54 protein-coding genes (1 of these 54 only partly in view) are annotated in these 56,763 nt (G+C 57.1%); 30 read left to right on the top strand and 24 right to left on the bottom strand.

Features of this window, described 5'->3' with window-relative positions:
• The 3 genes from gntT to gntX all read right to left on the bottom strand — a co-directional run.
• A partial coding sequence (gene gntT, locus ACW14G_RS07965) for a gluconate transporter (protein WP_455648554.1) occupies positions 1-1,199 on the bottom strand: 1,199 nt, incomplete at its 3' end.
• Between the two features lie 392 nt (positions 1,200-1,591).
• Complete coding sequence (nfuA, locus tag ACW14G_RS07970; protein ID WP_064541454.1) at positions 1,592-2,167, bottom strand: Fe-S biogenesis protein NfuA; 576 nt, start codon at positions 2,165-2,167, stop codon at positions 1,592-1,594.
• A gap of 58 nt (positions 2,168-2,225) precedes the next feature.
• Positions 2,226-2,900: a DNA utilization protein GntX gene (gene gntX, locus ACW14G_RS07975; protein ID WP_249022654.1), complete on the bottom strand. Its 675-nt coding sequence runs from the start codon at positions 2,898-2,900 to the stop codon at positions 2,226-2,228.
• A gap of 37 nt (positions 2,901-2,937) precedes the next feature.
• Here gntX and bioH point away from each other — a divergent pair, with 37 nt between their 5' ends.
• Entirely contained in the window at positions 2,938-3,714 is a 777-nt protein-coding gene (gene bioH / locus ACW14G_RS07980; protein WP_249022655.1) for a pimeloyl-ACP methyl ester esterase BioH, read from the top strand.
• Between the two features lie 114 nt (positions 3,715-3,828).
• On the top strand, positions 3,829-4,098 hold the full coding sequence (locus ACW14G_RS07985) for a YdgH/BhsA/McbA-like domain containing protein (protein ID WP_064541463.1): 270 nt from the start codon (positions 3,829-3,831) through the stop codon (positions 4,096-4,098).
• 48 nt (positions 4,099-4,146) lie between these two features.
• On the opposite strand, the gene feoC is transcribed toward ACW14G_RS07985, so the two are convergent.
• The 5 genes from feoC to greB all read right to left on the bottom strand — a co-directional run bounded on the left by feoC (position 4,147) and on the right by greB (position 10,291).
• Positions 4,147-4,383 carry a [Fe-S]-dependent transcriptional repressor FeoC gene (gene feoC / locus ACW14G_RS07990; protein WP_163446722.1) on the bottom strand — a complete coding sequence of 79 codons (237 nt, stop codon included), beginning with the start codon at positions 4,381-4,383 and terminating at the stop codon, positions 4,147-4,149.
• Positions 4,384-4,392: 9 nt separating this feature from the next.
• A complete protein-coding gene (gene feoB, locus ACW14G_RS07995) occupies positions 4,393-6,711 on the bottom strand; it encodes a Fe(2+) transporter permease subunit FeoB (RefSeq protein ID WP_167574904.1) in 2,319 nt (772 codons plus the stop codon).
• Between the two features lie 31 nt (positions 6,712-6,742).
• On the bottom strand, positions 6,743-6,967 hold the full coding sequence (feoA, locus tag ACW14G_RS08000) for a ferrous iron transporter A (RefSeq protein ID WP_074416793.1): 225 nt from the start codon (positions 6,965-6,967) through the stop codon (positions 6,743-6,745).
• A gap of 417 nt (positions 6,968-7,384) precedes the next feature.
• Complete coding sequence (locus ACW14G_RS08005; RefSeq protein ID WP_167574906.1) at positions 7,385-9,718, bottom strand: Tex family protein; 2,334 nt, start codon at positions 9,716-9,718, stop codon at positions 7,385-7,387.
• Positions 9,719-9,817: 99 nt separating this feature from the next.
• The gene (gene greB, locus ACW14G_RS08010; RefSeq protein ID WP_064541476.1) at positions 9,818-10,291 is read right to left on the bottom strand and encodes a transcription elongation factor GreB; all 474 of its coding nucleotides are present in this window, start codon (positions 10,289-10,291) and stop codon (positions 9,818-9,820) included.
• Between the two features lie 230 nt (positions 10,292-10,521).
• Between greB and ompR the strand changes: the two genes are divergently transcribed.
• Together ompR and envZ are read left to right on the top strand one after the other, a co-directional pair.
• A complete protein-coding gene (gene ompR, locus ACW14G_RS08015) occupies positions 10,522-11,241 on the top strand; it encodes an osmolarity response regulator transcription factor OmpR (protein ID WP_001157751.1) in 720 nt (239 codons plus the stop codon).
• The gene (gene envZ / locus ACW14G_RS08020) at positions 11,238-12,590 is read left to right on the top strand and encodes a two-component system sensor histidine kinase EnvZ (RefSeq protein WP_163446716.1); all 1,353 of its coding nucleotides are present in this window, start codon (positions 11,238-11,240) and stop codon (positions 12,588-12,590) included. The genes ompR and envZ overlap by 4 nt, the downstream gene beginning before the upstream one ends.
• Positions 12,591-12,670: 80 nt before the next feature.
• Here the strand turns inward: envZ and pckA are convergent, their stop codons facing one another.
• On the bottom strand, positions 12,671-14,287 hold the full coding sequence (pckA, locus tag ACW14G_RS08025; RefSeq protein ID WP_064541482.1) for a phosphoenolpyruvate carboxykinase (ATP): 1,617 nt from the start codon (positions 14,285-14,287) through the stop codon (positions 12,671-12,673).
• Between the two features lie 369 nt (positions 14,288-14,656).
• Here pckA and ACW14G_RS08030 point away from each other — a divergent pair, with 369 nt between their 5' ends.
• Positions 14,657-16,375 carry a DUF4153 domain-containing protein gene (locus ACW14G_RS08030; protein WP_249022657.1) on the top strand — a complete coding sequence of 573 codons (1,719 nt, stop codon included), beginning with the start codon at positions 14,657-14,659 and terminating at the stop codon, positions 16,373-16,375.
• Positions 16,376-16,440: 65 nt separating this feature from the next.
• Here ACW14G_RS08030 and hslO read toward each other — a convergent pair whose 3' ends face one another.
• From hslO to ACW14G_RS08050, 4 genes are all read right to left on the bottom strand, one after another.
• The gene (gene hslO, locus ACW14G_RS08035) at positions 16,441-17,319 is read right to left on the bottom strand and encodes an Hsp33 family molecular chaperone HslO (protein WP_249022658.1); all 879 of its coding nucleotides are present in this window, start codon (positions 17,317-17,319) and stop codon (positions 16,441-16,443) included.
• A gap of 23 nt (positions 17,320-17,342) precedes the next feature.
• Complete coding sequence (gene hslR, locus ACW14G_RS08040; RefSeq protein ID WP_163446710.1) at positions 17,343-17,744, bottom strand: ribosome-associated heat shock protein Hsp15; 402 nt, start codon at positions 17,742-17,744, stop codon at positions 17,343-17,345.
• 2 nt (positions 17,745-17,746) lie between these two features.
• Positions 17,747-18,424: a GMP/IMP nucleotidase gene (gene yrfG / locus ACW14G_RS08045; RefSeq protein ID WP_163446708.1), complete on the bottom strand. Its 678-nt coding sequence runs from the start codon at positions 18,422-18,424 to the stop codon at positions 17,747-17,749.
• 66 nt (positions 18,425-18,490) lie between these two features.
• Positions 18,491-20,638: an intracellular growth attenuator family protein gene (locus ACW14G_RS08050; RefSeq protein WP_167574909.1), complete on the bottom strand. Its 2,148-nt coding sequence runs from the start codon at positions 20,636-20,638 to the stop codon at positions 18,491-18,493.
• A gap of 305 nt (positions 20,639-20,943) precedes the next feature.
• Between ACW14G_RS08050 and nudE the strand changes: the two genes are divergently transcribed.
• Positions 20,944-21,507 carry an ADP compounds hydrolase NudE gene (nudE, locus tag ACW14G_RS08055; protein ID WP_064541497.1) on the top strand — a complete coding sequence of 188 codons (564 nt, stop codon included), beginning with the start codon at positions 20,944-20,946 and terminating at the stop codon, positions 21,505-21,507.
• Between the two features lie 61 nt (positions 21,508-21,568).
• Here nudE and mrcA read toward each other — a convergent pair whose 3' ends face one another.
• Positions 21,569-24,121, bottom strand: coding sequence for a peptidoglycan glycosyltransferase/peptidoglycan DD-transpeptidase MrcA (gene mrcA, locus ACW14G_RS08060; RefSeq protein ID WP_455648555.1), 2,553 nt, complete (start codon positions 24,119-24,121; stop codon positions 21,569-21,571).
• 119 nt (positions 24,122-24,240) lie between these two features.
• Here mrcA and ACW14G_RS08065 point away from each other — a divergent pair, with 119 nt between their 5' ends.
• The 12 genes from ACW14G_RS08065 (at position 24,241) to trpS (ending at position 34,254) form a co-directional block, all read left to right on the top strand.
• Complete coding sequence (locus ACW14G_RS08065; protein ID WP_249022660.1) at positions 24,241-25,002, top strand: pilus assembly protein; 762 nt, start codon at positions 24,241-24,243, stop codon at positions 25,000-25,002.
• Positions 25,002-25,538, top strand: coding sequence for a PilN domain-containing protein (locus ACW14G_RS08070; protein WP_249022661.1), 537 nt, complete (start codon positions 25,002-25,004; stop codon positions 25,536-25,538). The genes ACW14G_RS08065 and ACW14G_RS08070 overlap by 1 nt, the downstream gene beginning before the upstream one ends.
• Positions 25,525-25,989: a HofO family protein gene (locus tag ACW14G_RS08075; RefSeq protein WP_167574912.1), complete on the top strand. Its 465-nt coding sequence runs from the start codon at positions 25,525-25,527 to the stop codon at positions 25,987-25,989. The genes ACW14G_RS08070 and ACW14G_RS08075 overlap by 14 nt, the downstream gene beginning before the upstream one ends.
• Positions 25,979-26,419: a HofP DNA utilization family protein gene (locus ACW14G_RS08080; protein WP_223803757.1), complete on the top strand. Its 441-nt coding sequence runs from the start codon at positions 25,979-25,981 to the stop codon at positions 26,417-26,419. The genes ACW14G_RS08075 and ACW14G_RS08080 overlap by 11 nt, the downstream gene beginning before the upstream one ends.
• A complete protein-coding gene (gene hofQ, locus ACW14G_RS08085; RefSeq protein WP_223882165.1) occupies positions 26,307-27,527 on the top strand; it encodes a DNA uptake porin HofQ in 1,221 nt (406 codons plus the stop codon). Before ACW14G_RS08080 ends, hofQ begins: the two co-directional genes overlap by 113 nt.
• A gap of 280 nt (positions 27,528-27,807) precedes the next feature.
• Positions 27,808-28,329 (top strand): shikimate kinase AroK, encoded by a 522-nt coding sequence (gene aroK, locus ACW14G_RS08090; protein ID WP_035892101.1) that lies wholly within the window; start codon positions 27,808-27,810, stop codon positions 28,327-28,329.
• A gap of 58 nt (positions 28,330-28,387) precedes the next feature.
• Positions 28,388-29,482: a 3-dehydroquinate synthase gene (gene aroB, locus ACW14G_RS08095; RefSeq protein ID WP_163446694.1), complete on the top strand. Its 1,095-nt coding sequence runs from the start codon at positions 28,388-28,390 to the stop codon at positions 29,480-29,482.
• Positions 29,483-29,566: 84 nt separating this feature from the next.
• A complete protein-coding gene (gene damX, locus ACW14G_RS08100) occupies positions 29,567-30,841 on the top strand; it encodes a cell division protein DamX (RefSeq protein ID WP_249022662.1) in 1,275 nt (424 codons plus the stop codon).
• 117 nt (positions 30,842-30,958) lie between these two features.
• Positions 30,959-31,792 carry an adenine-specific DNA-methyltransferase gene (gene dam / locus ACW14G_RS08105; RefSeq protein ID WP_163446690.1) on the top strand — a complete coding sequence of 278 codons (834 nt, stop codon included), beginning with the start codon at positions 30,959-30,961 and terminating at the stop codon, positions 31,790-31,792.
• Between the two features lie 33 nt (positions 31,793-31,825).
• Positions 31,826-32,503, top strand: coding sequence for a ribulose-phosphate 3-epimerase (gene rpe, locus ACW14G_RS08110; RefSeq protein WP_163446688.1), 678 nt, complete (start codon positions 31,826-31,828; stop codon positions 32,501-32,503).
• Entirely contained in the window at positions 32,496-33,257 is a 762-nt protein-coding gene (gene gph, locus ACW14G_RS08115; RefSeq protein ID WP_163446686.1) for a phosphoglycolate phosphatase, read from the top strand. Before rpe ends, gph begins: the two co-directional genes overlap by 8 nt.
• The gene (trpS, locus tag ACW14G_RS08120; RefSeq protein WP_163446684.1) at positions 33,250-34,254 is read left to right on the top strand and encodes a tryptophan--tRNA ligase; all 1,005 of its coding nucleotides are present in this window, start codon (positions 33,250-33,252) and stop codon (positions 34,252-34,254) included. The genes gph and trpS overlap by 8 nt, the downstream gene beginning before the upstream one ends.
• Before the next feature lie 78 nt (positions 34,255-34,332).
• Here trpS and cysG read toward each other — a convergent pair whose 3' ends face one another.
• The 4 genes from cysG to tsgA all read right to left on the bottom strand — a co-directional run bounded on the left by cysG (position 34,333) and on the right by tsgA (position 40,163).
• Positions 34,333-35,706 (bottom strand): siroheme synthase CysG, encoded by a 1,374-nt coding sequence (gene cysG, locus ACW14G_RS08125; RefSeq protein WP_163446682.1) that lies wholly within the window; start codon positions 35,704-35,706, stop codon positions 34,333-34,335.
• Between the two features lie 148 nt (positions 35,707-35,854).
• Positions 35,855-36,181 (bottom strand): nitrite reductase small subunit NirD, encoded by a 327-nt coding sequence (nirD, locus tag ACW14G_RS08130; RefSeq protein ID WP_163446680.1) that lies wholly within the window; start codon positions 36,179-36,181, stop codon positions 35,855-35,857.
• On the bottom strand, positions 36,178-38,721 hold the full coding sequence (gene nirB / locus ACW14G_RS08135; RefSeq protein WP_455648556.1) for a nitrite reductase large subunit NirB: 2,544 nt from the start codon (positions 38,719-38,721) through the stop codon (positions 36,178-36,180). The genes nirD and nirB overlap by 4 nt, the downstream gene beginning before the upstream one ends.
• 260 nt (positions 38,722-38,981) lie before the next feature.
• Entirely contained in the window at positions 38,982-40,163 is a 1,182-nt protein-coding gene (gene tsgA / locus ACW14G_RS08140; protein ID WP_223803761.1) for an MFS transporter TsgA, read from the bottom strand.
• Between the two features lie 278 nt (positions 40,164-40,441).
• Here tsgA and ppiA point away from each other — a divergent pair, with 278 nt between their 5' ends.
• The 3 genes from ppiA (at position 40,442) to argD (ending at position 42,976) form a co-directional block, all read left to right on the top strand.
• Positions 40,442-41,014, top strand: a complete 573-nt coding sequence (gene ppiA / locus ACW14G_RS08145) for a peptidylprolyl isomerase A (RefSeq protein ID WP_163446674.1) — start codon at positions 40,442-40,444, stop codon at positions 41,012-41,014.
• 96 nt (positions 41,015-41,110) lie between these two features.
• Positions 41,111-41,674, top strand: coding sequence for an aminodeoxychorismate synthase component 2 (gene pabA / locus ACW14G_RS08150; protein WP_167577235.1), 564 nt, complete (start codon positions 41,111-41,113; stop codon positions 41,672-41,674).
• 84 nt (positions 41,675-41,758) lie between these two features.
• Positions 41,759-42,976: a bifunctional acetylornithine/succinyldiaminopimelate transaminase gene (gene argD / locus ACW14G_RS08155; protein ID WP_167574915.1), complete on the top strand. Its 1,218-nt coding sequence runs from the start codon at positions 41,759-41,761 to the stop codon at positions 42,974-42,976.
• Here the strand turns inward: argD and ACW14G_RS08160 are convergent.
• Positions 42,969-45,044 (bottom strand): YccS/YhfK family putative transporter, encoded by a 2,076-nt coding sequence (locus tag ACW14G_RS08160; protein ID WP_249022664.1) that lies wholly within the window; start codon positions 45,042-45,044, stop codon positions 42,969-42,971. The genes argD and ACW14G_RS08160 overlap by 8 nt on opposite strands.
• Before the next feature lie 54 nt (positions 45,045-45,098).
• A complete protein-coding gene (gene crp, locus ACW14G_RS08165) occupies positions 45,099-45,731 on the bottom strand; it encodes a cAMP-activated global transcriptional regulator CRP (protein ID WP_000242758.1) in 633 nt (210 codons plus the stop codon).
• A gap of 304 nt (positions 45,732-46,035) precedes the next feature.
• Here crp and ACW14G_RS08170 point away from each other — a divergent pair, with 304 nt between their 5' ends.
• Positions 46,036-46,440: an OsmC family protein gene (locus tag ACW14G_RS08170; protein WP_064541617.1), complete on the top strand. Its 405-nt coding sequence runs from the start codon at positions 46,036-46,038 to the stop codon at positions 46,438-46,440.
• 50 nt (positions 46,441-46,490) lie between these two features.
• On the opposite strand, the gene ACW14G_RS08175 is transcribed toward ACW14G_RS08170, so the two are convergent.
• From ACW14G_RS08175 to ACW14G_RS08185, 3 genes are all read right to left on the bottom strand, one after another.
• On the bottom strand, positions 46,491-47,354 hold the full coding sequence (locus tag ACW14G_RS08175; protein ID WP_163446668.1) for a phosphoribulokinase: 864 nt from the start codon (positions 47,352-47,354) through the stop codon (positions 46,491-46,493).
• 65 nt (positions 47,355-47,419) lie between these two features.
• On the bottom strand, positions 47,420-47,638 hold the full coding sequence (locus ACW14G_RS08180) for a YheU family protein (RefSeq protein WP_035894385.1): 219 nt from the start codon (positions 47,636-47,638) through the stop codon (positions 47,420-47,422).
• Positions 47,635-48,657 (bottom strand): hydrolase, encoded by a 1,023-nt coding sequence (locus tag ACW14G_RS08185; RefSeq protein WP_163446666.1) that lies wholly within the window; start codon positions 48,655-48,657, stop codon positions 47,635-47,637. The genes ACW14G_RS08180 and ACW14G_RS08185 overlap by 4 nt, the downstream gene beginning before the upstream one ends.
• Before the next feature lie 250 nt (positions 48,658-48,907).
• Between ACW14G_RS08185 and mdcA the strand changes: the two genes are divergently transcribed.
• The 8 genes from mdcA to mdcH all read left to right on the top strand — a co-directional run bounded on the left by mdcA (position 48,908) and on the right by mdcH (position 55,954).
• Positions 48,908-50,563, top strand: a complete 1,656-nt coding sequence (mdcA, locus tag ACW14G_RS08190; RefSeq protein ID WP_038634792.1) for a malonate decarboxylase subunit alpha — start codon at positions 48,908-48,910, stop codon at positions 50,561-50,563.
• Positions 50,563-51,420, top strand: coding sequence for a triphosphoribosyl-dephospho-CoA synthase (locus ACW14G_RS08195; protein ID WP_249022665.1), 858 nt, complete (start codon positions 50,563-50,565; stop codon positions 51,418-51,420). The genes mdcA and ACW14G_RS08195 overlap by 1 nt, the downstream gene beginning before the upstream one ends.
• Positions 51,421-51,429: 9 nt before the next feature.
• On the top strand, positions 51,430-51,729 hold the full coding sequence (gene mdcC, locus ACW14G_RS08200) for a malonate decarboxylase acyl carrier protein (RefSeq protein ID WP_065356471.1): 300 nt from the start codon (positions 51,430-51,432) through the stop codon (positions 51,727-51,729).
• Positions 51,722-52,555 carry a biotin-independent malonate decarboxylase subunit beta gene (locus tag ACW14G_RS08205; protein ID WP_249022666.1) on the top strand — a complete coding sequence of 278 codons (834 nt, stop codon included), beginning with the start codon at positions 51,722-51,724 and terminating at the stop codon, positions 52,553-52,555. The genes mdcC and ACW14G_RS08205 overlap by 8 nt, the downstream gene beginning before the upstream one ends.
• Positions 52,555-53,355 carry a biotin-independent malonate decarboxylase subunit gamma gene (gene mdcE / locus ACW14G_RS08210; RefSeq protein ID WP_249023278.1) on the top strand — a complete coding sequence of 267 codons (801 nt, stop codon included), beginning with the start codon at positions 52,555-52,557 and terminating at the stop codon, positions 53,353-53,355. The genes ACW14G_RS08205 and mdcE overlap by 1 nt, the downstream gene beginning before the upstream one ends.
• Positions 53,356-53,477: 122 nt before the next feature.
• Positions 53,478-54,437, top strand: a complete 960-nt coding sequence (locus ACW14G_RS08215; RefSeq protein ID WP_137397991.1) for an AEC family transporter — start codon at positions 53,478-53,480, stop codon at positions 54,435-54,437.
• A gap of 3 nt (positions 54,438-54,440) precedes the next feature.
• Complete coding sequence (locus tag ACW14G_RS08220) at positions 54,441-55,061, top strand: malonate decarboxylase holo-ACP synthase (protein WP_042312067.1); 621 nt, start codon at positions 54,441-54,443, stop codon at positions 55,059-55,061.
• Positions 55,058-55,954, top strand: a complete 897-nt coding sequence (mdcH, locus tag ACW14G_RS08225; protein ID WP_249022667.1) for a malonate decarboxylase subunit epsilon — start codon at positions 55,058-55,060, stop codon at positions 55,952-55,954. Before ACW14G_RS08220 ends, mdcH begins: the two co-directional genes overlap by 4 nt.
• A 93-nt stretch (positions 55,955-56,047) precedes the next feature.
• Here the strand turns inward: mdcH and ACW14G_RS08230 are convergent, their stop codons facing one another.
• Positions 56,048-56,763, bottom strand: partial view of a LysR family transcriptional regulator gene (locus ACW14G_RS08230; protein ID WP_249022668.1) — the 3' portion only. The gene runs 217 nt beyond the window's last position; 716 of the gene's 933 nt are visible here — the last part of the coding sequence; its start codon lies beyond the right edge, outside the window — the gene reads right to left on this strand; its stop codon occupies positions 56,048-56,050.

Here is a 56,763-nt window from a genome sequence, read left to right on the forward strand (position 1 = left end):
AGCCAGAAGCCTGGATCGTTCACGTGGGAGAAGATGACGGAACCGGAACCTACCGCGATAACCATCAGCTCCGGGCTCACGCCGGTGGTGGCAATCAGCGGAGCGGCAATACCGCCCGCGGTGATGGCGGCAACGGTCGCGGAGCCCAGCGCGATACGCAGAACGGCAGCGATAGACCATGCCATAAACAGCGGAGATACGTTGGACTCGTGCATGATAGACGCGATGTACTTATCTACGCCGGAGTCGACCAGCACCTGCTTGAAGGCGCCGCCGCCGCCGATGATCAGCAGCATCATGGCAATGATTTTAATGGAGGAGATCAGCGTATCGTTGATGTCATCCATTGAGCGGCCACGGTTCAGACCGAAGGTGAAGATAGCGATCAGCACGGCGATCAGCGTTGCCATCACCGGGTCACCGAAGAACTCAGCGGCAGGCAGCAGCGCGTGGCCTTTCGGCAGCACCATCTCAGCCACGGCGCGCATCGCCATCAGGATAACCGGCACCAGAGAGGTCCAGACGCTCACGCCAAAGGACGGCATCTCTTCATCGGTGAAGGTTTTCGGGTTGTGCAGACCTTCCGGGATCGGCTTGTCGATGCTTTTCAGGCAGCGTGCGTAAACCGGGCCTGCCAGAATGACGGTCGGAATCGCCAGCAGGGTGCCGTACAGCAGGGTTTTACCCATGTCTGCGTGGAAGATGGTGGCGATAGCAGTCGGGCCCGGGTGCGGAGGCAGGAAGCCATGGGTCACCGAGAGCGCGGCAGCCATCGGCACGCCGACGTACAGCAGCGGAATACGCGCGTTGGCGGCAATGGTGAAGACCAGCGGCAGCAGCAGCACGAAGCCCACTTCGTAGAACAGCGCGAAGCCGACGGTGAAACCGGTCAGTACGACCGCCCACTGAATGTACTTGCGGCCAAATTTGTCGATAAGTGTGGTGGCAATACGCTGCGCGCCGCCGCAGTCGGCGAGCATTTTGCCGAGCATGGCGCCAAAGCCCATAATCAGCGCCAGGCTGCCAAGGGTGCCGCCGACGCCGTTTTTAATCGACACGATCACTTTGTCCAGCGGCATGCCCTGCATTAAGCCGACGGCTAACGCCACCAGCACCAGAGCGATAAACCCGTTCATTTTGAAACGGATCATCAGCAGTAATAAGAGGATAACCCCGATAGCTACGATGATTAATGGCATAACTTATCCAGCCTTTAATTTGTTATGGGTAACGTCACTGTTGTTGCGACAACTTCCAATTGTCCCTACAGAGGGAATAGGTACTGACTTCTTCACGCCACCGTCTGTTGTATGACTCAGACAAAGGATAGCTGGCTATTTATTTAACGCGGTGGTGTGTGTTGCGATGATACGGGTAACATGTGGAGGTTGAGAATAACCCTGTGCATTGAAATGTGAAATCTGCGACGGTAGTCAAATAATTGGTAGGGTTATTGCCGTTTTTCGAGCGGAAATTTGCGAGGAATGTTGCGCGGTAACATTACGCTGTGGCGAAAGATTGTGCAGCCGGAGAGCAGAGAAAATCCCCGGGGTCGGCGTAAGCGCCTCGCCCGGGACGATCGCGAAACATCTTAGTAGTAAGAGTGCTCGCCGCGCTGGTGTTCGGTCAGATCGCGTACGCCTTTCAGGTCCGGGAACTCGGCCAGCAGCTGCTTTTCAATGCCATCTTTCAGGGTGACATCGATCATTGAGCAGCCGTTACAACCGCCGCCAAATTGCAGAATGGCATAGCCATCTTCGGTGATTTCCATCAGCGACACGCGACCACCGTGGCCGGCGAGCTGCGGGTTAACCTGTGATTGCAGCATGTACTCCACGCGCTCCATCAGCGGGGCGTCGTCGGACACTTTGCGCATTTTGGCGTTCGGTGCTTTCAGCGTCAGCTGAGAGCCGAGCTGGTCGGTGACAAAATCAATTTCCGCATCTTCCAGATACGGAGCGCTCAGCTCGTCGACATAGGCGGTGAGCTGTTCAAATTTCAGGGCTGTATCACTTGCTTCCACCGCATCCGGCGGGCAGTAAGAAACGCCGCATTCTGCGTTAGGCGTACCAGGGTTAATCACAAATACGCGGATTTGTGTCCCTTCTTCCTGATTTTGCAGAAGTTTGGCAAAGTGCGCTTGCGCAGTATCGGAAATACGGATCATAGCTTTGACCTAATAGTTGACTACTTTAGTTGGTTATAATACGCCCATCGCTGGGGGTCTACAAGGTGCGGCACAGACACCATACCTGAACGCTCGCCGCGCCGTTTCGCAAAAGCAGGCGGGAAATTTCAGCCACGGTACTCCCCGTCGTGACCACATCATCCACAATCACCATATGGCGCCCACGTATGGATAATTCAAGCTGGAAAGCATTTTTCAGGTTGTGCTTGCGCAACCGGGCGCTGAGCTGATGCTGGGTCGCCGTTGGGCGAATACGCGTGAGAGCCCGGGGCTGATAATCGGCGTGTAACCAGTGTGCCAGCGCACGACAGAGCAGCTCGCTTTGATTATAGCCTCGCCGCCAGTGACGGCGTTGCCACAACGGAACGCTGATAAGCTGCACAGGAGCGGGTAGGTCGGTTCGTTGACGAACGGCCAGCAACAGTAGACGCGCCAGCGTGGATGCCAGCTCTGGGTTACCGCTGAACTTGAAGCGGTGGATTAACTGACTGAGCGGAGGACGATAGTCGTTAATCGCCACCAGCCGCTGCCATGGCGGCGGTTTTTGCAGGCAGCGTCCGCAGGGGATTCTGACGTTTTCTGCCGGCAGGCCGCACTGCGGACAATGGCTCCCTTGCGTAAACAGCGTTTTGGCGCAGCGCGAACAGATGCCCCACGCAGGCAGCGCCAGCGGCATTTGGCATAGCCAGCACGCGCCGTGGACTGTTAGCATAATCCCTCCTTAAGCGAAGAAACGAGAACGATAGCTGATGAACGACATCTGGTGGCAAACCACGGGCGAAGGAAATTGTCATCTTGTGCTGCTGCACGGATGGGGGCTGAATGCACAGGTCTGGGATTGCATCACGCCGGAATTGAGTGCGCATTTTACGCTGCACCTGGTCGACCTGCCGGGTTACGGACGTAGCGGTGAATGGGGTGCCATGACGCTGGAAGCGATGGCAGAGAAGGTGCTGGAAAATGCCCCTGAACGGGCCATCTGGCTGGGCTGGAGCCTGGGAGGGCTGGTGGCGAGCCAGATTGCCTTGAACCACCCGACGCGCGTGCAGGCATTGGTTACCGTGGCGTCGTCTCCTTGCTTTAGCGCGCAGGATGAGTGGCCGGGCATTAAGCCGGAAGTGCTCAGCGGCTTTCAGCAGCAGTTGAGCGAAGATTTTCAGCGTACCGTTGAACGTTTCCTGGCGTTGCAAACCTTAGGCACCGAAAGTGCCCGACAGGATGCTCGTGCGCTGAAACAAGCGGTGTTATCGCTGCCGATGCCGTCGTCTGAGGCGCTCAACGGCGGCCTGGAGATCCTCAAAACCGCGGATTTACGCGAGCCGCTGACGGCGCTGGATTTACCGTTCCTGCGCCTGTATGGCCGACTCGATGGCCTGGTGCCGCGCAAGATTGTTCCGCAGTTGGATGCGCTGTGGCCTCGGAGCGAATCGCTCATTTTTGACAAAGCGGCCCATGCGCCGTTTATCTCTCATCCGCAGGCGTTTTGCGCACCCTTGGTGGCGTTGAAAAAGCAAATTGAGAAATAATTCTGTGCGGACGTGGTAAAAAAGATATTCATAGCAATACTTAAGCTGTTGCGGCAGGTGATTATTTCGCGCACCCGCGCAGCGCAAATAACAACCCTAAGGAGAGTAGAGTCTATGAAATTTGTTACAGGTATTGTTGCATCTCTGGTGATTGGCTCCCTGTCGTTTGGTGCGTTTGCTGCTAAAGAGATCCAGAAGGAAGATGTTGCCAAGCTTAAGCTGACGAAAATCGGCAACATCACCACCTCGCGTACTACTTCGCCAATGGATGCGAAGCGCGATCTGTCGAAAAAGGCGGATGAGCTGGGTGGTAAGTATTATGTGATTATTGCGGGTGGGAAAAACGAAAAAACCGTCCACGGTAACGCGGACGTCTACAAGTAAGTTTTGCCTTTTACTCCCGACGCTGCTGACAGCGTCGGGGATAACCTCTTAACGTAGCGCCCACCACTCACGCAGGCACGCTTTGCCTTCCGGGCAGCTTTTGCAGCTACCACTCAGGCAGCCATCAGCGTCTTCCTGAATTTTCACCACTTTTCCCATCGCTTCTAAGCGGCTCAGCATGGCGTCAACTAACGCTTGCGGCGTATGCAGTTGGGCGCTGAGCTGTGAGGCTTCCATGCGTCCTTGCAGGGCCAGCGTGTCGCGTATTTCGATCAATGACGCCATCATCGCTCCTTAGTGGCAATCGCCAGCCGGGCTGGAGCAGCAGGACGTCGGCGTTTTGCGCGTCGCCAGCAGGGAGACATCCACCCGGCTACGGGCGCGGCGCAGCAGACCGAGCACCACAATGTTGAACAGAATCACCGCCAGAATGCACACCAGGCTGTAGCGTGGATGCTGGCTGAAGCTGACTGTCTGGTAGTAGAGCGTGGACAGCGAGTAGGCGATATTCAGCCCCCACAGGATGGAGAACGTCATCCAGCCACGGCTCGATTCACGGGCTATCGCCCCCATTACCGAAATGCACGGAATGTAGAGCAACACGAAAATCAGGTAGCTGTACGCTGCCGCCGCGCTGCCGAATTTGCTGCCCATCACGCCCATTGCGCCGGTTTCCATCTCGCCATCGCCTTTGCTGGCTTCGATGGGGTTGGCCAGTACGCTGAGGCTGAAGGTGTCTTTCAGGCCTTGCCAGGTTTCATCGAGCGCGCCCAGCAGTTCATCACCGAGATGGAATTCCTGCGGGTTGAACGCTTCGTTCTGGATGTCTTCAGCGGTGTAGAGGGTGTTCAGCGTCCCCACCACCACTTCTTTCGCCATCGCCCCGGTAAACAGGCCGACGGTGGCTTGCCAGTTATCTTCATGCACGCCAATCGGTTTAAACACCGGCGTAATCGCGCGGCTGACAGAGGCCAGCGCCGAGTCGTTAATGTTGTCGACGATCTTGCCGCTGAACGAGAAGCTGTTCAGTGCGCTCAGGAAAATACTGACGATCACGATAACTTTACCGGCGCGCAGCACGAAGCCTTTCAGGCGCTGCCAGGTCTGGATGAACAGGCTTTTGATGTGCGGTACGTGGTAGACCGGCAGTTCCATGACGAACGGCGAGGCTTCGCCACGCATGATGGTGTATTTGAGCATCAGGCCGGTGAGGATGGCGATAACGATCCCCAACACATAGAGCGAGAAGACCACCAGCGCGCCGCCCTGGCCGAAGAAGGCCGCGGCGAAGACCGCGAAGATAGCCAGACGCGCGCCGCAGGACATAAACGGTGCCATCATAATGGTCATCAGGCGTTCACGCGGGGCATCCAACGTACGGGCGCCCATCACCGACGGCACGTTACAGCCGAAGCCGACGATCAGCGGCACAAAGGATTTCCCCGGCAGACCAAGCGCCTGCATCAGGCGGTCCATGACGAAGGCGGCGCGGGCCATATAGCCGGAGTCTTCAAGGAACGAGAGGAACAGGTACATCATGCCGATTTGCGGCACCAGCGGCAGAACGGTGTTGATACCGCCGCCGAGCCCCTGCGCCAGGAATACGGTCAGCCAGTCCGGGAAGTGCAGGGTGTAGCCAATCCACTGAATACCATGAATAAAGAGCGCTACCGAGCCGCCGTCGAAGATGGGCTGTAAGGCACCGCCGATGTTAATCGCCAGCAGGAACATCAGGTACATCACGAACAGAAAGACCGGCAGCCCCAGCACGCGGTTGAGGACGATTTTATCCAGCGCGGCGGTAAAACGGCTTGGTTCGGCGGTCAGCGTATTGCTGACGGCGTCGCAGATAGCGGCGATGCTCTGGTAGCGAGCGTCGGCGATATGCAAAGCGGGATCGTCCAGCTCTTCGCTCAGGTGCGCCAGCGAAACGTCCAGCTTATGCGCCGCATCGCCAGCGTAGGCGCGGCTGTAGATGTCGCCTTCCAGCATCTGCATACCCAGCCAATGGCGCTGGCGCTCCGGAATGTCCTGCGCCATCTCTTTGGCCAGATTATCGGCTTCACGCAGCAGCGGCTGCGGGTAGTGCACCAGCTCCAGCGGCTGATTGCCCTTGTGGCGATCAATCGCCATTTTCAGCGCTTCAATGCCGCGGGCGCGGGTCGATACCAGCGGTACCACCGGGCAGCCGAGACGAGCGGAAAGGGCGTCGACATCGATGCGAATCTGCTGCTTCTCGGCGATATCCAGCATGTTCAGCGCGACCACGCACGGAATGCCCAGCTCGAGTAATTGCAGCGTCAAATACAGGTTACGTTCCAGGTTGGAGGCGTCGACCACGTTAATCAGCAGGTCGGCATCGCCGCTGAGAATGTAGTGGCAGGCGATTTGTTCATCCAGCGACGTTTGTGACGAGATAGTGGTCAGCGAGTAGGTGCCCGGCAGGTCGACAAGGGTGACCTGATGATCGGTGGTGGCGAAAGAGCCTTCTTTACGTTCAACCGTCACACCCGCCCAGTTGCCTACGCGCTGGCGCGCGCCGGTCAGCTGATTGAATAAGGTTGTCTTGCCGGAATTAGGATTACCAATTAGACCGATGGTTAATTTTTTCATTTTTCAGACTCTTATTACCGGGCTGAAGTCATTACGCGACAGGTTCTAATTCGATTAGCGCGAGATCTTTTTTACGCAATACCAGGCTTACGCGACGGGTTTCAATATGAATGGGGTCACCCAAGGGCGCAACGCGAACGACATGGAATGATGAGCCAGGCAGCATGCCCAATGAGAGGAGTTTCTGCCGATAGGCTGGGCTAATTTCGCGGGAGAAACCAACAATCTTCCACGCAGTATCCGGTGTAAATTGCATAGAACCTACTTGTTTTATCGCTAGCTGGACGAGGGAGTGCCCGCGTGCGGCCTGATGGCGGCAAGGGCATCGTCAACGAATAAAGAATAAAATCCACTGCAAATGATGATAATGAGAATGGTTTTTATCATCAATACATAATATGCGGTTGGTGGGAGTTTTGCGCACTATTTGCACTTTTTTTGATATTACTCAAGCAACGCATTGTAGCGATAAATCAATTAACCGATATTTACATCGCTTAATGTTTAATTAAGGTTTCATTGGTTAATAAAATAAAACGTGATGCGGTTTATTATTAAAAGTTGCGCGAAAATATTAATTACTGAGGGCGAGATAAGGCGCGAAGCGAATGCGTCACGGCTGGTGATGTAAAACGCCTTATCCCCCATGCAGTCTGGATAAGGCGTTTATCGATTAGCGTTTTTTACCCATTGCTGCGGCTAAAGCGTCCATCATGGCGCTGTTACCGGCAGGCTGAGCTTCGCGGCCGCGCGGCTTGGCCGCTTTCGCCGCTGGACGTCCGCTGTTCTGCGGACGGTCATTACCGCCGCCACGACGGGCGTTGGTTTCACCCGGCTGCTCATCCAGACGCATAGTCAGGGCGATACGTTTACGCTGCAAATCGACCTCCAGCACCTTCACTTTGACGATATCGCCTGCTTTCACCACGGTGTGTGGATCTTCGACGAATTTATCCGCCAGCGAGGAGATATGCACCAGGCCGTCCTGGTGCACGCCGATATCGACAAAGGCGCCAAAGTTGGTGACGTTGGTCACCGCGCCTTCGAGGATCATTCCCGGCAGCAGGTCGTTCATGGTTTCGACGCCATCGGCGAACTTCGCGGTTTTAAATTCCGGACGCGGGTCGCGGCCCGGTTTTTCCAGCTCTTTGATGATGTCGGTGACGGTCGGTACGCCAAAACGTTCGTCGGTAAACTCAGAGGCTTTCAGGCCGCGAAGTTCACTGCTGTTGCCCATCAGATCTTTCAGCGCCTGCTGGGTGGCCGCCAGAATGCGTTCAACCACCGGGTAGGCTTCCGGGTGCACGGTGGAAGCGTCCAGCGGGTTATCGCCGTGGTTGATGCGCAGGAAGCCCGCGCACTGCTCGAACGCTTTCGGCCCCAGACGACTTACCTTCAGCAACTGCTGGCGGTTCTGGAACTGGCCATTCTCATCGCGCCAGGCGACGATGTTCTGCGCCATCATGCGCGTCAGGCCCGCGACGCGGGTCAGCAGCGGCACGGAGGCGGTGTTCAAGTCCACGCCGACGGCGTTCACGCAGTCCTCGACGACCGCATCCAGCTTACGCGCCAGCTGCGTCTGGCTGACGTCATGCTGGTACTGGCCCACCCCGATGGATTTCGGGTCGATTTTCACCAGCTCGGCCAGTGGGTCCTGCAGACGACGGGCGATAGACACCGCGCCGCGCAGGGAAACGTCGAGATCCGGGAATTCCTGCGCCGCCAGTTCGGAAGCGGAATACACCGACGCGCCTGCTTCGCTGACGATCACCTTCTGCGCGGTGACTTGCGGGAACTGTTTCTGCACATCGAGGAAGAAACGCTCGGTTTCGCGTGAGGCGGTACCGTTGCCGATCGCCACCAGCTCCACGTTGTGTTTTTCGCACAGCGCCGCCACGGCGACCGCCGCTTTCGCCGCCTGCCCGGTGTGCGGGTAGATGGTATCCGTCGCCACCAGCTTGCCGGTGCCGTCCACCACCGCCACCTTCACGCCGGTACGCAGACCAGGGTCGAGGCCCATGGTGGCGCGCAGACCGGCTGGTGCAGCCATCAGCAGATCGTGCAGGTTACGGGCGAAGACGTTGATGGCTTCATCTTCCGCGCGTTCGCGCACGGTGCCCATCAGTTCGGTTTCGAGGTGCATCAGCACTTTGATGCGCCAGGTCCAGCTCACCACGCCTTTGCGCCAGCTATCCGCCGGGGCGTTGTTCAGGCGCAGGCCGAGGTGGTCGATAATAATCTGTTCGCAGTGGCTCTCTTTCGGCGGCTCGTCGAACTGCGGATCGGCGTTGAGCGAGAGTTGCAGAATACCTTCGTTGCGCCCGCGGAACATCGCCAGCGCGCGGTGGGAAGGGGTGGTTGAAATCGGTTCGTGATGGTCGAAGTAGTCGCGGAACTTCGCGCCTTCTTCTTCCTTACCGCTGACCACTTTGGCCACCAGGTGGGCGTTCTTCCACAGGTAGTCGCGCACTTTCGCCAGCAGGCCGGCATCTTCCGCGAAGCGTTCCATCAGGATATAGCGCGCGCCGTCGAGGGCCGCTTTGGTATCCGCGACGCCCTTATCGACATCGATAAATTTCGCCGCCTCGGTTTCCGGGTCGTGAGACGGTTCGCTCCACAGCAGATCGGCCAGCGGCTCGAGACCCGCTTCAATGGCAATTTGCCCGCGGGTGCGGCGCTTCTGTTTATACGGTAAGTAGAGGTCTTCCAGCTCGGTCTTGTTGAGCGTGCCGTTGATGGCTTTTTCCAGCGCTTCGGTCAGCTTGCCCTGCTCACCGATGGATTTCAGAATGACCTGACGACGGTCTTCCAGCTCACGCAAATACCCCAGGCGAGTTTCCAGATTACGCAGTTGCGTGTCATCCAGTCCGCCGGTGATTTCCTTACGATAACGTGCAATAAACGGCACGGTGTTCCCTTCATCAAGCAGGCGAACGGCAGCTTCTACCTGTTCGGCTCTGGCCTGAAGTTCACCCGCAATAATGCGGCAGAGCGAATCATTCATCATGGCTTGGTTTCACTGTTAGGTCATAAAATCAGGGGACAGTTATACGGATTGACTGGCAAAAATGCCAGTCATCAGCGGGGGCTTCGGATTGTTCCGGCGTTATTTTACGTAATCGATCGCATTTACGTACCAGCTGGCCTCACCCGCTGGCGTGTTGACGACCGCGAGATCGCCGACCTCTTTTTTCAATAGCGCACGGGCCATTGGCGAGTCGATCGAAATGTAGTCCTTGCGGCCAAAAATCTCGTCGTAGCCGACAATGCGAAAACGCTTGGTATCGCCGTCGTCGTTTTCAATCTCTACCCACGCGCCAAAAAAGACTTTGCCTTCCTGCTGCGGCGAGTAATCGACGATACGCAGATTTTCCAGACACTTGGTTAAATAACGAACGCGGCGGTCAATCTCCCTTAAGCGTTTTTTATTATACTGGTAGTCAGCGTTTTCACTGCGATCGCCAAGGCTCGCGGCCCAGGTCACTTTTTTGGTGACCTCCGGGCGCTCTTCGCGCCAGAGATAATCCATCTCTTGTTTGAGCTTTTCGTACCCTTCACGGGTGATCAACGGTGTTTTCATCTTACGTGCTTACCTGGCTGCCGAGGAAATATTGCGCACAATACGTATTACGTGAGCATACCGACAGAATAAATAATGTGTATTAAGATTCATTGTATACTTAACTCGCTGTTAAATATGCTTTGTAACAATTTAGCCTGGAATTTATACCAGATTTAGCTGGTCGCAAGCGCAGGCTTTTTTGAGAATACATGCTGATTAATTGTTGCGAACCTTTGGGAGTAAAAACAATGCAAGAGAATTATAAGATTCTTGTTGTGGATGACGACATGCGCCTGCGCGCGTTACTGGAGCGTTATCTGACCGAGCAGGGTTTCCAGGTTCGAAGCGTGGCTAACGCCGAACAGATGGACAGATTGCTGACCCGTGAATCCTTCCATCTGATGGTGCTGGATCTCATGCTGCCGGGTGAAGATGGCCTCTCCATCTGCCGCCGCCTGCGCAGCCAAAGCAACCCGATGCCGATCATTATGGTGACGGCGAAAGGGGAAGAAGTTGACCGTATCGTGGGCCTGGAAATCGGCGCCGACGACTACATTCCGAAACCGTTCAACCCGCGTGAACTGCTGGCCCGTATCCGTGCCGTGCTGCGCCGTCAGGCGAACGAACTGCCGGGCGCGCCTTCTCAGGAAGAAGCGGTTATTGCCTTTGGTAAGTTCAAGCTGAACCTCGGTACTCGCGAAATGTTCCGTGAAGACGAGCCGATGCCGCTGACCAGCGGTGAGTTTGCGGTGCTGAAAGCGCTGGTGAGCCACCCGCGCGAGCCGCTGTCTCGTGACAAGCTGATGAACCTGGCGCGTGGTCGTGAATACTCGGCGATGGAACGTTCCATCGACGTGCAGATCTCCCGCTTACGTCGTATGGTGGAAGAAGATCCGGCGCACCCGCGCTATATTCAGACCGTATGGGGTCTGGGCTACGTGTTTGTCCCGGACGGCTCTAAAGCATGAGGCGACTGCGCTTCTCGCCACGAAGTTCATTTGCCCGTACGTTATTGCTGATTGTCACTTTGCTGTTCGTCAGCCTGGTGACAACCTACCTGGTGGTGTTGAATTTCGCGATTCTGCCAAGCCTGCAGCAGTTTAATAAAGTCTTAGCCTACGAAGTGCGTATGCTGATGACCGATAAACTGCAGCTGGAGGACGGCACGCAACTGGTCGTGCCGCCGGCGTTTCGCCGCGAGATCTATCGCGAACTGGGCATTTCGCTCTATTCCGATGAAGCCGCAGAAGAGGCCGGCCTGCGCTGGGCGCAGCACTACGAGTTTTTGAGTCAGCAGATGGCTCAGCAGCTCGGCGGGCCGACCGAAGTGCGCGTTGAAGTCAATAAAAGCTCCCCGGTGGTCTGGTTGAAGACCTGGCTGTCGCCCAATATCTGGGTGCGCGTGCCGCTGACCGAGATCCATCAGGGAGACTTCTCCCCACTGTTTCGTTACACCCTGGCGATTATGCTGCTGGCGATAGGCGGCGCATGGCTGTTTATCCGCATCCAGAACCGACCCCTGGTCGACCTGGAGCACGCGGCGCTTCAGGTCGGTAAAGGGATTATTCCGCCGCCGCTGCGCGAGTATGGCGCGTCGGAGGTGCGTTCAGTGACCCGAGCCTTTAACCATATGGCCGCAGGCGTGAAGCAGCTCTCGGATGACCGTACGCTGCTCATGGCGGGCGTCAGCCACGATCTGCGTACGCCGCTCACGCGTATTCGTCTGGCAACCGAGATGATGGGCGAGCAGGACGGGTATCTGGCGGAATCAATCAATAAAGATATCGAAGAGTGCAACGCCATCATCGAGCAGTTTATTGATTACCTGCGTACCGGTCAGGAGATGCCGCTGGAGTTTATCGATCTCAACACCGTTCTCGGTGAGGTGATTGCAGCGGAAAGCGGCTACGAGCGTGAAATCGCCACCAACCTGCTGGATGGCGATATCCCGGTGCGTGTGCATCCGCTGTCCATCAAGCGCGCGCTGGCCAATATGGTGGTGAACGCGGCCCGTTACGGTAACGGCTGGATTAAAGTCAGCAGCGGCCGTGAAGCGCATCGCGCCTGGTTCCAGGTGGAAGATGACGGCCCGGGCATCAAGCCCGAGCAGCGTAAGCATCTGTTCCAGCCGTTTGTGCGTGGCGATAGCGCCCGTACCATCAGTGGAACAGGGCTGGGGCTGGCGATTGTGCAGCGCATCATTGATAACCACAACGGGCTGCTGGAGTTAGACACCAGTGAGCGGGGTGGGCTGTTGATTCGCGCCTGGCTGCCAATACCGGCAGGCCAGATGCCATCGGGCAGCAAAGAAAGCTAAAAAAAAACCGCTGGGGAAACCCCGGCGGTTTTTGTTTGTAGGCCCGGTAAGCATCGCGCCACCGGGCAATCCAACGGTACTTACAGCTGCGGCCCTGCGCTGACCAGCGCGGCGCCAGCTGGCGTGTCGGTGTATTTCTCAAAGTTCTCTTTGAACAATTTCGCCAGCGTTTCGGCCTTCTCCTGCCACTGCTCCGGCGAACCGTAGGTATTACGCGGATCGAGGATGTGGGTGTCGACGCCCGGCAGCGCGGTTGGGATCTGCAGGTTAAACATCGGCAGGGTGAAGGTTTCGGCGTTATCCAGCGAACCGTCGAGGATGGCATCAATGATGGCGCGCGTATTCTGGATGGAGATACGTTTGCCGGTGCCGTTCCAGCCGGTGTTCACCAGGTAGGCCTGAGCGCCCGCCGCCTGCATGCGTTTCACCAGCACTTCCGCATACTGCGTTGGGTGCAGCGACAGGAACGCCGCGCCGAAACAGGCGGAGAAGGTTGGCGTCGGTTCGGTGACGCCGCGCTCGGTGCCCGCCAGCTTCGCGGTGAAGCCAGACAGGAAGTGGTACTGCGTCTGGTCGGCGGTGAGGCGCGAAACCGGCGGCAGTACGCCGAACGCATCGGCAGTCAGGAAGATAACTTTGGTCGCGTGGCCCGCTTTTGACACCGGCTTGACGATATTGTCGATGTGGTAAATCGGGTAGGAAACGCGGGTGTTTTCGGTTTTTGAGCCGTCGTCGAAGTCGATGCTGCCGTCCTCACGCACCACCACGTTTTCCAGCAGCGCGTCGCGGCGAATGGCGTGGTAGATATCCGGCTCAGCCGCTTCCGACAGCTTAATGGTTTTGGCGTAGCAGCCGCCTTCAAAGTTAAACACGCCGTCGTCATCCCAGCCGTGTTCGTCATCGCCAATCAGACGACGTTTCGGGTCGGTAGACAGGGTGGTTTTACCGGTGCCGGAGAGGCCGAAGAACACAGCGACATCGCCTTTCTCGCCGACGTTCGCGGAACAGTGCATGGACGCAATGCCCTGCAGCGGCAGCAGGTAGTTCATGATGGAGAACATACCCTTTTTCATTTCGCCGCCGTACCAGGTCCCGCCAATCAGCTGGATACGTTCCGTCAGGTTAAACGCGATGAAGTTTTCCGAGTTGAGACCCTGTTCTTTCCACTGCGGGTTGGTGCACTTCGCGCCGTTCATAACGATAAAGTCAGGTTTAAACGTCTTCAGCTCTTCATCGGTTGGGCGAATAAACATGTTTTTGACGAAGTGCGCCTGCCAGGCCACCTCGGTGATAAAACGGACGGACAGACGGGTGTCTTCATTAGCGCCGCAGAAGGCGTCAATGATAAACAGACGTTTGCCGGACAGCTGTTCTGACACCAGGCCTTTCAGATGTTGCCAGATTTCAGGTGACAGAGGCTTATTGTCATTTTTTCCGTTGCCCTTATCAGACCACCACACGGTGTCGCGGGTTGTGTCATCGCGAACAATGTATTTGTCCTTTGGAGAACGGCCGGTAAAGATACCGGTGTCGACAGAAATTGCTCCCAGGTTCGTCAGTACACCACGCTCATAACCTTCCAGGTTAGGATCGAGTTCTTCTTGATACAATGTATCGTAATCGGGGTTGTAGACGATATCCTGTACGTCGTTAATACCATAAGCCTTGAGGTCCTGCGGGGTTATACCGTTGCGCATTTCACTGCTCCTTAGCCAATATGTACTACCATAAATTCTATGGGTATTTTAGGGGTGTTGACCGCGACCAGGCTCATAGATTTACGTATCCCGACAAACGTCTTACTTACGAAAACATTGTGACTCCTGTCACGAAGCGACAGGGATTATGACAGGAAACACCGCGTATTTGGCACGAATGTTCTTAAATGGTTACAAAATGGTTTAATTGACAGCGTAAATGTGAATGTAATCGCATTTATGAAAGAAAATTACGTAATGCTTTCAGAACAAAAATCGATTCACCTCGCCTGTCGATACAGCGTATTTCGGTTCTGTTTCGTTCAATGAGATACTCTATTTACCCTATCCTGAAGCAGGGACACTGATATGGATACTGTGACACCGCTTTCCTCGCCAACCCGCTGGGGCATGGTGCTAACCGGCCTGGTACAAGGGTTGCTGTGCTACCTGCTGGTGACTGAGCTTATTCCTCACCCTGGTTGGTGGATATTTTATGGATTGCCCGGCAGCCTGGCATTATCTTCTGTGCTGCTGTTTAGCGTCATCTCGTTTCGCCAGCGCGCGCTGTGGGGCTGGCTGGCCGTTATTCTGCTGGTCGTCCTCGCCATGAGCGGATGGCTGAAAAGCAACCTCAACGGCGATGATTCATGGCGGCAGTACGATGCCCTGTTCCGTTATGGTTGGTGTTTACTGTTGATGGCGCTAATGATTTTGCCGTGGATACAGTTTCAGCTCCACCCCCATCCGGGAAGCTATCGCTATGTGCATTTCTATGACCAACAGTGGCAGAACGCGCTGACGCTGCTGCTGATTGGCGTCGCTAATGGTCTGGTCTGGCTCATCTTCCTGCTGTGGAGCGGGCTGTTTGAGCTGGCGAATATTACCTTCTTCTCTCATCTGTTCTTTGAGACGGAATGGTTTATTTACCTCGTTATTGGCCTGGTAACGGCGCTGACGGTGATTCTGGCGCGGCAGAACGTGCGGCTGGTGAGCGCCATTCATAAGCTGCTGACGCTGCTTGCTACTGGCCTGCTGCCGTTGGTTTCGCTGCTGGCTATTCTGTTCCTCGTGACGTTGGCGTTTACCGGGCTGACGGTGATTTCGCAGCGCGTGTCCGCCGCGCTGCTGCTGATCACCTTAGCGCTGAGTCAGCTGTTGCTGACGGCGATGGTTTGGCAGCCGCAGCAATCGCAATTGAGCTATCCACGGCCGCTGCGCTATCTCATCATTACGGCGATGGTGCTTACGCCGGTGTATGCGGCGATTGCCGGCTGGGCGCTGTGGGTGAGAATCGGGCAGTACGGCTGGACGTCGGAGCGCCTGCACGGCACGCTGGTGGTGGTGGTCTTGCTGGTCTGGTCGCTGGGCTATGTGCTGAGTCTGCTGCGCCGCCGGGAAGATCCTTCGCCGCTGATGGGCCAGGTGCATCTGGTGGTCTCGCTACTGGCGCTGGCGCTGCTGGTACTGCTCTATACGCCGGTTCTCGACAGCTGGCGCATTAGCGTGAATAGCCATATGGCGCGCTATCATGAGGGCAAAATTAACGCCGATCAGGTCAGTCTGTATATGCTTTCACACAGCGGTAAACCGGGACGTGAAGCGCTGCTTATACTGCAAAAAGATCCGGAATTTACCCAGGACGCCAGGCGACAGAGGCAACTGACGCGGCTGCTCAATGGCGATCTCACTCCGACAGAAAAACTGACGCCGCCGATGCTGGCGAAAAACGTCGTCGTGGCGCCTGGCAGCCAGTCGCCGGACGCCGCGCTGTGGGCTGCGATTATTGAACGCCGCTATCTGGTGGAATCCTGCAGCGACGTCGATAGCTGCGTGCTGGTCAGTCAGGATCTTAACGGTGACGGCCAGCCGGAACAGGTCCTGTACGCGTTTGGCGATCGCACCGTGCTGGTGTTTGGTCAGGGGGCAAAAGGCTGGGAGTTTAAAGCCAGCGCAACGCTGCCTGCGGGGGTGAATAAAGAGAAGCTGCTACGGGCGGCGGAAGAGGGCAAAGTGGGCGCGAAGCCGAAGGCGTGGCAGGATATGACGCTGGGGGATGAAACGGTGGTGCTGGAGTATCGGCGCTAAACTTATTCGATCAGAGTAGGCCTGATAGCGCTACGCGCATCAGGCCTACGTCCCGAACGGCAGAATTAATGCACCTGCGGATCCGCCGGAGAAGCGTTATTACGAATCTCGGAGATATCCATCGCGTTAAACACGTAGTGGCTACCGCAGTAGTCGCAGTGCATATCGATCTCGCCTTCTTCTTCCAGAATGCTGTTGATCTCTTCATCCGGCAGCGTTTTCAGCGCGCCTGCACAACGTTCGCGAGAACAGGTGCACTTGAACTCTACGCCCTGCGGGTCGTACAGCGTCACCTCTTCTTCGTGGTATAAACGCCACAGCACATCGTTGGCCGGCAGCGTGAACAGCTCTTCGGCCTTGATGGTGTCGGTTAGCGCCGCCAGATGGTCGAAATCGTCCGCCTGGGCGTTCTGCGCGGGCATCACCTGCAATAACATACCGCCTGCGGCTGGTTTACCCTCAGACTCACCGGTACGGATAATCAGACGAGTAGGCAGCTGTTCGGAACGCTGGAAGTAATCTTCCAGGCATGCCGCCAGCGTATCGCCTTCCAGACCGACCACGCCCTGATAACGTTCACCTTCGGCTGGGGTAATGGTAATCACCAGATAGCCGTTGCCGATCAGTGTTTTCAGGTCGGCATCCGCTGGGATCTCACCCTGTACACGGGCTACGCCGCGCAGCTGCTGGTGGTTGTTACCGTTAATCACCGCCAGCGTCATCGGGCCATCGCCCTGCAGCTGAACGGTAATATCGCCTTCAAACTTCAGCGTCGCGGTCAGCAGGCTGGTGGCAACCAGCAGCTCCGACAGCACGTTTTTCACCGGCTGCGGGTAGTTGTGGCCTGCCAGAATCTGTTCGAGCGTTTCGGATACGGTGACCAGTTCGCCACGTACGGCATAGTTTTCAAACAGATAGCGATGTAATTGATCGTGTTGAGTCATAATATTCTCTCTTGGGGTGGCAGTTATTCACTGTCGCCGTATTTAAATCTCATCAGGTCGCGCCGCTCTTTTTTATCCGGCCTTCTGTCCGGATGCGGCATGGTCAGCGCATTTAGCTTGCGCGCCAGAGCGACTTTTTCGCGCTTTTCGATACTTTCCGCCGTCTCTTCATACAGGGTGACGGCCTCCGTCGCGGGGCGGCGCTGCTCGGTAATGGCTTTCACCACTACGGTGCGTTCGTCATTTCCCTGACGTAGCGTCAATTGGGCGTTCAGTTCGACAACTTTACTGGGCTTGGAACGCTGCCCGTTATAGTGAACTTTACCGCCTTCAATCATTTCGCGTGCCAGGGCGCGGGTCTTATAAAAACGCGCGGCCCAGAGCCACTTATCCAGCCTGACGCCGTCAGTGGGCTTCTCTTTCATGGTCACTCCTTCACGTGCAGTGAGGGGATCAGACGACGGTAATCGTTAAGTGCGGGATGACGCAGATACGCTTTTTCCGCCATGCCCGAATCGGGGTTAGTGACACCGAGGCAATAGCGAATCCCAAAGCGTGCGGCGGCATCCAGAATCGCCTCGCTATCGTCGATGAACAGCGTGCGTTCAGCTTTCAGTCCCGTCTTTTCCGCCACAGCCTGCCATAACCGCTGATCCTCTTTCGGATAACCAAATGTATGGGTGGAAAGTAATAAATCAAGGTGTGCGTCGAGACCCGTGTGTTCCAGCTTCACCGCCAGGTTGTGTGGATGTGCGTTAGTCAGCAAGATACGGCGTTTGCCGCTGGCTTTCAGCGCATTCAGGAAGGGGACGGTATCATCACGCAGCACCGCGCGCGGCCCCTGCTCGCTGGTCATCGAGCAGATATCCAGACCCAGCCGCTCGCTCCAGTAGTCCAGACAGTACCAGTTTAGCGTATGTTGCACCGCGTGGTACTCCTGGCGGATGGCTTCCTGCGCCGCCTGTACGCTGATGCCATGCTTAGCGCCGTAGGTTTCCGGTACCAGCTTTTGCCAGAAATAGCTGTCGAAGGCGAGGTCGAGGAGCGTGCCGTCCATGTCCAGAAGTACGGTATCAACCTCTTGCCAGGCGATGTCGAAATGCATGCTGAGTCTCCAGACGGAAGAAATGCGCGACAGAGTAACATAACTCTGTCGCGACGGGTGAGGCGGCTAGTGGGTCGGGAAATCGGACTTAAAGTCATCCGGTGACGAAAGCAGAACCGGATTGATGCAGCTTTCGTAGTATTTCTGGATTTCGGTCAGACGTTCCCGATGGCGATGGTAGCGGCGCAGCGCCTGAATGCCGTTGTAAATTGTGCAGACAATCATCGCCAGCATCAGCAGCGTGGTGGCCAGATAGTGCCACAACCCGCTGCTGTCCGGCATGCGGTGCAGGTTGATGTGCTGGGTGCCGTTGGCATCGGTATAGAGATTCGTCACGATACCTTCGGCGTGGAACGGGGTGTGCATCAGCATACCCGCCAGACGCTGGAACTCGTTCCACTGCTCGCGTGCAGGGTAGTCGTACAGGCTGGTGGTTGGGTACGGCTGGGTCACAAAGTCGCTGCCTTCATCGCTGGTGATGAGGAAACCGCCCGGCGCCGGGCTGTTGAGCGCCTGCGCCGCGCGCGCGGTTTCGCGCAGAATAAACGGGGCGGTGGAGGTCTCTACCAGGTTATCCAGCGATTCGGCGCTGACCGGGCGCAGCAGGACGTTAACGCCGTCGAGCTTACCGGAGTTGGCGCGCTTCACCAGCGCATCCCAGTCGCGGGTGTTGCCAAGGTTGACCAGCGCATTCTTCAGCCGCACGCAGTCGTCGGCAGCTGAGCACAGATCTTTCGTTTTCAGCACAATATCGGCGAAGTCATCCAGCAGGACCATCCCGGATTTCTGAATGGCGGAACGCAGCGCGGGGCTGACGCGGGAATCATCGTCCGCAGAAGGATGCAGTTGACGATTGACCGCTTGTACCAGCGCGGTGGCTTTACTGACGGTTTCGGATTCAGGCAGCGGCAGACGCGGCGCATCGTTCCAGATAATCTGCGAGCAGTCGAATGGCAGGAATGGCGAACTTTCCTGTGCCGTCCACGTACCGGGTGAGTGAATGTTGCACATCCCGATGCCGCTCAGTTGCAGCGTGTCGCCTACGCGTACGCCTGCCTGCGTCAACTGGCGAACGTCTTTGGCTTCTACGGTTTGCGCGCCTTTCAGCCATGAAATCGTAAACTTAAACGGCATATTCAGCGGCACGCTCACCCACATCATGATCGCCACCAGCAACGCGCCGCCAGCGATGACTGCGCTGCGCAGCCAGTGCTGTAGAGGGAAGTTTTTGACTTCATCATGCAGCGAGAGGAAACGCCCCTGACGGACAACGTGTCGGTCGAGGTAGATATCGATATCCGTTTTCTGCCCCAGATCCTGTGCCACAAAAGGCTGCCAGTGACGTGGGTAGATGAGGTCGATAATGCCGAGTGAGATGTTGTTAATCTGTTCCTGATCGTTTTCGCCAAACAGGCCCCAACGCTTAGGGGTGCCGCGCAGGCAGTGGATCTCGCGCAGAGAGGATTTGGTGGGAGGAGCAAACAGTCCCCATAGCCCGCCCGCGAGCAGCAGCACTGCACCGCCCAGTACCCACGGGGTAAACACCGACGGGGCAATCAGGCTGCAGTAAAACAGCAAAAACGCCGCGGCAATGAGCAGCGCTTCGCGCAGCCCGTCGGGGCGGCTTAGCGCGTGTTCCTCATGGGTTTCCTGGCGAATGTTAAGCAGTTCAATTTGTTCGCTTTCTTCACCACGAATCGAGGCTTGCGTTGATGTGGTCGACTCCAGCGCGAAATTATGGCTCTCTTGCGAGTAGGACTTAAGTGAATGGCCGTTGAGCCCGATGACCAATGGCATATCGTCGGTGACGATAAGCTCAATGCTGTTTTCATCGGTAATATGTTGTTCCCAGAACGGCGGCAGGTGCACTTCCACGGAGTCGAGGAAATAGCGCCATTTATTTGGGTCGTCGGTGGTAATACCGTAGCGCGTGATCGCGCGAGTCAGCGTGAACACGGTCCCGCTTTGCGCATTGAGCGTCAGCGCCGTAGGCGCGATCGTTGAGCCGGACGCCGGAACCTGCAAATCGCGGTTCAGATCGCCCAGATAGTTTTCAACGCCCTGGCGCTCTTCATCGGTCAGTTTCCGCGTGGTTGCGCCCGGAAAAAGGTGCAGCCACGGTAATTGAAGGCGTTTTGTTCTTTTACGCAAGAGCCAACCGACCAGCACGGCGCAGATCAGTATCGCTACGGTAAAGATCATCAATGTGCCCATGCTTTTCCCATCATACTTTTTCTTAGAGGTCTCTTGAGTCGCCCGCTTTTCTTATAAACCATCGGCACGTATTACAGAGGTACTATAAAGAGTTTATAGACTCTCGCAAAACGTAAGCATAACAAACCCATCCTCTGACGAGTATCAGTAAATTCTCAATTGCAATTCAAACTCTTGACATTTATCCAGAAATGAGAGATGGGTGGATAAAGGTTGCAATGATGTAAATAAAACGCTTTATACATTGCCGGAACCTCATCGCTATCGCACAATGATAAAAGTCACCACTGCAAAGACCCGGCCCAATGAGCAAATCATTACAGAAACCTACCATCCTGCATGTTGAAACCGTGGCGCAATCTCGCCTGTTTAATGTGGAAAGCGTTGACCTGGAGTTCAGCAACGGCGTTCGTCGCGTTTATGAACGTATGAAACCGTCCTCACGTGAAGCGGTCATGATTGTGCCGATTGTCGACGACCATATTATTCTGATTCGTGAATACGCGGTGGGTACCGAATCCTACGAGCTGGGCTTTTCCAAAGGGCTGATTGACCCAGGCGAAACGGTGATGCAGGCGGCAAACCGTGAGCTGAAAGAAGAGGTGGGTTTTGGCGCGCATGAGCTAACGTTTCTGAAAAAACTGAGCATGGCGCCATCCTACTTCTCCAGCAAAATGAACATCGTGGTGGCGGAAAATCTGTATCCAGAATCGCTGCCGGGTGATGAGCCGGAACCGTTGCCGCAGGTACGCTGGCCGCTGGCTAACCTGATGGATCTGCTCGACGATCCTGACTTTAACGAAGCGCGTAACGTCAGCGCGCTGTTCCTGCTACGAGAGTGGCTGAAGGCCCAGGGCAGATTGTCATAAAAAAGGCGCCAGCGGCGCCTTTTTTATTCGTCTGATGGACAGCGGAAATTCCGCCACGACATCAGAACAACTCGTGGGTTTCCCCGTTATCAATCACTTCAGTCCCCACCTCGTGAACCGCCTGTTGTGTCGGCTGCGTTCCGTCAATGAAGTACTCCTGGCGGCTGCTGCCACCGTTGGCAAGCTGCCCGGTGCTGCGGTCGATGTTGACCGTCACCACGCCCGGCGGCGGCGTCAGCGGCTGTTCCGGCACGCCCGCCAGCACCTGTTTCATAAACGCATCCCAGGCTGGCTGCGCGCTCTTCGCGCCGCCTTCGTAACCGGAAATCTGATCTTTGATCGCGCCAGAGGCGGTTGTGCGCCCCAGATCGCGACGATGATCGTCAAAGCCAATCCACACTGAGGTGACCACATCCGGCCCGTAGCCGGAGAACCAGGCATCTTTCGAACTGTTGGTGGTCCCGGTCTTACCGCCGATATCGTGACGACCCAGGTCGCGGCCTGCGCGCCAGCCGGTACCCTGCCAGCCCGGTTCGCCGAAGATGTTGGTATTCAGTGCGCTCTTAATCAGGAATGCCAGCGGGGTGTTAATCACGTGTGGCGCGTACTCCTGGCCGCCGCTCTGAGCCACCAACTGCTGGTTTGCCTGCTCCAGTTCCGGCATTGGAACGGTGGCGTTTTGCGGGGTCTGCGAGATGGCGACGTCTTCCACGTCCTGATTCTCCAGCACGTTCGACTTCGGCGTATCACCGTAGATTACCGGCAGGTTGCACTCGGCACAGGCAATTTTCGGCTTCGCTTCAAACAGCACGCCGCCCTGATCGTTTTCAATTTTGCTGATGTAATAAGGATCAACCAGGAAGCCGCCGTTCGCCATCACCGCGTAGCCACGCGCGACCTGTAGCGGCGTGAACGAGGCGGAACCTAACGCCAGCGATTCGGTATGCACGATGTTTTCCGCCGGGAAGCCAAAACGCTGCAGATATTCTGCCGCATAATCCACGCCCATCGCTCGCATCGCGCGCACCATCACTACGTTCTTCGACTGCCCCAGACCCTGACGCAGGCGAATAGGGCCCGCGTACTCTGCCGGGGAGTTTTTCGGCTGCCAGTCAGAACCGGCGCCGGCATCCCAACGGGAGATAGGCACGTCGTTGAGCATACTGGCCAGCGTTAAGCCTTTATCCATCGCGGCGGTGTAGAGGAAGGGCTTGATGTTGGAACCAACCTGGCGCAGCGCCTGAGTCGCACGGTTGAACTTGCTCTGGTTAAAGTCGAAGCCGCCCACCAGCGCGATGATGGCGCCATTTTTCGGGTTAATCGACACCAGCGCGGAATTGACGTCCGGTACCTGTGCCAGCCACCAGCTGTCGCCGTTCTGGCGTACCCAAATCTGCTGCCCAGCCTGTACCACGTCCGTCACCTTACGCGGGGTTGGGCCCTGCGCGGTGTCGGAACGATAAGGACGCGCCCAGCGCATACCTTCCATGCTTATTGACACCGAGGTACCGTCGGCCAGTTCCACCGTCGCTTCTTGCGGATTCGCGGCTGTCACCACGGCGGGCAACAGCGGGCCGTAAGACGGCAGCGGACGCAGCGAGGCACGAATTTTTTTACTGTCCCAGGGCGTTTCACCCGCTTTCCACAGCACGTTGGCCGGGCCGCGGTAGCCGTGGCGCATATCGTAATCCATCACGTTATTACGCAGCGCCTGTTGGGCCGCCTGCTGATTTTTGCGCGTGATGGTGGTGTAAACACGGTAGCCGTCTTCATAGGCCTGTTCGCCGTATTGTTTCACCATATCCTGACGCACCATCTCGGTGAGATACGGCGCGGAGAAGGCAATTTCCGGCGCGTGATAGTTGGCGTCAATGGCTTCGCTGCGCGCCTGATCGTACTGCGCCTGAGTGATATAGCCTTCACTCAGCATACGCGACAGCACCACGTTGCGACGCGCGGTGGCGCGGTCCAGCGAGTAAAGCGGGTTAAAGGTAGACGGCGCTTTCGGCAGACCGGCAATCACCGCCATTTCACTGAGGCTCAACTGGTCGGCTGGCTTACCGAAGTAAACCTGCGCCGCCGCCCCCACGCCGTAAGCGCGGTAGCCGAGGTAGATCTTGTTCAGGTACAGCTCGAGAATTTCATCTTTGCTCAGCAACTGCTCGATGCGAATAGCCAGGAACGCTTCCTTAATTTTACGCATCAGCGTCTTTTCAGGGCTAAGGAAGAAGTTACGCGCCAGCTGCTGAGTAATGGTACTGGCCCCCTGAGAGGCGTGGCCGTTCACCAGCGCGACGCTGGCCGCACGGAAGATACCAATCGGGTCAATCCCGTGGTGCTCGTAGAAGCGGCTATCTTCGGTGGCAATGAATGCCTTCACCATCTGCGGCGGGATCTGGCTAAGGGTCATCGGAATACGGCGTTTTTCGCCGTACTGTGCGATGAGCTCGCCGTCTGCGCTATAGACCTGCATGGGCACCTGCAGGCGCACGTCTCTGAGCGTAGCGACGTCTGGCAGCTGCGGCTCAATATATTTGTAGAGGCCATAAATCGAGCCTGCTCCCAGCAGAATGCAACAGACTGCAAGGATGAATAAATACTTTACGAACTTCACCGGAGATTTCCCATTGAGTGTCATTTGGGCAGTTTATAAACAAACGCGCGGTAGTATAAAGGCAAGCCTGATTCATTGATATAGCCGTCACCCTGCGGTGACGTAAGGATAATCGTGAAATGGCTTTCAACTGTTGGCAAATGGGTCTGCATATTCAGCAAGATAATATTTTTATCGTTGCTCTCCAGCGCGCCCGTCAGGGCTGGTCGTTGCGCCGCTGGTGGCAACTGCCGCTGGCTTCCTCCGATGACGATGCGCTGTTCGCCGCCCTCTCGCCATGGCGCCGTGAACTTCCCTGGCGGCATGCGGTAAGTATCGCGTTTCCTGCCAATAGAACGTTACAAAAAAGCCTGCCTCGTGCGGCGATCGCATTGCGAGAAAATGAGCAAAACCAGTGGATTGCCAGCGCGATGTCTCAGCAACTGGAGATGCCCGCGCAGGCGCTGTGCTTTGATTACCATCTGGCGGAGCCGCAGGGATGCTGGAACGTCACCGCCGCGCAGCAGCGTGACGTCGCGCGATTACAGCATCTGGCGCGCCGCCTGCGTCTTCAGGTGACGGCGATTACGCCGGATGCCTGTGCGCTGCGATCTTTTATGCCGCTGCAAACGGAAGCGGATACCGTGCTGCTCTGGCGCAGCGACGGGCAGTGGCTGTGGGCCTGCGGGGAGCGGTGGGGAAGCTGTGCGCTGCATGAAGCCGCCATGCTGGGCGAACACCTCGAGATGACCACGCCTCGCCTGGTGTGCTGCACGGCTGAGGAAACGCAATACCCTTACTTTGATCCCTGGAGTGCCGTCACGCAAAAGCAGCCGCCGTTGCCTGCCGGCGGCGACGCGTTTGCGGTGGCGATTGGGCTGGCGATGGTGGCGGTGATGTGATGAACCAGGCCGTTAATTTTCTACCGTGGCGACGGGTGCGATTTTATCGGCAGCTTCGTCGCTGGGGAGCGGGCGTGGCGGCATGCTGGCTGTGTGGCGCGGCTGTGGTGCTGTTCTGCTGGTTAAACGGGCAAGCCGCGCGGACGGTGAATGCTATGCATATTGCTGCGGAGCGGCAGATAGCTCAGCAGCTGGCGTTGCGCGAACGTGCGCAAGCTGAGCGGGCAAAGCAGCAGGCGCTAAACGCACAAAAGCACGCTCGCCGACAAGCAACACAGGCGTGGTCCGCTCGCCTCACGACGTTGGCAGAGGGCATACCTGCTCAGGCGTGGCTGAATGAACTGGATTATCGCGACCGCACGCTGTCGCTCTCGGCAACGCTGACGCGTTTTCCTGCCCTGACGGAGCTTGAACATCGCCTGGAGACCGTGCCCGGTTTTCAGCCCGCGAAGCCGGGAAAAATTCAGCGTGATAGTACCGGGCGCTGGCTGGTGCGCTATCAGCTTAATGAGGAGATAGCGCATGCGACTCCCTGATGGCTGGCGAGCGGTCTCAATGCTGAACGCGCTGCGTATCGCCGGGATAATGGCAGTGTTGGTGGGCATCGGACTGTGTTTTTACAGGATGACGCAGATCAGCCTGACGCTCGAGAAGGAAAGGGAAGCCCGCCAGCGGCAGCATGCGCTGTATGTGGCGGGCTGGCATCGGCTGATGTCTCTGCCTCGGCAGCAGGCAGGCGTGGAGTCGCCCGTCCCTCCCTCCGTCGCGTTCTCTCCGGCGGCGTTCCAGCGGGCCGGGGCCAGACTGGTGAGCTGGCAGCCTTCAGACAAGGGAGGGGAGCTGGTGCTCGATACGCCCTGGCCGCTGGTTGCTGACACCTTTTCACTGCTGGCGGAGCGCGATATGCAGGTGGCGGCGTTTGCTCTGGCTGGGGAAAACGGCACGCTGCGCTTTACCGTTCGACTGGTGCATGACCATGAACCTTAACATCCCACTGGGCATTCTACTTGCGCTTCCGCTGCTATGCGGCCTGCGTGACCCTTTCGCACCGGTCGACGATCCATGCCACAGCGCGCAGCTCAATCTCTGGCGCTTTGGTGGAACGATTGAAGCGGGGGGACGAACGATGGGCATCGTCCAGCGCGATGATGAGACATGGCAACGTCTGGAAAACGACACCCTACTGAAGACCGGGTGGCGTGTAACGGAAATCACGCCGGATGAGCTGACGGTAGACGTTGGAACGGGCTGCGAGCCGCAGCGCTGGCAATGGAAAAGAGAAGGAACGAGCCATCATGAAAAGGATAAGTCTGCTGATACTGCTGCTTCTGCCGCTGCTGAGCCCGGCGAAAAACGTCACGCTGGTGGTGGACGACGTGCCGGTGGCACAGGTGCTGCAAAGCCTGGCCGACCTTGAACAGAAAAACCTGGTGATAGCTCCTGACGTGCAGGGCACGCTCTCGCTTCAGTTGCGTAATCTGCCGTGGAAACAGGCGCTACAGACGGTCATCACCAGCAGCGGGCTGGTGATGACCCAGGAAGGAAGCGTGATCTACGTTTATTCGCAGCGCTGGCGTGAAGAGAAGCAGGCACGAGCGCAGGCGGAACAAACGCGGCGTCAGCAAACGCTGCCGCTGAGCCACAGTAGCATCGTGTTGCACTATGCCGATGCCGCTGAGCTGGCAAAGTCCGGAGGCAAACTCCTGAGTGCGCGTGGGACGCTGACCGTCGACAAACGCACCAACCGCCTGATTGTCCGTGACGATAGTGAACATCTGCCGGCGTTCAGCGCGTGGGCGAAAGAGATGGATATCCCCGTCGGTCAGGTTGAGCTGGCGGCGCATATTGTCACCATTAATGAAACCAGCCTGCGTGAGCTGGGCGTGAAATGGAGTCTTGCCGATGCGGAAGGCACCGTTGGCGCAGGTAAAATCACCACGCTAAGCAGCAATCTTTCGGTGGCTGACGCCACCACGCGCGCCGGGTTCAACATTGGGCGCATTAATGGTCGTCTGCTTGAGCTGGAGCTTTCTGCGTTGGAGCAGAAACAGAAGGTGGATATTATCGCCAGCCCGCGTCTGCTCGCCTCGCACCTCCAGCCTGCCAGCATCAAGCAGGGGAGCGAAATTCCGTATCAGGTGTCGAGTGGGGAAAGCGGCGCGACGTCAGTGGAATTTAAAGAGGCGGTGCTGGGCATGGAGGTGACGCCAACGGTGTTACAGAACGGTCGCGTGCGGCTGAAGCTGCACATCAGCGAAAACATGCCGGGCCAGGTCCTACAACAGGCGGATGGCGAAGTCCTGGCGATTGATAAGCAGGAGATTGAAACGCAGGTGGAAGTAAAAAGCGGTGAGACGCTGGCGCTAGGCGGTATTTTTTCCCAAAAGAATAAAAACGCCAGCGACAGCGTGCCTTTTCTTGGGGATATCCCGTTGTTGGGCCATCTTTTTCGCCGTGACGGTAAGGATAATGAACGACGTGAACTGGTGGTGTTTATCACGCCACGTATTATTTCTGCGCAATAGCAGAGAAGAATCAGGCGAATTTCAGCGGGAAGGCGTGTCCCGAGTTTGACGTGGGGCCAGATTTAGCATACAAGGAGTACCGATTTGAGTGTCAGTACGCACCGCTCCTTCTCCTGTAGTCTGCTGATTTAATCTGTTGCCAAACCAGCCGGAGTATTGAGATAATTTTCAGTCTGACTCTCGCTCTATTGCATAAGAGGTTTCAGTTCATGTCCAGCGACGCGCGATGTTCTGCGGCGCGGATTTATCATTAACGAATAGTCTTAGTAGTACCAAAAAAATGGCAGAGAAACGCAATATCTTTCTGGTTGGGCCCATGGGTGCCGGCAAAAGCACTATTGGGCGCCAGCTGGCTCAACAGCTCAATATGGAATTTTACGATTCTGATCAAGAGATTGAGAAACGAACAGGCGCTGACGTGGGCTGGGTCTTTGATGTCGAAGGCGAAGAAGGTTTCCGTGACCGCGAAGAAAAAATCATCAATGAGTTAACGGAAAAGCAGGGTATTGTTCTGGCGACAGGCGGTGGCTCTGTAAAATCACGTGAAACGCGCAATCGTCTCTCCGCTCGTGGTGTCGTCGTCTACCTGGAAACGACCATTGAAAAACAGCTAGCGCGCACTCAGCGTGACAAAAAACGCCCGCTGCTGCAGGTCGAAACGCCGCCGCGTGAAGTACTCGAGGCGCTGGCTGACGAACGTAATCCGCTGTACGAAGAGATTGCCGACGTCACCATTCGCACTGACGATCAAAGCGCAAAAGTTGTCGCCAACCAGATTATTCATATGCTGGAAAGCAACTAATACTGGCCAGAAAAGTAGAACGCCAGCGAATATAAGTCACTAAGGTGGACGTCGCGTTATGGAGAGGCTTACAGTAACTCTCGGGGAACGTAGTTACCCGATTACCATCGCGGCTGGTTTGTTTAACGATCCAGCTTCCTTCTTACCGCTCAAGTCTGGCGATCAGGTTATGCTGGTCACCAACGAAACGCTGGCACCGCTTTATCTGGACCAGGTTCGAACCGTGCTCGAGCAGGCTGGCGTGAAGGTTGATAGCGTCATTCTGCCGGACGGCGAACAGTATAAAAGCCTGGCTGTGATGGATACCGTCTTCACCGCGCTTCTGCAAAAACCACACGGTCGTGATACCACTCTTGTCGCCCTGGGCGGCGGTGTGATTGGCGACTTAACCGGTTTTGCGGCAGCGAGCTATCAGCGCGGCGTGCGCTTTATCCAGGTGCCTACCACTCTGCTTTCGCAGGTGGACTCTTCGGTTGGCGGCAAAACCGCGGTCAACCATCCTCTCGGCAAAAACATGATTGGCGCATTCTGGCAGCCGGCCTCTGTGGTGGTTGACCTGAATTGCCTGAAAACATTGCCGAAACGTGAACTTTCTTCCGGCCTCGCTGAAGTCATTAAGTACGGCATCATTCTGGATGCCCCGTTCTTTGATTGGCTGGAAAACAACATTGATGCGCTGATGGCGCTGGATGAAAAAGCAATGGCGTACTGTATTCGCCGTTGTTGTGAGCTGAAAGCCGATGTTGTCGCTGCCGACGAGCGCGAAACCGGGTTACGTGCTTTACTCAATCTTGGGCATACGTTTGGCCATGCCATTGAAGCCGAAATGGGCTATGGCAACTGGCTGCACGGCGAGGCCGTGGCGGCGGGTATGGTGATGGCGGCTCATGCCGCTGAGCGACTGGGCCAATTTGACGCTCAGGATACTCAGCGTATCATCGCGCTGCTCAAGCGAGCGGGTCTGCCGGTCGCCGGTCCGCAGGAGATGACGGCGCAAGCCTATCTGCCGCATATGCTGCGAGATAAAAAAGTCCTGGCTGGCGAAATGCGCTTAGTGCTGCCGTTGGCCATCGGGAAAAGTGAGGTACGCGGTGGCGTATCCCACGATGTGGTTCTTGGCGCTATTGCTGATACTCAGCAGGCGCAACTATAAGAAAGGTCTAGCCGCGTTCGCGCGGTGTTTTAACTTCAGGTGATGTGCAATTGTCGTGGCATAAGCCTTTTAGTGGGGTGTTAAATGGATGAATTTAAACCAGAAGACGAGCTGAAACCCGATCCCAGCGATCGTCGCACTGGTCGCTCTCGTCAATCTTCCGATCGTGACAACGAGCCACAGATCAACTTTGATGATGTGGATCTCGATGCGGATGAGCGTCGTCCGTCCCGTAGTCGCAAAGCACGTGAAGAAGTTGAACCGGAAGACGAATACGAGGAATCTGACGAAGCCGACGAGGGTGATGCAGAAGAAGTCGTAGAGCGCCGCCCGCGTAAACGTAAAAATGTCGCACCGCGTAAGCCGGCTTCCCGTCAGTACATCATGATGGGGCTGGGCGTCGTCGTGCTGCTGGTGCTGATCGTCGGCATCGGTTCGGCATTAAAAGCGCCGTCTTCAAACGATCAGAGCGCCTCTGGTGAGAAGAGTATTTCTCTGTCTGGCGGCGATAACGTCGATCAGGCCAATGTCACCCAGAGCCAGCCTGCGCCGGAAGCGAACCCGCAGCAGGACGTTTCGCTGCCGCCAATTTCCTCTACGCCGACCCAGGGCCAGCAAACCGCTACGCCGGACGGACAGCAGCGCGTAGAAGTGCAGGGCGATCTGAATAATGCGCTGACTCAGCAGCAGGGCCAGATTGATAATGCCGTGGTCAATTCCACGCTGCCGACTGAACCTGCGACCGTCGCACCTATCCGTAACGGCGCGCGTCCGGCGGTAACGGCGCCGGAAACCCCGCGCCAGACTGCGACTGCTCCGCGTCCGGAACGTAAGCACACGGTCATCGAAGCCAAACCTCAGCCTGTTGCCCCTGCGAAAACGCAGACGACGACTGCGCAGAGCAAACCAGCTGAAGCGAAGCCGGTTACGACCGCGCCGAAGCAAACTGTGACGGCCGCAGCGCCAACTAAAGCGCCGGCAGCCGAAACGGCGAAACCAGCGGCCAGCACCACTGCTCCTGCTGCTACCGCCGCCGCGACGGCAGCCCCTGCAGCGGCAACCGGTAAGTCCGCAGGTGATGTCGGTTCGTTGAAATCAGCTTCAGGCTCGCACTACACTCTGCAGCTCAGTTCCTCTTCTAACTACGACAACCTGAACGGTTGGGCGAAGAAAGAGAACCTGAAAAACTACGTGGTGTATGAAACCTCTCGTAACGGCCAGCCGTGGTATGTTCTGGTCAGCGGCATCTACGCATCGAAAGATGATGCCAAACGCGCCGTGACCACGCTGCCAGCCGACGTACAGGCGAAAAACCCGTGGGCGAAACCGCTGCATCAGGTTCAATCTGACCTGAAGTAATCGCCGTTTCGTTAGCAACCGCCCCGTTTGTACCATTGGGTATGAGCGGGGCGTAGAAGCGCAGGATGCTGTCGGAGCTTTCTCCACAGCCGGAGAGAGTGTAAGTAGTCAGGCCGCATGAAAAAAAATCGCGCTTTTTTGAAATGGGCAGGGGGGAAGTACCCACTGCTCGATGAAATTCAAGGCCATCTGCCGAAAGGGGATTGCCTGGTTGAACCCTTCGTTGGTGCTGGATCGGTATTCCTGAATACCGATTTTTCGCGTTATATTCTGGCTGATATCAACAGCGACCTCATTGAGCTCTATAAAATCGTTAAAACGCGCGCCGATGAGTACGTTGAGCAGGCGCGGATGCTGTTTGTGCCCGAGAGCAATAACGCTGAGCGCTACTATCAGTACCGCGAAGAGTTTAACGCCAGCACCGACTTGTTCCGTCGCGCGGTGCTGTTTTTGTACCTCAACCGCCACGGCTACAACGGCCTGTGCCGTTATAACTTGCGCGGTGAGTTTAACGTCCCGTTTGGGCGCTATAAGAAACCTTACTTCCCGGAAGCCGAGCTACGCCACTTTGCTGAAAAAGCGCAAAATGCCGAGTTCTACTGCGAGTCTTATGAAGACTGTATGAAGCGCGCCGGGAAGAATGCTGTGGTTTACTGCGATCCGCCGTACGCGCCGCTGTCGGCGACGGCGAATTTTACGGCTTACCACACCAATAGCTTTAGCCTGCAGCAGCAGGAAGTTCTGGCGCAGAAAGCGGAAGAACTGATGGCGAAGCGAATACCGGTGCTTATCTCAAACCACCGTACGCCGCTAACGCTGGAATGGTATAAAAACGCAACGCAGATGCACGTCGTGAAGGTTCGACGCAGCATTAGCCGCAACGGCGGCACGCGTAAAAAGGTGGACGAGTTGCTGGCGCTGTATCGCCTGCCGGATAAAAAACAACGTTAAAGATCCTAATGGATAGGCTCTGAGGAGATGCGGATGAAACAGTACCTGATTGCCCCTTCAATTTTGTCGGCCGACTTTGCCCGCCTGGGAGAAGACACGGCGCGTGCGCTGGCTGCCGGGGCGGATGTGGTTCATTTCGATGTTATGGATAACCATTACGTGCCGAACCTGACCATCGGGCCGATGGTGCTGAAAGCGCTGCGTGACTACGGTATTACCGCCCCTATCGATGTACACCTGATGGTGAAGCCGGTGGACCGTCTGGTTCCGGACTTCGCCGCCGCAGGCGCCAGCATCATCACCTTCCACCCGGAAGCCTCCGAACACGTTGACCGCACGCTGCAGCTGATTAAAGAGCACGGTTGCAAGGCGGGGCTGGTGTTTAACCCGGCCACGCCGCTGAGCTATCTCGACTACGTGATGGATAAGCTGGACGTTATTCTGCTGATGTCGGTGAACCCGGGCTTCGGCGGCCAGTCCTTTATTCCGCATACGCTAGAGAAGCTGCGTGAAGTGCGTCGCCGTATTGATGAATCTGGCTATGACATCCGTCTTGAAGTCGACGGCGGTGTTAAAGTGAACAACATTAGTGAAATCGCGGCGGCGGGAGCGGACATGTTCGTTGCCGGTTCGGCGATTTTTGGCCAACCTGACTACAAAAAAGTCATTGATGAAATGCGCAGTGAGCTGGCAAAGGTAAGTCATGGATAAATTGCAAAGCATTCGCGGCGTCGCGTTTGACCTCGATGGGACGTTAGTCGATAGCGCGCCGGGGCTGACGGCGGCGGTGGATAGCGCGCTGTACGCGCTGGAACTGCCGGTCGCCGGTGAAGACCGCGTGGTCACCTGGATTGGCAACGGTGCCGATGTACTGATGGAACGAGCGCTGAACTGGGCCCGTCAGGAGCGTGCGACTCAGCGTGCGGCGCAGGGCAAACCGTCCGTCGATAGCCACGATATTCCTCAGGATGAGCAGCTTCGCGTGCTGCGTCGCCTGTTCGATCGCTATTATGCTGAATTTGCGGAAGAAGGCAGCTTCCTGTTCCCGCACGTTGCGCAGACGTTGGCCGCGCTGCACGCCAACGGCCTGCCGCTGGCGGTTGTGACCAACAAGCCGACGCCGTTTGTGGCGCCGATTCTGGCGTCGTTGGGCATCGACAGCTACTTCTCCGTGGTGATTGGCGGCGATGATGTGCAAAACAAGAAGCCGCATCCGGAGCCGCTGCTGAAGGTCGCTGAGAAGCTCTCCATTACGCCGCAAGCGCTGCTGTTTGTTGGCGATTCACGCAACGATATTCAGGCCGCAAAAGCGGCGGGCTGCGCCTCCGTCGGCCTGACCTACGGCTATAACTATGGCGAAGCCATCGCGCTCAGCGAGCCGGACGTTGTCTTCGACCACTTTAACCAACTTTTGCCCGCTCTTGGGCTTCCGAACAGTGAAAATCAGGAATCAGAACATGACTAAGCCCATCGTATTTAGCGGCGCACAGCCGTCAGGTGAACTGACCATCGGTAACTACATGGGTGCGCTGCGTCAGTGGGTCAATATGCAAGATGACTATCACTGCATCTACTGCATCGTTGACCAGCACGCGATTACCGTTCGTCAGGATCCGCAGGCGCTGCGTAAAGCCACGCTCGACACCTTAGCGCTGTATCTGGCCTGTGGTATCGACCCGGAGAAAAGCACCATCTTCGTACAGTCTCACGTGCCGGAGCACGCGCAGCTGGGATGGGCGCTGAACTGCTACACCTATTTCGGTGAGCTGAGCCGTATGACTCAGTTCAAAGATAAATCCGCGCGCTATGCGGAAAACATCAACGCCGGTCTGTTCGATTATCCGGTGCTGATGGCGGCAGATATCCTGCTGTATCAAACCAACCAGGTACCGGTAGGCGAAGACCAGAAGCAGCACCTTGAGCTGAGCCGTGATATCGCCCAGCGTTTCAACGCTATCTACGGTGACGTGTTTAAAGTCCCAGAGCCGTTTATTCCGAAGTCCGGCGCACGCGTGATGTCACTGCTTGAACCGACCAAGAAAATGTCCAAGTCCGATGACAACCGCAACAATGTGATTGGCCTGCTGGAAGATCCGAAATCGGTGGTCAAGAAGATCAAACGTGCGATGACCGATTCCGAAGAGCCGCCGGTAATTCGCTATGACCTGAAAGAGAAAGCGGGCGTGTCTAACCTGCTGGATATTCTGTCTGGCGTCACCGGTCAGAGCATCCCAGAGCTGGAGAAACACTTCGAAGGCAAGATGTATGGCCACCTGAAAGGGGAAGTTGCCGAAGCGGTTTCCGGGATGCTGAGCGAGCTGCAGGAGCGCTATAACCGCTACCGCAATGATGAAGCCTTCTTGCAGAAGATCATGAAAGAGGGTGCGGAAAAGGCCAGCGCGCGTGCTTCCGAGACGCTGAAGGCGGTGTACGAAGCGATTGGTTTCGTGAGCAAGCCGTAAGCATAGGGCATACCCGGCGTTGTGTTGTTTGGCCGGGCGAGAGAATAAAAAAACCGGGATTATCCCGGTTTTTTTGTGTTAGTGATTTGAGAACCAGTTTAGCTGTTCGCGTAAGGCCACCACTCGGCCAACGATAATCAGCGCCGGGCTGGCCATCTGCTGCGCCAGCTCGCCGAGCTGTGTCAGCTGACCGTCGACGACACGTTGGTTAACTGCCGTACCGTTCTCCACGATAGCGACCGGCATATCGGCCTGCATGCCGTGTTCAATGAGCTTCTGCTGGATGGTAGTGGCCTGATTCAGCCCCATATAAAACACCAGCGTTTGTTTCTCTGCCGCCAGATTTTCCCAGTCCAGCTCGCCGCCGGTTTTCAGGTGGCCGGTGACCAGACGTACGCTCTGGGCGTAGTCGCGGTGGGTGAGAGGAATGCCAGAGTAGGCCGAGCAGCCGGACGCCGCGGTAATTCCCGGTACGACTGAGAACGGAATACCCGCCTGGCACAGGGTTTCCAGCTCCTCACCGCCACGACCAAAGATAAACGGATCGCCGCCTTTCAGACGTACCACGCGTTTGCCTTGTTGCGCTTCACGCAGCAGGATTTGGTTGATCTCGTCCTGCGGCACGCAGTGATAGCCTGCGCGTTTGCCGACAAATACGCGATCGGCATCGCGGCGCACCAGATTCATAATATCGTCGGAAACCAGACGGTCATACACGACCACGTCCGCCTGTTGGATCTGCTGTAGCCCCTTAAGCGTCAGCAATCCGGCGTCCCCCGGCCCGGCACCGACTAGGACCACTTCACCCCGATGGTCCAGCGGGGTATTCAGTAACTGTTCGGTTTCGTCTTCTACTGCCTTCTGATCCTGGTTCGCCAGCGACTGCGCCAGACGATCGTTCACAAAGAGTTTTTCCCAGAAACGGCGGCGTTCACCCATTGTGGCAAACTGCTTTTTCACCCGCGCGCGCAGCTGGCCGGCATAGTGCGCCACCTGGCCCAGATGTTGAGGTAGCATCGCCTCGAGCTTTTCGCGCAGCAGACGCGCCAGCACCGGGGAAGTGCCGCCGGAGGAGACGGCGACCATCAGCGGCGAGCGGTCAATAATCGATGGCATGATAAAGCTTGCGGCTTTCGGGGCATCGACCACGTTACAGAAAATACGGCGTACTTCCGCTTCGTCGCTCACCTGCTGGTTTACCGCGTCGTCGTCAGTGGCGGCGATCGCGAGCCAGCAAGGATCAAGCAGCGCTGGCTGGAAGTCGCCCTCGACGAGCGTCAGCATCCCCGCATCTGCCCAGACGTGGAACTGCGGAACGTAATCCCGCGCGTTTACCGTCAGGCGCGCGCCCGCGTCCAGCAGCAGACGTGCCTTGCGCTCGGCAACATCGCCGCCGCCGACCAGCAAACAGTCGCGATCGCGCAGTTGGCAAAAGATGGGTAAGTGATCCACGGGGCAACCTCACGGAATTAACAATAGAAATGCGGGGAATGAATAATGCGGGTAAGGATAACAGCAGACATCGTATGGAATACACGATTTTTCCTGCTGTTACCCCGTTAAGGTCATAAGTTTTTGCTATTACTTATGCCGAAAACGATCAGGCCTTTAGCTGTACCAGACCGTCTTTGACGCGCACGTCGTAATGGGCGACGGAATGGCTTTCGTCTTCCATGCACAGGCCGTCACGCAGGCGGAAGCGCTGCTTTTTCAGCGGGCTGGCGACCCACAGTTCGCCCTGGTGTTCGGCAATCAGGCCGCGGGACAGCACGCTCGACTCGAAGAAAGGGTCGATGTTGCTGATGGCGAACACCTGATTATCGGCGTAGGGGCGGAACACCGCCACCTGCTGGTCGCCCAGCAGGGCGCAGACGCCGGTGGCTGGCACAATCGCGTCAATCTTGCAGATATTTACCCACTGGCTCATGCGTTTTCCTCCACCAGAGTTACCGGAATGCGTTCGTACGGCGTGGCCGGGCGGTGCTGGGCACGTTCAGGAACCACCTGCACGTTCGGGTCACGCTGCTCGCTGTTGATAAAGTGTTTGAAACGAACCTGAGCGGCCGGGTCGTTGACCGTTTCGGTCCATTCACAGGCAAACGCGTCGCGCAGGCGAGCGATCTCTTCTTCCAGATGCTCGTTCAGGCCCAGCTTGTCGTCGATGATCACGGAACGCAGGTAGTCGATACCGCCTTCCATGTTATCCAGCCACGGCGCGGTACGCGTCAGCTTATCGGCGGTGCGGATGTAGAACATCATAAAGCGGTCGAGGTACTTGATCAGCGTGTCGCGATCGAGGTCCGCCGCCAGCAGATCCGCGTGGCGCGGTTTCATGCCGCCGTTGCCGCAGACGTACAGGTTCCAGCCTTTTTCTGTCGCGATAATGCCAACGTCTTTGCCCTGCGCTTCCGCACACTCGCGGGTACAGCCGGAGACGCCAAACTTCATCTTGTGCGGCGTACGGATGCCCTTGTAGCGGTTTTCCAGCTCAACGCCGAAGCCGACGCTGTCGCCGACGCCGTAACGGCACCAGGTGCTGCCTACGCAGGTTTTCGCCATACGCAGCGCTTTGGCATACGCGTGACCGGTTGCAAAACCGGCTTCAATCAGCTGACGCCAGATTTCCGGCAGGTCATCTTTCTGCGCGCCGAACAGGCCGATACGCTGGGAACCGGTGATTTTGGTGTACAGGTTGAATTCACGCGCGATACGGCCCACAGCTACCAGACCTTCCGGGGTGATTTCACCGCCCGCAGAGCGCGGAATAACGGAATAGGTGCCGTCTTTCTGGATATTGGCCAGGAAGTTGTCGTTGGTGTCCTGCAGCGGCGTATGCTGCGGCTTCAGGATGTATTCATTCCAGCAGGAGGCCAGCAGGGAACCGACGGTTGGTTTACACACTTCACAACCGTAGCCTTTGCCGTATTTCGCCAGCAGTTCGTCGAAGGTTTTGATACCTTCTACACGAATCAGGTGATACAGCTCCTGACGGGTAAACGCGAAGTGTTCACAGAGGCTGTTGTTCACTTCGATGCCCTGTTTCGCCAGTTCGGCGTTGAGCACCTGGGTGACCAGCGGGATACAGCCGCCGCAGCCGGTACCGGCTTTGGTTTCGGCTTTCAGCGCCGCGACGGTATGGCAGCCTTTGTTGATGGCGGCGACCAGGTCGCCTTTGGTGACGTCAAAGCAGGAGCAGATTTGCGCGCTGTCCGGCAGTTTATCCACGCCGATAGACGGCTTACCGCCGCTGGCATGCGCGGGCAGAATCAGCGCGTCCGGGTTTTCCGGCAGCTCAATCGCGTTCAGCGCCAGTTGCAGCAGGTTGCCAAAGTCGCTGGTGTCGCCCACCAGAACCGCGCCGAGCAGCGTTTTGTTATCCTTGCTGACGATCAGGCGTTTGTAGACCTCTTTGCTTTCATCGAGATACACGTAGCTGCGTGCGCCCGGCGTACGGCCATGCGCATCGCCAATGCCGCCCACGTCAACGCCCAGCAGCTTCAGCTTGGCGCTCATATCTGCGCCCTGGAAGCTGTTTTCGCTGCCGAGGATGTGGTCAACGGCAACCTGAGCCATTTTGTAGCCCGGTGCAACCAGACCGTAGACGCGGTTTTTCCAGCTGGCGCATTCGCCGATAGCGTAGATATCCGGGTCGGAGGTCTGGCAGCGGTCGTTAATCATGATCCCGCCGCGCTGGGCGACTTCCAGACCGCACTGGGTAGCCAGTTTGTCACGCGGGCGAATACCGGTGGAGAAAACGATAAAGTCGACTTCCAGCTGGCTGCCGTCAGCGAAACGCATGGTTTTACGCGCGTTTTCGCCTTCCTGAACGATCTCTTTGGTGTTTTTGCTGGTGTGAACCTTCACGCCCATGCTTTCGATTTTGCGCTTCAGCTGCTCGCCGCCCATCTGGTCGAGCTGTTCGGCCATCAGCATCGGAGCGAATTCGATCACGTGAGTTTCGACGCCGAGATTTTTCAGCGCGCCAGCCGCTTCGAGGCCAAGCAGGCCGCCGCCCACTACCGCGCCGCGTTTGCTACGGCGCGCGCAGGATTCAATGGCGTTAAGATCTTCAATCGTACGGTAAACGAAGCAGTCCTGAGTTTCAGACCCTTTGATAGGCGGGATCCACGGGTAGGAGCCGGTTGCCATAATCAGTTTGTCATAAAAAACGGTACGACCCGCGCTGGAATGGATCACCTTCTCTTTACGGTTGATGGTGATGGCGCGCTCGCCGACCAGCACCTTCACGCCGTGCTTCTCATAGAAGCCTTCGCGCACCAGCGACAGCTCTTCCGCCGTGTGGTGTGAGAAGTAGGAAGAGAGGTGTACGCGGTCGTAGGCGATGCGGGGTTCTTCACAGAAGACGGTAATATCAAACTGGCTGGCGTCGGCTTTATCGAGAAGATCCTCGATAAAGCGGTGGCCGACCATGCCATTACCGATAATTGCGAGTCTGACTTTGCTCATTTTTGCCTCGATTTCTATTCTAATACTGCCTACCTTAACGATTCAGCTAGTGGGATTATTGATTCAAATCAATTTAGCCTTTGCCTACCCCTTAATGAGTAGGGTGATGATTTTTAAGTGTTTTTGTAAGTTGCGGAAAATACTCAACTTTATTTGCTGTTTGTTTTTTGTGCGGAAAGGGTAAATAAACGGCGATTTGGCAGGCGCGGAAAACGAGGACAAGAAGCGCCCCTTTTCATGGTGAAAAGGGGCGAAGCGGATTAGTGAGAGGCTGACGCCGCGTGCTGGCGATGACGGCTCACAAAGCCGAGGATCAGACACATGACGAACACCACGGCGTACAGACCGTTTGCGGTCGTCAACGCCGCCAGCGGGCCGCTATGGGCAACGATAGGCCCGGTAACCACGAAGGTCAGCATGGTGCCGATGGTGCCGCAGGTCAGCACAAAGTTAACCAGTTTTGGTGAGGCGATTTTGGTCTGCAGGGAGCCCAGCGTAATAATTGAGGTGTAGATAGCGCTGGAGAAGAAGCCCAGAGTCAGGATAAACCATGCCAGGTGCTGCGGTTCGCCGTGGTTGAACAGGTACATCATCACGGTGGCAATACCGGCCAGCACGGTCAGGATGCGCTGCAGATCGAAGAAACGCAGGATAAAGCTGAAGGCCCACATACCAAACATGTAAGACATCCAGAAGTCGCTGACCAGTTTGCCGGCATCGTTCAGGCTCATGCCCAGGCCTTTGGCGTATTCAGGTACCCAGGAGATAAAGCCCAGCTGGCCGAGGATGTAGCACAGCGCGGCGATGGACAGGAACAGCACGCCAATGCCCCACTTCTCTTTCACGATAGGCTGGTCGTTGTTCTGCGCTTTTTTACCCAGAACCGGGAAGTCGCAGCCGAGGGTCAGCACGAAGATGGCCACGTAGATCAGGCCAATGCAGGCGTATACCCAGTACCACTCAATGGTACGGGCCAGCAGCCAGGCGGCGAGCATTGGGAAGATCATCCCCGCCATGCTGAAGAAGGAGTCGGTAAACAGCAGACGCGCGCCGCGCTGACGCCCTTCATACATGTGGGTGATAAGGAAGGTACCAATCGACATGGTGATCCCGCTGACCAGCCCCAGTACGAACATGGCGGCGGAGAACAGCGCCAGGCTATGGCTGGTCATCAGACCAATGACCGCCAGCACCATCAGGATAAAGCCAAAACGCAGCTGCGTTTTCAGCGGAACGATTTCCATCAACCAGGCGTTGAGGAAAATCGAGATCAGGATCCCAGCGTTCAGGAAGGTAAAGGTGTTACTCATGCTGGAAACGGGCAGATTGAAGTAATCGGCGATGTTTCCCATCACCATCCCGGTGACGATCACCAACGCACCGGTAAGGGCGTAGGAGAAGAAGCTGATCCATGTGAGCTTGATACGATTGCTGTTAGTCATGACTGGCCTGTGAATAGTTGTGTAAAGCGCGTTGACACTGCGCTGAGCGGGCAGATTTTAGTCACTGAGGTGATGTATTCATAGTTTTATTACGCAAACGTTGGCGTATTACACTTTTCATTGTGATCTGGATCACAAAATCAAGCTCGTGAATTCTTACCCTGCTCATTATGAGCGTTACATCCGCGTAAACTTTGGTAAAGCACTGGCCTGAGGGGCTATCCCTCTTTAGAATCAAGCCACTCGCTTTCTCTACTGCACCTGTTAAAGGAATTCTCATGCTCAAATCAACTCTGGCGGCCGTGGCGGCTGTTTTTGCTCTCTCGGCGATGGCTCCTGCGGCTTTTGCAGCCACTACGAATCCGCACGTGCTGCTGACCACCTCCGCAGGCAATATCGAGCTGCAGCTGGATAGCCAGAAAGCGCCGGTTTCCGTTGAAAACTTCCTGAACTACGTTAATAGCGGTTTCTATAACAACACCACCTTCCACCGCGTGATCCCGGGCTTTATGGTTCAGGGCGGCGGCTTTAACGAGCAGATGCAGCAGAAGCAGCCTAACGCGCCGATCAAAAACGAAGCCGACAACGGCCTGCGTAACACCCGTGGCACCATCGCGATGGCGCGTACCGCGGATAAAGATAGCGCAACCAGCCAGTTCTTCATTAACGTGGCCGACAATGCCTTCCTTGACCACGGCCAGCGTGATTTTGGCTACGCGGTATTTGGTAAAGTGGTGAAGGGCATGGACGTGGCAGATAAAATCTCCCAGGTGCCGAGCCACAACGTTGGGCCGTACCAGAATGTGCCGACCAAACCGATTGTGATCCTGTCGGCGAAGGTGCTGCCGTAAGTCAGGCCGGGCGGCGTCAGGCATGAGGCTGCCGCCCGTATCGCTAAAGCACTCCACACTCGGTAGAATGGCGGCAGATAAATGACCGGAGCCGCCATGATCCTGCTGATTGATAATTACGATTCCTTTACCTGGAACCTCTACCAGTATTTTTGCGAACTGGGGGCCAGCGTGGTGGTCAGACGTAACGATGACATCACCCTTGATGACATCGAGCAGCTGGCGCCTGAAAAAATCGTGATCTCACCCGGCCCCTGCACGCCGGACGATGCCGGTATCTCTCTTGATGTCATCCGCCACTACGCGGGCATCCTTCCTATCCTCGGTGTTTGCTTAGGCCATCAGGCCATCGCGCAGGCGTTTGGCGCGCGTATCGTTCGCGCACAGCAGGTCATGCACGGCAAAACGTCGCCAATTACCCATCAGCAGCAGGGCGTTTTTCGTGGTTTGAATAACCCGTTGACCGTGACCCGCTATCACTCTTTGCTGATTGATCCCGATACGCTGGCCGACTGCTTTGAGGTCACCGCCCGCAGTGAAAGCGGGGAAATCATGGGCATTCGTCATCGCGAGTGGGATCTGGAAGGCGTTCAGTTCCATCCGGAAAGCATTCTTAGCGAACAAGGGCACCAGCTACTGGCCAACTTTCTCCAGCGATAGTAGTTGCTATGATGTGATTTTTTATGCATATTTTGTGGATAGATTTTCACACTCATTGCTGCATCGTTTGAAGAAGGGCATGACATGGTAAACAAACAACCTGCGATCACCCGCGCGACCTTCGATCAGGTCATTTTGCCAATCTATGCACCGGCGGAGTTTATTCCGGTGAAGGGAAAAGGCAGTCGCGTCTGGGATCAGCAAGGCAAAGAGTACGTTGATTTTGCTGGCGGTATCGCGGTGACGGCGCTGGGCCACTGTCATCCGGCGCTGGTTGAGGCGCTGAAAACCCAGGGTGAAACCCTGTGGCACACCAGCAACGTGTTTACCAACGAACCGGCGCTGCGTCTGGGCCAGAAACTGGTTGACGCCACATTCGCCGAGCGCGTGGTGTTCATGAACTCCGGCACTGAAGCCAACGAGACCGCCTTTAAACTGGCGCGTTACTACGCTTCAACCCGCCATAGTCCGTATAAAACGAAAATTATCGCCTTCCATAATGCCTTCCACGGGCGTTCGCTGTTTACCGTCTCCGTCGGCGGTCAGCCGAAGTACTCCGACGGTTTCGGCCCTAAACCTGCCGATATCGTTCACGTGCCGTTTAACGATCTGCACGCGGTGGAAGCGGTGATGGATGACCACACCTGCGCGGTGGTGGTGGAGCCGATTCAGGGCGAAGGCGGCGTGCAGGCGGCAACGCCGGAATTTCTCAAAGGGCTGCGCGACCTGTGTGACAAGCATCAGGCGCTGCTGGTCTTTGATGAAGTGCAGAGCGGCATGGGGCGTACCGGTTCGCTGTTTGCTTACATGCACTACGGCGTGACGCCGGACATTCTGACCAGCGCTAAAGCGCTGGGCGGTGGCTTCCCGGTGAGCGCCATGCTGACAACCAACGATATTGCCAGCGCTTTCCACGTCGGTTCGCACGGCTCTACCTACGGTGGTAACCCGCTGGCCTGCGCGGTCGCCGGTGCGGCCTTCGATATTATCAACACGCCGGAAGTGCTGAACGGCGTCAATGCTAAGCGCGAGCGGTTTGTTCAGCATCTGCAACAGATTAACGCGAAATACGATGTCTTCAGCGATGTGCGCGGGATGGGGCTGCTGATTGGCGCCGAGTTGAACGCGAAGTACAAAGGCCGCGCGCGCGACTTCTTGTATGCGGCAGCGGATGTCGGTGTGATGGTATTGAATGCCGGCCCGGACGTGATGCGCTTTGCCCCCTCGCTGGTGGTGGAAGAGGTGGATATCGACGAAGGCATGCAGCGCTTTGCCCAGGCCGTCGCGAAAATTGTTAGCTAGTTTGCCGCTTTAACCAGCCGCCGTGCCGTGGGCGCTGGCGCCAGGCCACCGACGAAATAGTGTGCATGGTGTTCAGGTGCCCCAGAATTCGCTGGAGATGCTGTTCCATGGTGCTTAACGGCCCGTGGGACAGTGAATCCGGCGCTTCCATAATGTTGACCTCGCCGCTGCTCCCCGCTTCATCGTATTCCAGACGCTGCTGACAGCGTTGTAGAGCAATCTCACACGACTCCAGGTACTGCTGCGCCAAATCAGGCGTCAACATATTGTGCTCGCGCGCCAGCGTCGTCATGGCATTGATGTGCTCGACGATAAACTGGCTGTGGGTCACCCACAGTTTCATATCTTCAAGATAACGTGAATTAAAGCCCGGCTCCTGCATCGCCTGGTTCAGCGTGTTGTACAGCGTGTTGTGTGCCTGGTTGACGCGCATGCGCTGGTAGGCCAGCTTCGGTGCCTGTGGGTCGGGGCTGAGGATCAGGCGGATAGCGTCCTGATCGGCCTCCAGCGCCGCCTGGGCGTTCTGGCGCAGCTGGCCGCTCTGCCACTGCGGCCATAGCCAAATCATGCCGCCAAAGGCGATCAGGCAGCCAATGATGGTGTCGATAAAGCGGGCGACAATAAACTCTTCGCCATTAAGCGTCAGGATTTGCAGGGTGTACACCGCGGTGATGGTAAAGCCGACGGTCGCCCAACCGTAGCTGCGACGAATAATCAGGTAGCTCACTAACGTCACTATCAGCATGCCCGTTAGCGCCCAGCCCTGCGGCGTATGGAAGTGCAGGGCCACGGCGGCAATCACCAGACCGGCAAGGGTGCCCGCCGCTCGGTGGAAAATTCGCACCCGGGTCGCGCCGTAACCGTTTTGCGTGACCAGCAGCACCGTCATCAGGATCCAGTACGGTTTCGGCAGATGCAGCGCCGCGCCCATCAGGCTGGCGATGCTCAGCATCACGCTGAGACGCGCGGCGTTACGCAGGGCGGGAGAGCGCAAAGAGAGGTAGCTTTTTAACGCCGGGAACAGCGGCAGACGGCGTTCTTTGTCGGCCATCAGGTTACGCGGGTATAGGGGGCGCTGGGAGCGCAGCACACGGGCAATGCGGCTGAAGTGCCAGGCACAGAACTGACCCACCGGGTTATCCGGGTGCTGGTCGGCAATTTTCTCCAGCGCGCCAATCTGTTTATCCATGTTGAAGCGGGTAGGGTAGCGGTGATAGAGAATATCGTCCGCCAGCACGCGCAGGCGTGCGGCTACCGTCCGGGCATTCCAGCGGATCACCGCTTCCGCATGGCTGCGTTCAACCAGCTTCTGCACCTCTTCCGGCTGGTGCAGGCTGACGGAGATATGCTCCTGCAAATCCAGCCCAACCTGGAAAGCGCGCAGCAGCCGCTTGTAGTCATTGTGCTGGTTCGCCGCCAGCATGTGCAGCTGTTGGTAGCACTGGGAAATCAGATCCACCACCTTTTGCTGGCGAGTCAGCAGCGGCGGCAGCGCGGTGGTGGGATCGGTATGCTGGGTGAGCAAGCTGTATTTGGCTTCGCAGTAGTCGGCAAGCTGACGGTAAAGCAGGCTGAGCGACTCGCGTAGCGGCTGCTCGCGCCACATCCAGAACCACCACCAGTTGAATAGCCCGTACCATAATGTCCCCAGCGCGTAGATCAATAATGGCTGCCAGATGGGCATATTCCCTGCCAGGCTGAGGGTAAAAATGGAGGCAATTAGCGAGGCGGGCAGCAGTCGTCCGTGTAGCGCGCTGATCTCTGCTGTGACGCCAAGCAGCAGCGCTAGCCCGGTCAGAATCAGTGGCAAAGGCACATCACGCGCCAGCAGCAACTGAACGGCGAGACTACATCCGGCGAACAGGCAGCCGCCGATGATCAGACGCTTGAAGAAACGCTTATGCGGGGTATCAAGCCCGGCAATGTTGCAGCAGGCGGGCACCAGCGAGAACAGCAACCCCTGCTGGAGGTGGCCGAGCAGTAGACCAATGGCAACGGGCAGACACAGCACCAGCGTTTGCCGCAGTGCATAGTTGACTTCCGGGTGGTAAATCAGCCTGCGCCACATAGGGGGAAAACAAAAACGGCGTACTGCATGACGCAATACGCCGTTTGGGCTGGATTAGCGGGTACCGTAAACGACAATGGTTTTGCCGTGTGCGGAGATCAGATTCTGATCTTCCAGCATCTTCAGGATACGGCCCACGGTTTCACGGGAGCAGCCGACGATCTGGCCGATTTCCTGACGGGTGATTTTGATCTGCATCCCGTCCGGGTGGGTCATCGCGTCAGGTTGTTTCGCCAGGTTCAGCAGGGTCTGAGCGATACGACCGGTGACGTCGAGGAACGCCAGGTTGCCGACTTTCTCAGAGGTAACCTGCAGACGACGCGCCATTTGCGAAGAGAGACGCATCAGGATGTCCGGGTTAACCTGGATCAGCTGACGGAATTTTTTATAAGAGATTTCAGCAACTTCACAAGCGGTTTTTGCCCGTACCCACGCGCTGCGTTCCTGGCCTTCTTCAAACAGGCCTAACTCACCGATGAAATCGCCCTGGTTGAGGTAAGAGAGGATCATCTCTTTCCCTTCTTCGTCCTTGATGAGTACTGCCACTGAGCCTTTTACGATGTAATACAGCGTCTCTGCTTTTTCACCCTGGTGAATCAGCGTGCTCTTCGATGGGTACTTATGAATATGGCAATGAGACAAGAACCATTCGAGAGTCGGGTCTGTTTGCGGTTTGCCAAGCACCATGCGCGGTTATCCTCTGTTATAAGCTCTTCCCGGCGGCAAAAGCATTGCGGCCACCGGTTGCAATAGTATCCTTCCCGTTACCTGGGAAGTCGGCTGTCGAATACTGTCGCAGCCTGTAATGTGATGTCCTCTGCATACATGCAGTACGTTTATGTATTACCGTAGCATCCTGACTGTTTTAGCATAGCTTTAGCCGTGTGTCTCCTGGTGTCTCGCTTCAGCATGACGTCGATCGCCTTCCATTGCGAGAATTGTTATGTGCGCGTAATCTGAGAAGAAAATTGCAACCTTGGAGTTAAAAATTATGCAAGCGCGTGTGAAATGGGTTGAAGGGCTGACCTTCCTCGGTGAGTCCGCTTCTGGACACCAGATCCTGATGGACGGCAACTCTGGCGATAAAGCGCCAAGCCCAATGGAAGTGGTGCTGATGGCCGCGGGCGGCTGTAGCGCCATCGATGTGGTGTCTATCCTGCAGAAGGGCCGCAACGACGTGACCGACTGCGAAGTGAAGCTGACCTCCGAGCGTCGTGAAGAAGCGCCGCGCCTGTTCACCCACATCAATCTGCATTTTATCGTCACCGGTAAAGGGCTGAAGGATGCGGCGGTTTCCCGTGCGGTGGATCTGTCTGCGGAGAAGTACTGTTCTGTTGCGCTGATGCTTGAAAAAGCGGTGAATATCACCCACTCCTACGAAGTGATCGAAGGGTAATTCCTCGCACGTAGCAAATCCCTCGCCCCTGTGGGGTGAGGGTTCGTGCATTAGTTTCGCCCTTCCATCATACGCTGCACCAGCGGTGTCATGATCAATTCCATCGCCAGCCCCATCTTCCCGCCGGGAACCACCAGCGTATTCATATGCGAGATAAACGAGCCTTGCAGCATGGCCAGTAGCCACGGATAGTCGATGTTGTCGAGATTGCGGAAGTGAATCACCACAAAGCTTTCGTCCAGCGACGGAATACCCTTGGCGGCAAACGGGTTAGAGGTATCGACCGTCGGCACGCGCTGGAAGTTGATATGGGTGCGGGAGAACTGCGGCGTGATGTAGTTGATATAGTCTTCCATCGAACGCACCACGGAATCCATCACCGCTTCGCGAGAATGTCCGCGTTCGCTGGTGTCGCGGATCATCTTCTGGATCCACTCAAGGTTAACGATTGGCACGACGCCGACCAGTAGATCGACGTGGCGGGCGACATCATGCTGTGGCGTCACTACGCCGCCGTGCAGCCCTTCGTAGAACAGCACGTCGGTCGGTTCTGGCAGCGGCTGCCAGGGGGTAAACGTGCCGGGTACCTGATTCCACGGCACGGCTTCATCGTAGGTATGCAGATATTTACGCGACTGCCCTTTACCGCTCACGCCATAGTCGCGAAAGGTTTGTTCCAGCAGGCCGAAGTCGTTGGCATCCGGACCAAAGTAGCTAATATGGCGGCCCAAATCACGGGCTTTACGAATGGCCATATCCATTTCCGGACGGGTATAGCGGTGGAAGCTGTCGCCTTCCACTTCTGCCGCGCGCAGGTTGAGTTGAGCAAAGATTTTACGGAAGGCGAGGCTGGTGGTGGTGGTCCCCGCGCCGCTGGAGCCGGTAACGGCAATAACCGGATGTTTGGCAGACATGCGAATAACTCCCTGAAAAGACGACAAGGGAAGCGTGGTAAACGCCTCCTGCCGTTAGAGTATAGTTAACCGCGAAATTGGTTACGGGGCATGATGTTGACGGTCTCATGAAGCTCAGACCAGACCAGCACCGCTTCGCCTGTTTGTAGCTGGTGTTTTACGTCGGCGACCTTTTGCGCAAGTGAACGTTCATATTCACCATAATCAGTGCCTTCGCGCAAGACAAAGCTTTCAATCAGGTTGTCCAGCGTCTCCGGGTCGATATCCTGCCAGGGAATAATCATGCTTTTGCTCCCAACCAGCGCATCAACCAGGCGGGAATGCGTTTTTCCAGCCACATTTCCGGGTGGCGCAAAGTGCCGCCGATAAAACCTACGTGACCACCGTATTCCGTCAACTGGTACTCCACGTTCTCCGGCAGCTCTTCCTGTGCGGGGATGGAGTGGTGATCCATAAACGGATCGTCCTTTGAGTGGATGATCAGCGTCGGCTTGGTGATTTTGCTTAAGATCGGCATCGCGCTGCACTGGCGGTAATAGTCGATGGCATCGGCAAAGCCGTGGATCTTCGAGGTAATCGAATCATCGAACTCGCGGATGCGGCGCATGCTTTTCAACTGACGCAAATCGACCGGCAAAGAGCCGGGATAGGCCTTCAGCTTGCGGGCGGCGTTGCCTTTTAGCAGGTTGAGCAGATAGCGCTGATAAACGCGTGAAAAGCCTTTATCCATGTGGTAGCTACAGGCTTCCAGCATAAACGGCGCCGAGACAATCACGGCGGCATCGATGGGCACTTCGTCGCCTTCTTTGGCGAGCAGGCAGGCCAGCATGTTGCCGCCGAGCGAGTAGCCCACTGCCGCAGTCGGGGCGTGACCATATTCGCGCGCCAGCCAGTGCAGGAACCAGGTGCCGTCTTCCGTTTCGCCGGAGTGGTAGATGCGGTTCAGACGGTTAGGCTCGCCGCTACAGCCACGGAAATGCATCACCACGCCCAGCCAGCCCTGCGCTTTCGCTGCATTGATAAGGCCGTGCGCGTACGGGCTATACAGGCTGCCTTCCAGACCGTGAAACACCACCAGACGCGGCTTATGGCGCGCGGCCTGCGGATCTTCGCTCCACGCCAGATCGACAAAGTCGCCGTCCGGCAGTTCAAGGCGCTGCCAGTGCGGCGTGAACTGCACCTTACGGCGGATAAGACGCGGCAGCATGGTCTGCAAATGACGATTGCTGACGCCGCGCATCGGCACGAAGTCGGCGCTGCTTTGGGTGTCGATGTTGAGATCGTGGTGGGTGGTTTCAGTCATGTCTACGCGATGTTTACTCGTTAATCTGCCGCCTACTATACCGTCACTTTGCCATTGTGTTTATGAAAATGAGGCACAGGTAGTCGTTTTTATCCCTTTGGGTTCTGATCCTTATCACAAATTGTTACTTCAATTATTACTCTCAAGCTAATGATTCTCTCCTACGCTTAATTGATGACTTTCTCACCAGGGTTCACACTCTTAGCTGTGTTAAGCAATCAAAATGATTAGCTGAATCAGGAGGTTAATAATGTTATCTGGGCAAACGCCAGCACGAGTCTGGAACACCCGCCGCACGGAAAAACAGCGCCGTCTGGCTTCCGTTCCGGTGCAGGGTAAGGTGCTGCCGACCGCAGACCTGACCGCGATGCTGGAAAAACTGATCGCGCCGGGTGACCGCGTGGTATTAGAAGGGAATAACCAAAAGCAGGCAGATTTCTTGTCCCGTATGCTGGCTGAGGTGAACCCGCAGATTGTGCACGACCTGCACATGATTATGCCAAGCGTCGGGCGCAGCGAGCATCTGGATATCTTTGAAAAAGGCATCGCCCGCAAGCTGGACTTCTCCTTCTCCGGCACCCAGAGCCTGCGTATCTCGCAGCTGCTGGAAGATGGTCAGCTGGAAATCGGCGCCATCCATACCTACATCGAACTCTATTCCCGTCTTTACGTCGACCTGGCCCCGAACGTGGCGCTGATTGCCGGTTATAAGGCTGACCGTAAAGGCAACCTCTACACCGGGCCGAGCACCGAAGATACGCCAGCTCTGGTGGAAGCCGCCGCGTTCCACGATGGCATTGTCATCGCACAGGTGAACGAACTGGTGGATGACGAATGCGACCTGCCGCGCGTGGATATTCCGGGCTCCTGGATTGACTACGTGGTTGTCGCCGACAAGCCGTTCTTTATCGAACCACTGTTTACCCGTGACCCGCGCCTGATTAAACAGGAACACATCCTGATGGCGATGATGGCGATTAAAGGCATCTACGCGGAACATCAGGTGCAGTCGCTGAACCACGGTATCGGCTTCAACACCGCGGCGATTGAACTGCTGCTGCCAACCTACGGCGAACAGCTGGGTCTGAAGGGCAAAATCTGTAAACACTGGACCCTGAACCCGCATCCGACGCTGATCCCGGCGATTGAAAGCGGCTGGGTAGAAAGCGTGCACTGCTTCGGCGGTGAGCTGGGGATGGAAGAGTACATCCGCGCCCGTCCGGATATCTTCTTCACCGGTTCCGACGGCTCCATGCGTTCCAACCGTGCTTTCTGCCAGCTGGCAGGGCAGTACGCGGTGGATATGTTTATCGGTTCCACCTTGCAGGTTGACGGCTACGCCAACTCCTCCACCGTGACCCGCGGTCGTCTCTCCGGCTTCGGTGGCGCGCCGAACATGGGCCACGATCCGCACGGTCGTCGCCACGCTACCCCAGCCTGGCTGAACATGATCACCGAACCGGATCCGATGCAGCGCGGTAAAAAACTGGTTGTACAGATGGTGGAAACCTTCCAGGCCGGCGTGAAACCAACCTTCGTTGAGAAACTGGATGCGGTAGACGTGGCGAAAGCCTCCGGTATGCCGCTGGCGCCGGTAATGATCTACGGCGACGACGTGACCCACGTGTTGACTGAAGAAGGTATCGCCTACCTCTACCGCGCCAAAGATCTGGAAGAACGCCGCGCGATGGTCGCTGCGGTTGCCGGTATCACCGATATCGGTCTGGGCGTTGACGCGAAACGCGTCGCCGAACTGCGTCAGAGCGGCAAAGTGGTCTACCCGGAAGATATGGGCATTCGTCGTACCGACGCCACCCGTTCGCTGCTGGCAGCCGGTAGCGTCGCCGACCTGGTGGAATGGTCCGGCGGTCTTTACAACCCACCTGCGAAATTCCGGAGCTGGTAATGAAACTTCTGCCCCAGATTCAGGTTGAAGGCGGTGCCGAATGGCTGGCGCGAACCGCCACGCAGTGTCTGATTGACGAAGCACGATTAAGCCCGAAACCCGGTCTGGTGGACAGTCGGGGGAACGGCGCGCACCACGATTTATCGCTTGCGCTAATGGAGCGCTCCGCGCACAGCCTGACCCCCACGTTTCAGGCGCTTGCGCAACAGAGCTGGCAGCGGCCAGCCGACATTGCGCTGAGACAAACCGTAGGGCGACTTGGCCGAGAAGGCGAGAAACAGATGATGGCCGCCACCGACGGCGTGAATACCCACCGCGGCGCGATTTGGGCGCTGGGGCTGCTGGTCAGCGCGGTGGCGATGCACGGCGGCGTGGGCAGCGCGCAGCAGGTGGCGATGACCGCCGCCGAGCTGGCAAAACTGCCGGATGCCGCCGCGCCGAAGGTCTTCAGTAAAGGGCTACGCGCCACTCACCGCTATCAGGTGCCGGGTGCCCGGGAAGAAGCGCAGCAGGCGTTTCCGCACGTGATGCAGCGTGCGCTACCGCAGCTTCGCTTAAGCCGCCTTAACGGCAGCAGCGAAACGCACGCCAGGCTTGATGCGCTGATGGCCATCATGACCTCGCTGACCGATACCTGCGTGCTGTCCCGCGCGGGGCTGGAAGGGCTTGATGCCATGCAAGACGGCGCCCGCGCCGTGCTGAGTGCAGGTGGTAGCGCCCATCCAGCAGGTCAGGCGGCCTTAGCGGCGCTCGATAGCCACATGTTGGCGCTGAACGCCTCGCCGGGCGGCGCAGCCGATTTGCTTGCCGCCACGCTGTTTCTCGATCGCATCGAATCGCCCTATTTCAAGCATTAAGAGGATGTTATGGAACACATTACGTTAACCGTACCGGCCAGCCGCACCTTAAGCGGCAAAGCGCTGGCAGGCGTTGTGGGCTCCGGGGATATGGAGGTGTTATTCACCGCCGACCAGGGCCAGACGTTAACCATTGATATCACCACTTCCGTCGATAACAGCCGCAGCCGCTGGGAAGCACTGATTAACCGTCTGCAGACGGTCAGCAGCCTGCCGGCAGGCCAACTGATCATCCACGACTTCGGCGCGACGCCGGGCGTGGCGCGCATCCGTATCGAACAGGTTTTTGAAGAGGTGAGCTATGCGTGATGACCGCAGTTTTATCGAATTAAAAGCGCGTCAGCGCGCACAGGCGCTGCTGGACGAAGGCAGCTACCGTGAACTGCTCGACCCGTTTGAAGGCGTGATGTCGCCGTGGCTCGGCGCGCAGGGCATCGTCCCGCAGGCCGATGACGGCATGGTGGTGGCGAAAGGCACCATTAACGGCAAACCAGCTGTTGTTGTAGCGATTGAAGGCGCGTTCCAGGGCGGCAGCATGGGCGAGGTGTCCGGCGCCAAAATGGCGGCGGCGCTTGAGCTGGCGGCGGAAGATAACCGCAACGGTATTCCGACTCAGGCCGTACTGAGCCTGGAAACCGGCGGCGTGCGTTTGCAGGAAGCCAACCTGGGCCTGGCGGCGATTGCCGATATTCACGCGGCGATTGTTGACCTGCGCCGTTATACCCCGGTGGTCGGCATTGTCGCCGGGACCGTCGGCTGCTTCGGCGGGATGTCTATCGCCGCCGCACTGTGTAGCTATCTGATTGTCACCCGTGAAGCGCGTCTGGGGCTCAACGGCCCGCAGGTTATCGAACAGGAAGCCGGGATTGAAGAGTACGACTCCCGTGACCGTCCGTTTATCTGGAGCATGACCGGTGGCGAAATTCGCTACCAAAGCGGGCTGGTGGAAGCGCTGGTCGGCGACGGCGTCAACGCGGTTAAGGCCGCCATGAACGAGGCGCTGGCTAAAGGCGTTCCGGCAAAACATCGCACCGATAACTACGACTGGTATCTCGAACGCCTGACGAACTTCGACACGCGTAAACAGGCCGATACCGAACAGATTCATGCGCTCTTTGCCCGGGAGGTGAAATGATGAGTAACGCAATGAGCCGTGGCCAATTATGGCTGGAAACCCTGGCGCCGAACGCTAAACGTATCGAGGGTCTGTGTCCGTCCGTCCAGGCTGCCGACGGCGAGCTGAACGGTGAAACGGTGCGTTTTATTGCCGTGGTGCCGGACGCGAACAACCACTACCCGCGTGCTGCGAAAGGCGAAGTGGGCCTGCTGGAAGGCTGGACCCTGGCGAAAGTGGTAAGCGAAACCATCGCCGCCGATGCCGATAAAGCCGTGAAGCGCCCGATTGTGGCGGTGATTGACGTGCCGAGCCAGGCCTATGGTCGTCGTGAAGAAGGCTTTGGCATTCACCAGGCGCTGGCCGGTGCCGCAGCGGCGTATGCCAACGCGCGTCTGGCAGGCCACCCGGTGATTGGCCTGATTGTCGGTAAAGCGATGTCCGGCGCGTTTCTGGCGCACGGCTACCAGGCAAACCGCCTGATCGCCTTTAACGACAAAGGTGTGCTGATCCACGCGATGGGTAAAGAGTCGGCGGCGCGCATCACCCTGCGTACCGTTGAGGCGCTGGAAAAACTGGCGGCAACCATTCCGCCGATGGCGTATGACATCAGCAATTACGCCACCCTGGGGCTACTGGAGAATCTGCTGGATATCAGCAATCCGGATGCCCCGTCTGCTAACGATCTGGCGCTGGTGAAAAACACTCTGCAACAGGCCATCAACGACGCTCGTCAGGACCCGACGCTGAAAAGCCGTCTGGGTGCCGACAATCGCCGCAGCTCTGCCCTCGTACGCGAACGCATGCGAGCAAGCTGGTAAGTAAAAAAGAGACCTGCCGGATGTACGGCTCCATGGGCGCTTTCCGCGCCCATGCGGGCAGTTGCATCTGAAAAATAATAATCATCGCGCCAGTGCTAACTTTTTTTCATTACAGGTGAAATATGACTTACGTAATTGTTCATGCTCTTGCTCCGATTTTCGTCATTATGTTGCTGGGATTCTGGGCCGGGAAGGCCAAAATGGTGGATAACAAGAATGTCTCCCTGCTCAATATCTTCGTGATGGACTTCGCGCTGCCCGCCGCGCTGTTTAGCGCCACGGTACAAACACCGTGGGCCGGCATTGTTGCGCAGTCGCCGCTGATTGTGGTGCTGACGCTGGCAATGTGGATTACCTATGCCGCCATCTACTTTATGGCGACCAAACTCTTCAATAAATCGCCACAGGATGCCGCCGTGCTGACCCTGACCGTTGCGCTGCCAAACTACGCCGCGCTGGGTCTGCCGATTCTGGGTAGCGTGTTGGGTGAAACCTCTTCCACCTCGCTGTCCGTTGCCGTTTCCATCGCCTGCGGCTCTGTGCTGATGACGCCGTTCTGCCTGCTGATCCTCGAACGTGAGAAAGCGCGTGCGGAAGGCGGTAACTCCGGTTCTACGCTCTCCATGCTGCCGGTACTGATGTGGCGCTCGATTAAAAAACCGATCGTGATGGGGCCGCTGTTGGGGGTTATCCTCTCTGCCATTGGTATTAAAATGCCGGAGCTGGTACTGGCGGCTATTAAACCGCTGGGTCTGTCCGCTACTGCGGCCGCGTTGTTCCTGACCGGTGTGATCCTCTCTGCGCGTAAACTGCAGATCAACACCGTGGTGATCACTTCAACTATCGCTAAGCTGTTGATTCAACCGGCAATTGCGTGGGGTATTGTCCTTATCTTCGGTCTGCATGGCTCCGTAGCGATTACCGCTATCCTGATGATTGCGCTGTCTGCCGGTTTCTTCGGCGTGGTGTTCGGTAACCGCTTTGGCGTGCAGTCGCCGGATGCAGAAGCCGTGCTGCTGTTGAGCTCGGTACTGTGTATCCTGTCGCTGCCGCTGTTTATCTCGCTGACTTCAGGAATCTAAATCATGAGCACAACATTACGCCCACACGACTTAATCTGGCTGAACGCGCGCGACGCGCTCGAAGATGTCACGGAATCCTGGGTGGATACCGTCTGGCATAGCGGTCTGCCGGTAGTGGTGCGGCGTGATGTTGATGCGCAGGGGCGCATTCCCGTGGGTGTCCGCGGGATGAAACGCGAGCAGCGCGCCGCCGGTTGGGTAAAAGCGGAGGCGGTCGTTCGCGTCTGCTCGCCGGAATCGCTGGTGGATCCGCTGTCGCTGCTGCGTTCGCCCTTTATCTCTCAGCCACCGGTTCAGGTGGCTTTGTTATTGGCGCAGCAGGCGTGGCCGTGGACGTGGGGTATTACCGGGAGTACCGGCTATGCGCTGGCGACCGGGATCCCGGTTATCCACGCGGCAAGCGATCTGGATCTGCTGATCCGCGCGCCGCAGCCGCTCTCCCGTGAGGCGCTGGAGAAGTGGCAGCTGCAGCTGGCAGGCGGGCTGTGCCGGGCAGATACCCAGGTGGATACCCCGCGCGGCGGCTTTGCCCTTAATGAGTGGCTGCGCGATGGAAAAGCGCTGTTAAAAACCTCACAGGGGCCGCAGTTGGTCCGCGACCCGTGGGGCAGGGAGGAGTCATGAAAATTCTGTTTACCTTTCCGGGGCAGGGGACGCAGCACCCAGGGATGCTGCAAAACCTTCCGGGGACGGAGCTGACCCAGGCGCGTGAAGTGCTGGGGGCCGAGGTGGATACGCTGGATAGCCCTGAAGCGTTGAAACATACCCGAGCCGTTCAGCTGTCTCTGCTGATTGCTGGCGTTGCCTGGGCGCGCGAGCTGGAACGTCGTGGCGTAGCGCCCGATATCGTGAGCGGGCTGTCGATCGGCGCTTATCCGGCAGCGGTTATCGCGGGTGCGCTGGAATTCAGCGATGCGCTGCGGCTGGTGGCGCTGCGCGGTGATTTGATGGAGCAAGCGTACCCGCATGGTTACGGTCTGACGGCCATTATGGGGCTGACGCTCAATCAGGTGGAAGCGCTGGTGGCTGATAGTGGTACATACATCGCCAACCTGAATGCGGAAACACAGATTGTGATTGCCGGTACCGATGAAGCGATGGCGGAAGTGGCGAAACGCGCGATGGCAAAAGGGGCAACTAAAGCGCATCGCCTGGCGGTGAGCGTGCCATCGCATTGTGAACTGCTGGCCGAGCCCGCACAAAAGCTGGTTGAGGCGTTCAGCCATGTGATGCTTTCCCGCCCACGCTACGCCTACCTGAGCGGCAGTACCGGGCGCGTGCTGTGGCAGCCGGAACGCATTGCTGACGATCTGGCGATGAATATGGCGCGCACGGTGCGTTGGCAGGAGGCGGTTATCTCCGCTAACGAACGTGAAGCGCGGCTGGCGATTGAAATGCCACCCGGTGGCGTGCTGACCTGCCTGACGCGTCAGGCTGCATGGGAAGGGGAGTCTATCGCCCTGGAACGCAGCGGTATGGATGTGGCCGTGCACTTGGCGAAGCGGCTTCGTGCGTGATGTGATTGCCCGATGGCGCTGCGCTTATCGGGCCTACAAAACCGGCTCGACACGCGTAGGCCGGATAAGACGCGTAGCATCGCCATTCGGCAATCAGGCGTTCTGGTTCAGCGTCCTGGCGTACATGCGCCCTTCGGCGGCCAGCGCCAGCAGGCTTGGGTCGCGCTCGCGGTTGCGGGCAAAGACGATGGCGATAAGCTGCTGCATCTGATACGGCTCAGCCAGTTTTTGTAGCTTCACGGTATTCTCATACATTTTCTTCATTCGCCCCGGCATCAAACAGAAACCCACTCCTGCCTGTACCAGACTGAGCATGGAGAAGATATCGTTCACGCGGGTGACAATCTCCGGCTCGAACCCGGCGATATGAAACGCTTCCTGGAAACCGGCGTAGGTCGCAAACCCTTCCGCCAGCGAGACAAACTTTTCATGGCGATAGTGGCGCAGGTCGGCCCTGGCGGTGGTATCCAGAGCGGCGGACATCGGCGCGGCGAGGTAGATATCGTCGTGGAACAGGGGGAGCACTTCGAGGCTGTTGCGGTCGATTTCGCTTTCGGAAATGGAGATGAGGATGGCATCCAGAACGCCGTCTTCCAGCATTTTCAGCAGCGCCTCGTTAGATCCCATGGTGAGGTCCAGCTCCAGGTCCGGACGGCGCAGCTTCATCCCCATAATCAAGTGCGGCACCGTCTCCAGCGTCAGCGAGTAGAGCGTGCCCACACGTAAACGGCCCTGGCCCACGCCTGCCGTTTTGCGCGTCTCTTCCAGCCCGCGCTCCATCAACTGCGTGACTTCCTGACAGTACTCCA

Source organism: Kluyvera sp., from assembly GCF_965301105.1.

Coding starts and splice junctions, on each gene's coding strand:
- nfuA (WP_064541454.1), bottom strand. CDS start 2,167: ATGATCCGTATTTCCGATACTGCGCAAGCGCACTTTGCCAAACTTCTG.
- gntX (WP_249022654.1), bottom strand. CDS start 2,900: ATGCTAACAGTCCACGGCGCGTGCTGGCTATGCCAAATGCCGCTGGCG.
- bioH (WP_249022655.1), top strand. CDS start 2,938: ATGAACGACATCTGGTGGCAAACCACGGGCGAAGGAAATTGTCATCTT.
- ACW14G_RS07985 (WP_064541463.1), top strand. CDS start 3,829: ATGAAATTTGTTACAGGTATTGTTGCATCTCTGGTGATTGGCTCCCTG.
- feoC (WP_163446722.1), bottom strand. CDS start 4,383: ATGGCGTCATTGATCGAAATACGCGACACGCTGGCCCTGCAAGGACGC.
- feoB (WP_167574904.1), bottom strand. CDS start 6,711: ATGAAAAAATTAACCATCGGTCTAATTGGTAATCCTAATTCCGGCAAG.
- feoA (WP_074416793.1), bottom strand. CDS start 6,967: ATGCAATTTACACCGGATACTGCGTGGAAGATTGTTGGTTTCTCCCGC.
- ACW14G_RS08005 (WP_167574906.1), bottom strand. CDS start 9,718: ATGATGAATGATTCGCTCTGCCGCATTATTGCGGGTGAACTTCAGGCC.
- greB (WP_064541476.1), bottom strand. CDS start 10,291: ATGAAAACACCGTTGATCACCCGTGAAGGGTACGAAAAGCTCAAACAA.
- ompR (WP_001157751.1), top strand. CDS start 10,522: ATGCAAGAGAATTATAAGATTCTTGTTGTGGATGACGACATGCGCCTG.
- envZ (WP_163446716.1), top strand. CDS start 11,238: ATGAGGCGACTGCGCTTCTCGCCACGAAGTTCATTTGCCCGTACGTTA.
- pckA (WP_064541482.1), bottom strand. CDS start 14,287: ATGCGCAACGGTATAACCCCGCAGGACCTCAAGGCTTATGGTATTAAC.
- ACW14G_RS08030 (WP_249022657.1), top strand. CDS start 14,657: ATGGATACTGTGACACCGCTTTCCTCGCCAACCCGCTGGGGCATGGTG.
- hslO (WP_249022658.1), bottom strand. CDS start 17,319: ATGACTCAACACGATCAATTACATCGCTATCTGTTTGAAAACTATGCC.
- hslR (WP_163446710.1), bottom strand. CDS start 17,744: ATGAAAGAGAAGCCCACTGACGGCGTCAGGCTGGATAAGTGGCTCTGG.
- yrfG (WP_163446708.1), bottom strand. CDS start 18,424: ATGCATTTCGACATCGCCTGGCAAGAGGTTGATACCGTACTTCTGGAC.
- ACW14G_RS08050 (WP_167574909.1), bottom strand. CDS start 20,638: ATGGGCACATTGATGATCTTTACCGTAGCGATACTGATCTGCGCCGTG.
- nudE (WP_064541497.1), top strand. CDS start 20,944: ATGAGCAAATCATTACAGAAACCTACCATCCTGCATGTTGAAACCGTG.
- ACW14G_RS08065 (WP_249022660.1), top strand. CDS start 24,241: ATGGCTTTCAACTGTTGGCAAATGGGTCTGCATATTCAGCAAGATAAT.
- ACW14G_RS08070 (WP_249022661.1), top strand. CDS start 25,002: ATGAACCAGGCCGTTAATTTTCTACCGTGGCGACGGGTGCGATTTTAT.
- ACW14G_RS08075 (WP_167574912.1), top strand. CDS start 25,525: ATGCGACTCCCTGATGGCTGGCGAGCGGTCTCAATGCTGAACGCGCTG.
- ACW14G_RS08080 (WP_223803757.1), top strand. CDS start 25,979: ATGAACCTTAACATCCCACTGGGCATTCTACTTGCGCTTCCGCTGCTA.
- aroK (WP_035892101.1), top strand. CDS start 27,808: ATGGCAGAGAAACGCAATATCTTTCTGGTTGGGCCCATGGGTGCCGGC.
- aroB (WP_163446694.1), top strand. CDS start 28,388: ATGGAGAGGCTTACAGTAACTCTCGGGGAACGTAGTTACCCGATTACC.
- damX (WP_249022662.1), top strand. CDS start 29,567: ATGGATGAATTTAAACCAGAAGACGAGCTGAAACCCGATCCCAGCGAT.
- dam (WP_163446690.1), top strand. CDS start 30,959: ATGAAAAAAAATCGCGCTTTTTTGAAATGGGCAGGGGGGAAGTACCCA.
- rpe (WP_163446688.1), top strand. CDS start 31,826: ATGAAACAGTACCTGATTGCCCCTTCAATTTTGTCGGCCGACTTTGCC.
- gph (WP_163446686.1), top strand. CDS start 32,496: ATGGATAAATTGCAAAGCATTCGCGGCGTCGCGTTTGACCTCGATGGG.
- trpS (WP_163446684.1), top strand. CDS start 33,250: ATGACTAAGCCCATCGTATTTAGCGGCGCACAGCCGTCAGGTGAACTG.
- nirD (WP_163446680.1), bottom strand. CDS start 36,181: ATGAGCCAGTGGGTAAATATCTGCAAGATTGACGCGATTGTGCCAGCC.
- nirB (WP_455648556.1), bottom strand. CDS start 38,721: ATGAGCAAAGTCAGACTCGCAATTATCGGTAATGGCATGGTCGGCCAC.
- tsgA (WP_223803761.1), bottom strand. CDS start 40,163: ATGACTAACAGCAATCGTATCAAGCTCACATGGATCAGCTTCTTCTCC.
- ppiA (WP_163446674.1), top strand. CDS start 40,442: ATGCTCAAATCAACTCTGGCGGCCGTGGCGGCTGTTTTTGCTCTCTCG.
- pabA (WP_167577235.1), top strand. CDS start 41,111: ATGATCCTGCTGATTGATAATTACGATTCCTTTACCTGGAACCTCTAC.
- argD (WP_167574915.1), top strand. CDS start 41,759: ATGGTAAACAAACAACCTGCGATCACCCGCGCGACCTTCGATCAGGTC.
- ACW14G_RS08160 (WP_249022664.1), bottom strand. CDS start 45,044: ATGTGGCGCAGGCTGATTTACCACCCGGAAGTCAACTATGCACTGCGG.
- crp (WP_000242758.1), bottom strand. CDS start 45,731: ATGGTGCTTGGCAAACCGCAAACAGACCCGACTCTCGAATGGTTCTTG.
- ACW14G_RS08170 (WP_064541617.1), top strand. CDS start 46,036: ATGCAAGCGCGTGTGAAATGGGTTGAAGGGCTGACCTTCCTCGGTGAG.
- ACW14G_RS08175 (WP_163446668.1), bottom strand. CDS start 47,354: ATGTCTGCCAAACATCCGGTTATTGCCGTTACCGGCTCCAGCGGCGCG.
- ACW14G_RS08180 (WP_035894385.1), bottom strand. CDS start 47,638: ATGATTATTCCCTGGCAGGATATCGACCCGGAGACGCTGGACAACCTG.
- ACW14G_RS08185 (WP_163446666.1), bottom strand. CDS start 48,657: ATGACTGAAACCACCCACCACGATCTCAACATCGACACCCAAAGCAGC.
- mdcA (WP_038634792.1), top strand. CDS start 48,908: ATGTTATCTGGGCAAACGCCAGCACGAGTCTGGAACACCCGCCGCACG.
- ACW14G_RS08195 (WP_249022665.1), top strand. CDS start 50,563: ATGAAACTTCTGCCCCAGATTCAGGTTGAAGGCGGTGCCGAATGGCTG.
- mdcC (WP_065356471.1), top strand. CDS start 51,430: ATGGAACACATTACGTTAACCGTACCGGCCAGCCGCACCTTAAGCGGC.
- ACW14G_RS08205 (WP_249022666.1), top strand. CDS start 51,722: ATGCGTGATGACCGCAGTTTTATCGAATTAAAAGCGCGTCAGCGCGCA.
- mdcE (WP_249023278.1), top strand. CDS start 52,555: ATGAGTAACGCAATGAGCCGTGGCCAATTATGGCTGGAAACCCTGGCG.
- ACW14G_RS08215 (WP_137397991.1), top strand. CDS start 53,478: ATGACTTACGTAATTGTTCATGCTCTTGCTCCGATTTTCGTCATTATG.
- ACW14G_RS08220 (WP_042312067.1), top strand. CDS start 54,441: ATGAGCACAACATTACGCCCACACGACTTAATCTGGCTGAACGCGCGC.
- mdcH (WP_249022667.1), top strand. CDS start 55,058: ATGAAAATTCTGTTTACCTTTCCGGGGCAGGGGACGCAGCACCCAGGG.